This window comes from Pantoea sp. EEL5 (genome assembly GCF_049892805.1).
Classification (GTDB): domain Bacteria; phylum Pseudomonadota; class Gammaproteobacteria; order Enterobacterales; family Enterobacteriaceae; genus Pantoea; species Pantoea ananatis.
The window spans coordinates 510681-567225 of record NZ_JBNDNJ010000001.1 but is presented as its reverse complement, the minus strand read 5'-3'; the positions used below and the strand labels follow the sequence as shown (position 1 = coordinate 567225).

55 protein-coding genes (2 of these 55 only partly in view) are annotated in these 56545 nt (G+C 54.7%); 23 read left to right on the top strand and 32 right to left on the bottom strand.

Features of this window, described 5'->3' with window-relative positions:
* Nucleotides 1-280, bottom strand: the 5' portion of a protein-coding gene (locus ACPXSQ_RS02700) for a DNA translocase FtsK 4TM domain-containing protein (RefSeq protein ID WP_426142685.1). 3167 nt of this gene lie to the left of the window's left edge; only the first 280 of its 3447 coding nucleotides appear in the window; the start codon lies at nt 278-280; its stop codon lies beyond the left edge, outside the window.
* Between the two features lie 118 nt (nt 281-398).
* Nucleotides 399-893: a leucine-responsive transcriptional regulator Lrp gene (gene lrp, locus ACPXSQ_RS02695; protein WP_006118610.1), complete on the bottom strand. Its 495-nt coding sequence runs from the start codon at nt 891-893 to the stop codon at nt 399-401.
* Nucleotides 894-1418: 525 nt separating this feature from the next.
* On the opposite strand from lrp, the gene trxB reads away from it, so the two are divergent.
* The 5 genes from trxB to infA all read left to right on the top strand — a co-directional run bounded on the left by trxB (nt 1419) and on the right by infA (nt 7307).
* The gene (gene trxB / locus ACPXSQ_RS02690; protein ID WP_014606200.1) at nt 1419-2384 is read left to right on the top strand and encodes a thioredoxin-disulfide reductase; all 966 of its coding nucleotides are present in this window, start codon (nt 1419-1421) and stop codon (nt 2382-2384) included.
* A gap of 136 nt (nt 2385-2520) precedes the next feature.
* A complete protein-coding gene (gene cydD / locus ACPXSQ_RS02685) occupies nt 2521-4290 on the top strand; it encodes a heme ABC transporter permease/ATP-binding protein CydD (RefSeq protein ID WP_014606201.1) in 1770 nt (589 codons plus the stop codon).
* Nucleotides 4290-6020 (top strand): heme ABC transporter ATP-binding protein/permease CydC, encoded by a 1731-nt coding sequence (gene cydC / locus ACPXSQ_RS02680; RefSeq protein WP_426142680.1) that lies wholly within the window; start codon nt 4290-4292, stop codon nt 6018-6020. Before cydD ends, cydC begins: the two co-directional genes overlap by 1 nt.
* Nucleotides 6021-6051: 31 nt before the next feature.
* A complete protein-coding gene (gene aat / locus ACPXSQ_RS02675; protein ID WP_013025223.1) occupies nt 6052-6744 on the top strand; it encodes a leucyl/phenylalanyl-tRNA--protein transferase in 693 nt (230 codons plus the stop codon).
* A gap of 344 nt (nt 6745-7088) precedes the next feature.
* On the top strand, nt 7089-7307 hold the full coding sequence (gene infA, locus ACPXSQ_RS02670; RefSeq protein ID WP_002211347.1) for a translation initiation factor IF-1: 219 nt from the start codon (nt 7089-7091) through the stop codon (nt 7305-7307).
* Nucleotides 7308-7399: 92 nt separating this feature from the next.
* Here the strand turns inward: infA and clpA are convergent, their stop codons facing one another.
* Together clpA and clpS are read right to left on the bottom strand one after the other, a co-directional pair.
* Nucleotides 7400-9676: an ATP-dependent Clp protease ATP-binding subunit ClpA gene (gene clpA / locus ACPXSQ_RS02665; RefSeq protein WP_013025222.1), complete on the bottom strand. Its 2277-nt coding sequence runs from the start codon at nt 9674-9676 to the stop codon at nt 7400-7402.
* Between the two features lie 53 nt (nt 9677-9729).
* Nucleotides 9730-10050 (bottom strand): ATP-dependent Clp protease adapter ClpS, encoded by a 321-nt coding sequence (gene clpS / locus ACPXSQ_RS02660; protein WP_013025221.1) that lies wholly within the window; start codon nt 10048-10050, stop codon nt 9730-9732.
* A gap of 316 nt (nt 10051-10366) precedes the next feature.
* On the opposite strand from clpS, the gene cspD reads away from it, so the two are divergent.
* The gene (gene cspD, locus ACPXSQ_RS02655) at nt 10367-10591 is read left to right on the top strand and encodes a cold shock-like protein CspD (protein WP_006118603.1); all 225 of its coding nucleotides are present in this window, start codon (nt 10367-10369) and stop codon (nt 10589-10591) included.
* A 71-nt stretch (nt 10592-10662) separates the two neighbouring features.
* On the opposite strand, the gene ACPXSQ_RS02650 is transcribed toward cspD, so the two are convergent.
* Complete coding sequence (locus ACPXSQ_RS02650; protein ID WP_042676376.1) at nt 10663-12312, bottom strand: ATP-dependent nuclease; 1650 nt, start codon at nt 12310-12312, stop codon at nt 10663-10665.
* Nucleotides 12313-12448: 136 nt separating this feature from the next.
* Here ACPXSQ_RS02650 and ACPXSQ_RS02645 point away from each other — a divergent pair, with 136 nt between their 5' ends.
* The 3 genes from ACPXSQ_RS02645 (at nt 12449) to ltaE (ending at nt 16318) form a co-directional block, all read left to right on the top strand.
* Complete coding sequence (locus ACPXSQ_RS02645; RefSeq protein WP_024470921.1) at nt 12449-13348, top strand: lysine exporter LysO family protein; 900 nt, start codon at nt 12449-12451, stop codon at nt 13346-13348.
* A gap of 123 nt (nt 13349-13471) precedes the next feature.
* Entirely contained in the window at nt 13472-15193 is a 1722-nt protein-coding gene (poxB, locus tag ACPXSQ_RS02640; protein WP_014606205.1) for a ubiquinone-dependent pyruvate dehydrogenase, read from the top strand.
* 63 nt (nt 15194-15256) lie between these two features.
* Nucleotides 15257-16318: a low-specificity L-threonine aldolase gene (gene ltaE / locus ACPXSQ_RS02635; RefSeq protein WP_227022868.1), complete on the top strand. Its 1062-nt coding sequence runs from the start codon at nt 15257-15259 to the stop codon at nt 16316-16318.
* A 23-nt stretch (nt 16319-16341) separates the two neighbouring features.
* On the opposite strand, the gene ACPXSQ_RS02630 is transcribed toward ltaE, so the two are convergent.
* A complete protein-coding gene (locus ACPXSQ_RS02630) occupies nt 16342-17166 on the bottom strand; it encodes an N-acetylmuramoyl-L-alanine amidase (RefSeq protein WP_015700665.1) in 825 nt (274 codons plus the stop codon).
* Nucleotides 17163-17483: a heavy metal-binding domain-containing protein gene (locus ACPXSQ_RS02625; RefSeq protein ID WP_014606208.1), complete on the bottom strand. Its 321-nt coding sequence runs from the start codon at nt 17481-17483 to the stop codon at nt 17163-17165. The genes ACPXSQ_RS02630 and ACPXSQ_RS02625 overlap by 4 nt, the downstream gene beginning before the upstream one ends.
* Nucleotides 17484-17588: 105 nt before the next feature.
* Here ACPXSQ_RS02625 and ACPXSQ_RS02620 point away from each other — a divergent pair, with 105 nt between their 5' ends.
* The 6 genes from ACPXSQ_RS02620 to artJ (ACPXSQ_RS02595) all read left to right on the top strand — a co-directional run bounded on the left by ACPXSQ_RS02620 (nt 17589) and on the right by artJ (ACPXSQ_RS02595) (nt 22071).
* On the top strand, nt 17589-18128 hold the full coding sequence (locus tag ACPXSQ_RS02620) for a lipoprotein (protein ID WP_014593303.1): 540 nt from the start codon (nt 17589-17591) through the stop codon (nt 18126-18128).
* Nucleotides 18129-18350: 222 nt separating this feature from the next.
* On the top strand, nt 18351-19079 hold the full coding sequence (gene artP, locus ACPXSQ_RS02615; protein WP_014593302.1) for an arginine ABC transporter ATP-binding protein ArtP: 729 nt from the start codon (nt 18351-18353) through the stop codon (nt 19077-19079).
* Nucleotides 19080-19094: 15 nt separating this feature from the next.
* Nucleotides 19095-19826 carry an arginine ABC transporter substrate-binding protein gene (artJ, locus tag ACPXSQ_RS02610; protein ID WP_014606210.1) on the top strand — a complete coding sequence of 244 codons (732 nt, stop codon included), beginning with the start codon at nt 19095-19097 and terminating at the stop codon, nt 19824-19826.
* A 6-nt stretch (nt 19827-19832) separates the two neighbouring features.
* Nucleotides 19833-20549 (top strand): arginine ABC transporter permease ArtQ, encoded by a 717-nt coding sequence (gene artQ, locus ACPXSQ_RS02605; protein ID WP_426142669.1) that lies wholly within the window; start codon nt 19833-19835, stop codon nt 20547-20549.
* A complete protein-coding gene (artM, locus tag ACPXSQ_RS02600; RefSeq protein WP_013025209.1) occupies nt 20549-21217 on the top strand; it encodes an arginine ABC transporter permease ArtM in 669 nt (222 codons plus the stop codon). Before artQ ends, artM begins: the two co-directional genes overlap by 1 nt.
* Nucleotides 21218-21339: 122 nt before the next feature.
* Nucleotides 21340-22071 (top strand): arginine ABC transporter substrate-binding protein, encoded by a 732-nt coding sequence (gene artJ / locus ACPXSQ_RS02595; protein WP_015700668.1) that lies wholly within the window; start codon nt 21340-21342, stop codon nt 22069-22071.
* Between the two features lie 62 nt (nt 22072-22133).
* Here artJ (ACPXSQ_RS02595) and rlmC read toward each other — a convergent pair whose 3' ends face one another.
* The 10 genes from rlmC to ACPXSQ_RS02545 all read right to left on the bottom strand — a co-directional run bounded on the left by rlmC (nt 22134) and on the right by ACPXSQ_RS02545 (nt 31014).
* Nucleotides 22134-23276 carry a 23S rRNA (uracil(747)-C(5))-methyltransferase RlmC gene (gene rlmC, locus ACPXSQ_RS02590; protein WP_015700669.1) on the bottom strand — a complete coding sequence of 381 codons (1143 nt, stop codon included), beginning with the start codon at nt 23274-23276 and terminating at the stop codon, nt 22134-22136.
* 48 nt (nt 23277-23324) lie between these two features.
* A complete protein-coding gene (locus ACPXSQ_RS02585) occupies nt 23325-23792 on the bottom strand; it encodes a YbjO family protein (protein ID WP_105087681.1) in 468 nt (155 codons plus the stop codon).
* A 74-nt stretch (nt 23793-23866) separates the two neighbouring features.
* A complete protein-coding gene (gene potI / locus ACPXSQ_RS02580; RefSeq protein WP_013025205.1) occupies nt 23867-24712 on the bottom strand; it encodes a putrescine ABC transporter permease PotI in 846 nt (281 codons plus the stop codon).
* A complete protein-coding gene (gene potH / locus ACPXSQ_RS02575; RefSeq protein ID WP_013025204.1) occupies nt 24709-25671 on the bottom strand; it encodes a putrescine ABC transporter permease PotH in 963 nt (320 codons plus the stop codon). The genes potI and potH overlap by 4 nt, the downstream gene beginning before the upstream one ends.
* Before the next feature lie 9 nt (nt 25672-25680).
* Nucleotides 25681-26814, bottom strand: a complete 1134-nt coding sequence (gene potG / locus ACPXSQ_RS02570; protein WP_014606214.1) for a putrescine ABC transporter ATP-binding subunit PotG — start codon at nt 26812-26814, stop codon at nt 25681-25683.
* A 114-nt stretch (nt 26815-26928) separates the two neighbouring features.
* Nucleotides 26929-28038 carry a spermidine/putrescine ABC transporter substrate-binding protein PotF gene (gene potF, locus ACPXSQ_RS02565; RefSeq protein ID WP_014593294.1) on the bottom strand — a complete coding sequence of 370 codons (1110 nt, stop codon included), beginning with the start codon at nt 28036-28038 and terminating at the stop codon, nt 26929-26931.
* Nucleotides 28039-28531: 493 nt separating this feature from the next.
* A complete protein-coding gene (locus ACPXSQ_RS02560; RefSeq protein WP_014593293.1) occupies nt 28532-29011 on the bottom strand; it encodes a YbjN domain-containing protein in 480 nt (159 codons plus the stop codon).
* Between the two features lie 86 nt (nt 29012-29097).
* On the bottom strand, nt 29098-30000 hold the full coding sequence (gene rimK / locus ACPXSQ_RS02555; RefSeq protein WP_014593292.1) for a 30S ribosomal protein S6--L-glutamate ligase: 903 nt from the start codon (nt 29998-30000) through the stop codon (nt 29098-29100).
* 22 nt (nt 30001-30022) lie between these two features.
* Nucleotides 30023-30745 (bottom strand): oxygen-insensitive NADPH nitroreductase, encoded by a 723-nt coding sequence (gene nfsA, locus ACPXSQ_RS02550; RefSeq protein ID WP_014593291.1) that lies wholly within the window; start codon nt 30743-30745, stop codon nt 30023-30025.
* Nucleotides 30746-30756: 11 nt separating this feature from the next.
* The gene (locus tag ACPXSQ_RS02545) at nt 30757-31014 is read right to left on the bottom strand and encodes a DUF1418 family protein (RefSeq protein WP_014593290.1); all 258 of its coding nucleotides are present in this window, start codon (nt 31012-31014) and stop codon (nt 30757-30759) included.
* A 246-nt stretch (nt 31015-31260) separates the two neighbouring features.
* On the opposite strand from ACPXSQ_RS02545, the gene ACPXSQ_RS02540 reads away from it, so the two are divergent.
* Complete coding sequence (locus tag ACPXSQ_RS02540; RefSeq protein WP_013025197.1) at nt 31261-31524, top strand: GrxA family glutaredoxin; 264 nt, start codon at nt 31261-31263, stop codon at nt 31522-31524.
* A gap of 132 nt (nt 31525-31656) precedes the next feature.
* Here ACPXSQ_RS02540 and ybjM read toward each other — a convergent pair whose 3' ends face one another.
* Entirely contained in the window at nt 31657-32022 is a 366-nt protein-coding gene (gene ybjM / locus ACPXSQ_RS02535) for an inner membrane protein YbjM (protein ID WP_014606215.1), read from the bottom strand.
* Nucleotides 32023-32275: 253 nt separating this feature from the next.
* Between ybjM and ACPXSQ_RS02530 the strand changes: the two genes are divergently transcribed.
* Both ACPXSQ_RS02530 and ybjG read left to right on the top strand, forming a co-directional pair.
* Nucleotides 32276-33964: an aspartate:alanine antiporter gene (locus ACPXSQ_RS02530; protein WP_024470916.1), complete on the top strand. Its 1689-nt coding sequence runs from the start codon at nt 32276-32278 to the stop codon at nt 33962-33964.
* Nucleotides 33965-34333: 369 nt separating this feature from the next.
* The gene (gene ybjG, locus ACPXSQ_RS02525; RefSeq protein WP_013025194.1) at nt 34334-34939 is read left to right on the top strand and encodes an undecaprenyl-diphosphate phosphatase; all 606 of its coding nucleotides are present in this window, start codon (nt 34334-34336) and stop codon (nt 34937-34939) included.
* A 30-nt stretch (nt 34940-34969) separates the two neighbouring features.
* Here the strand turns inward: ybjG and ACPXSQ_RS02520 are convergent, their stop codons facing one another.
* Nucleotides 34970-36172 (bottom strand): serine hydrolase, encoded by a 1203-nt coding sequence (locus tag ACPXSQ_RS02520; protein WP_013025193.1) that lies wholly within the window; start codon nt 36170-36172, stop codon nt 34970-34972.
* A 272-nt stretch (nt 36173-36444) separates the two neighbouring features.
* On the opposite strand from ACPXSQ_RS02520, the gene ACPXSQ_RS02515 reads away from it, so the two are divergent.
* Complete coding sequence (locus tag ACPXSQ_RS02515) at nt 36445-37101, top strand: HAD family hydrolase (protein WP_014593287.1); 657 nt, start codon at nt 36445-36447, stop codon at nt 37099-37101.
* A gap of 1 nt (nt 37102) precedes the next feature.
* On the opposite strand, the gene ACPXSQ_RS02510 is transcribed toward ACPXSQ_RS02515, so the two are convergent.
* Both ACPXSQ_RS02510 and ACPXSQ_RS02505 read right to left on the bottom strand, forming a co-directional pair.
* Nucleotides 37103-38239 carry a PQQ-dependent sugar dehydrogenase gene (locus tag ACPXSQ_RS02510; protein ID WP_019106174.1) on the bottom strand — a complete coding sequence of 379 codons (1137 nt, stop codon included), beginning with the start codon at nt 38237-38239 and terminating at the stop codon, nt 37103-37105.
* 223 nt (nt 38240-38462) lie between these two features.
* Complete coding sequence (locus ACPXSQ_RS02505; RefSeq protein WP_013025190.1) at nt 38463-39098, bottom strand: carbonic anhydrase; 636 nt, start codon at nt 39096-39098, stop codon at nt 38463-38465.
* A gap of 376 nt (nt 39099-39474) precedes the next feature.
* Here ACPXSQ_RS02505 and rimO point away from each other — a divergent pair, with 376 nt between their 5' ends.
* Complete coding sequence (gene rimO / locus ACPXSQ_RS02500) at nt 39475-40803, top strand: 30S ribosomal protein S12 methylthiotransferase RimO (protein ID WP_013025189.1); 1329 nt, start codon at nt 39475-39477, stop codon at nt 40801-40803.
* On the opposite strand, the gene ACPXSQ_RS02495 is transcribed toward rimO, so the two are convergent.
* The 6 genes from ACPXSQ_RS02495 to ACPXSQ_RS02470 all read right to left on the bottom strand — a co-directional run bounded on the left by ACPXSQ_RS02495 (nt 40800) and on the right by ACPXSQ_RS02470 (nt 47640).
* Nucleotides 40800-41249, bottom strand: a complete 450-nt coding sequence (locus ACPXSQ_RS02495) for a DUF4385 domain-containing protein (RefSeq protein WP_014593286.1) — start codon at nt 41247-41249, stop codon at nt 40800-40802. The two genes, rimO and ACPXSQ_RS02495, sit on opposite strands and share 4 nt — an antisense overlap.
* Nucleotides 41246-42151: a glutathione ABC transporter permease GsiD gene (gene gsiD / locus ACPXSQ_RS02490; protein ID WP_013025187.1), complete on the bottom strand. Its 906-nt coding sequence runs from the start codon at nt 42149-42151 to the stop codon at nt 41246-41248. The genes ACPXSQ_RS02495 and gsiD overlap by 4 nt, the downstream gene beginning before the upstream one ends.
* Nucleotides 42151-43077, bottom strand: a complete 927-nt coding sequence (gene gsiC, locus ACPXSQ_RS02485) for a glutathione ABC transporter permease GsiC (protein WP_014606229.1) — start codon at nt 43075-43077, stop codon at nt 42151-42153. The genes gsiD and gsiC overlap by 1 nt, the downstream gene beginning before the upstream one ends.
* A gap of 143 nt (nt 43078-43220) precedes the next feature.
* Entirely contained in the window at nt 43221-44756 is a 1536-nt protein-coding gene (gene gsiB / locus ACPXSQ_RS02480) for a glutathione ABC transporter substrate-binding protein GsiB (protein ID WP_013025185.1), read from the bottom strand.
* A 51-nt stretch (nt 44757-44807) separates the two neighbouring features.
* Nucleotides 44808-46730, bottom strand: coding sequence for a dipeptide ABC transporter ATP-binding protein (locus ACPXSQ_RS02475; protein ID WP_237734470.1), 1923 nt, complete (start codon nt 46728-46730; stop codon nt 44808-44810).
* Complete coding sequence (locus ACPXSQ_RS02470; RefSeq protein WP_013025183.1) at nt 46681-47640, bottom strand: isoaspartyl peptidase/L-asparaginase family protein; 960 nt, start codon at nt 47638-47640, stop codon at nt 46681-46683. Before ACPXSQ_RS02470 ends, ACPXSQ_RS02475 begins: the two co-directional genes overlap by 50 nt.
* 218 nt (nt 47641-47858) lie before the next feature.
* Between ACPXSQ_RS02470 and moeA the strand changes: the two genes are divergently transcribed.
* Both moeA and moeB read left to right on the top strand, forming a co-directional pair.
* Nucleotides 47859-49094, top strand: a complete 1236-nt coding sequence (gene moeA / locus ACPXSQ_RS02465; protein ID WP_014606232.1) for a molybdopterin molybdotransferase MoeA — start codon at nt 47859-47861, stop codon at nt 49092-49094.
* Entirely contained in the window at nt 49095-49853 is a 759-nt protein-coding gene (moeB, locus tag ACPXSQ_RS02460; RefSeq protein ID WP_013025181.1) for a molybdopterin-synthase adenylyltransferase MoeB, read from the top strand.
* A 145-nt stretch (nt 49854-49998) separates the two neighbouring features.
* Here moeB and ACPXSQ_RS02455 read toward each other — a convergent pair whose 3' ends face one another.
* Nucleotides 49999-51591 (bottom strand): ABC-F family ATPase, encoded by a 1593-nt coding sequence (locus tag ACPXSQ_RS02455; protein WP_014606233.1) that lies wholly within the window; start codon nt 51589-51591, stop codon nt 49999-50001.
* A 95-nt stretch (nt 51592-51686) separates the two neighbouring features.
* Here ACPXSQ_RS02455 and ACPXSQ_RS02450 point away from each other — a divergent pair, with 95 nt between their 5' ends.
* Complete coding sequence (locus ACPXSQ_RS02450; protein WP_015700682.1) at nt 51687-51812, top strand: hypothetical protein; 126 nt, start codon at nt 51687-51689, stop codon at nt 51810-51812.
* A 102-nt stretch (nt 51813-51914) separates the two neighbouring features.
* Here ACPXSQ_RS02450 and ACPXSQ_RS02445 read toward each other — a convergent pair whose 3' ends face one another.
* The 4 genes from ACPXSQ_RS02445 to ACPXSQ_RS02430 form a co-directional block, all read right to left on the bottom strand.
* The gene (locus ACPXSQ_RS02445; RefSeq protein ID WP_014606234.1) at nt 51915-52316 is read right to left on the bottom strand and encodes an H-NS family nucleoid-associated regulatory protein; all 402 of its coding nucleotides are present in this window, start codon (nt 52314-52316) and stop codon (nt 51915-51917) included.
* 698 nt (nt 52317-53014) lie between these two features.
* On the bottom strand, nt 53015-54541 hold the full coding sequence (locus ACPXSQ_RS02440) for an efflux transporter outer membrane subunit (protein WP_015700684.1): 1527 nt from the start codon (nt 54539-54541) through the stop codon (nt 53015-53017).
* Between the two features lies 1 nt (nt 54542).
* The gene (locus ACPXSQ_RS02435; RefSeq protein WP_013025177.1) at nt 54543-56111 is read right to left on the bottom strand and encodes a DHA2 family efflux MFS transporter permease subunit; all 1569 of its coding nucleotides are present in this window, start codon (nt 56109-56111) and stop codon (nt 54543-54545) included.
* Nucleotides 56108-56545, bottom strand: the end of a protein-coding gene (locus ACPXSQ_RS02430; RefSeq protein WP_015700686.1) for an HlyD family secretion protein. The gene runs 708 nt beyond the window's last position; the window shows 438 of its 1146 coding nt (coding positions 709-1146); its start codon lies off the right edge, out of view; its stop codon occupies nt 56108-56110. The genes ACPXSQ_RS02435 and ACPXSQ_RS02430 overlap by 4 nt, the downstream gene beginning before the upstream one ends.

Below are 56545 nucleotides of genomic sequence, written 5' to 3'. Positions count from 1 at the left end.
ACAATCCAAGGATCACCGGTGGAATGGCGTAAGCCATCACGCCAAAGATGAACAACAGCGTGTCAGCCAGCCATGCCCCTACCGTACCGCCGATATTATGGATAGGCTCGTGCCAGGCCGTCTGCGACCAGCTCGGGTCGGAAGGATTAAAACTGACCAGGGAAACCATCAGGTAGACGGCAAACAACGCCACCAGAATGAGCAACGCTTCCAGCAGACGGCGTCCACTGCTCAGCGACTGTAACGAAACGTCTTTATCTTCTGTGTATTCCTGGCTCAAGAGAACTCTCCAGGTGCCTGTAAAGTAAGAAACAACAGCGTCGGGCTCACCCGACGCTGGTCCTGTATGTATTCACAGGAGTGTACCGAAATTTCACAGGCTTTGCACCTGCCACGCATCAGCGCGTTTTGATCACCAGACGGTTACTCTGTTTGACCTCTTCCATCACCACGTAAGTACGCGTGTCGTTTACACCCGGCAGGCGCAGCAGGGTTTCCCCCAGCAGCTTGCGGTAGGCGGACATATCGGGCACGCGTGTTTTCAGCAGGTAGTCGAAATCACCAGAAACCAGGTGACACTCTTGAGTTTCCTCAAGTTTTTGCACAGCGGCGTTAAATTGCTCAAACACATCTGGTGCGCCACGATTCAGAGTAATCTCAACGAATACCAGTAATGAGGCGTCCAGGTAGTGAGGGTTAAGTTGCGCAGTGTAACCAAGGATGAATCCCTGGCGTTCAAGACGACGTACACGCTCAAGACAAGGTGTAGGCGATAATCCTACACGTTTGGAAAGTTCCACGTTTGAGATACGACCGTCTTTCTGCAATTCATTCAGAATATTTCTGTCGATCCTGTCGAGGTCTTTACCGGGGCGTTTCTTATTATCTACCATTATTATTGTCTCTCTTAATTCCTTCCCTTTACCTGCCATCCCCTGAAAACGCTCATTGTTCGGGGCATTTTTTGAAGTGAAATAACGGCGTCTCAGTGCGGTCGCACCTATGTGTATGACGCATGTTGTCTGTCCACATCATGCGTCATGACTCATATCAGACGACAAAATTCGTTCGGCACATTGCCCAAAACCCGGCGGCAAAACCCGTTTTGTTCCGAAGATGTCATTCGCTTCTCACACTGTTTTCGCAAATGCGCAGGCGATTGTCAAAGTAAAATGTCTAAATTCAGGACAAGATGCCAGACACATCGCTGGGTCACTGTTTTTAAATGAGTATTTTCGGGCGATAAGGTGCAACAACGTGAATTTTTGCCCCCTTTTGGCGCAAACCGCAGGCAAAAAGTGCAATCATCGTCTACGCCGTTTGCAGTAATCGTTAACAAACGCGCGCAAGTGTTGTCAATGACACGGCTTATTCCCTACAATCGCAGGCTATGTCAGGCGAATGAAACTGAGGAACGCATGAGTACGGCTAAACACAGTAAGTTGCTCATTCTGGGCTCTGGTCCAGCAGGTTATACCGCAGCCGTTTATGCTGCACGCGCGAATCTGAATCCGGTGTTGATTACCGGTCTGGAAAAAGGCGGACAGCTGACGACCACGACGGAAGTGGAAAACTGGCCGGGCGACCCGCACGATCTGACAGGTCCATCGTTAATGGAACGCATGCATGAGCATGCCGAGAAATTTAACACTGAGATCATTTTTGACCACATCCATTCCGTGGATCTGCAGAATCGTCCGTTCCGTTTAACCGGTGACAGCGGCGAATACACCGCAGATGCCCTGATTATTGCCACAGGTGCATCGGCACGCTACCTCGGCCTGCCGTCAGAAGACGCGTTTAAAGGCAAAGGCGTTTCGGCCTGCGCTACCTGTGATGGTTTCTTTTACCGTAATCAGAAAGTCGCCGTGATCGGGGGCGGTAATACGGCGGTAGAAGAAGCACTTTATCTGGCCAATATCGCCGCTGAAGTGCATTTAATTCACCGTCGCGACAGCTTCCGCGCCGAGAAAATTTTGATCGATCGCCTGATGGAAAAAGTCAGCAACGGCAACATTGTGCTGCATACCCACCGTACGCTGGAAGAAGTGGTTGGCGATCAGATGGGCGTGACCGGACTGACGCTGCGTTCAACGCTGGACGATAAAACCGAGTCGCTGGAAGTCGCTGGCCTGTTTGTGGCGATTGGCCACAGCCCAAACACAGCGATTTTCGACGGCCAGTTAGCACTGGAAAATGGCTATATCAAGGTTCAGTCTGGCCTGCACGGCAATGCAACCCAGACCAGCATTCCGGGTGTGTTTGCTGCAGGTGATGTGATGGACCATATCTATCGCCAGGCCATTACCTCTGCGGGCACCGGCTGTATGGCTGCTCTGGATGCAGAACGTTATCTTGATGGTCTGGTTAAAAACGATAAGTAAGTTGTTAATAACCTGATCTTAATTGTTTGAGGCGACTGTTTTTCAGTCGCCTTTTTTATTATCACCATGCTAAATTCATGCGCCAGGCGGGAGGGGCTCGCCTCTTTTCCTTTGTCTTCGCCACTGTGGGTTTCGCATGAACAAATCGCGGCAGCAGCACCTTACCCGTTGGCTTCGTCAACAGCGGCATCATGCCGGTCCCTGGTTACGGCTCGCCTCACTGTCAGGCTCCGCCAGTGCGTTGCTGATTATCCTGCAGGCCTGGCTGCTGGCGTCGTTGCTTCAGGCATTGATTGTGACGCACCAATCGCCCCCGTCGCTTCTTTCACAGTTTATGTTACTGCTGCTGTGCTTCGTGCTGCGGGCGATGCTGAACTATGCGCGCGAGCAGGCAGGATTCCGTGCCGGTCAGGCTATTCGCCAGGCGCTGCGCAAACAGATTCTGGACCGTTTATCCGCACTGGGCCCCGCCTGGATTCAGGGCAAACCGGCTGGTAGTTGGGCAACCTTACTGCTGGAACAGACAGAAGATATGCAGGCGTACTATGCGCGCTACCTGCCGCAGATGACGCTGGCGGCCGTCATCCCCTGCGCCATTTTGATTGCGCTGTTTCCTTTAAACTGGGCCGCCGGATTGATTCTGCTGGCTACGGCACCGTTGATTCCGCTGTTTATGGCGCTGGTGGGCATGGGCGCGGCCGATGCCAATCGGCGCAATTTTCTGGCCCTGGCGCGCCTGAGTGGTGACTTTCTTGATCGCCTGCGCGGCCGGGAGACGCTGAGGCTGTTTCATCGGGCCGAAGCAGAAAAACAGGCCATTGCCGCCGCCACGACGGACTTTCGTCAACGCACCATGGACGTCTTACGGCTGGCTTTTCTCTCCTCCTCCGTTCTGGAGTTTTTTGCGTCATTAGCTATTGCTGTGGTCGCGGTTTATTTTGGTTTTTCCTACCTGGGTGAGTTGCACTTTGGCGATTATGGCAAGGGCGTTACGCTGTTTGCCGGTTTTCTGGTGTTGATTCTGGCCCCGGAATTCTTTCAGCCTTTGCGCGATCTCGGCACCTTCTACCATGCTAAAGCGCAGGCCATCGGCGGCGCCGATGCCATTGAGCGCTTTATGCAGGCGACGCCACAGTCAGAAGCGCGCAACGGCACTATCCCGTTTGCCGCCGCCGCACCACTGGAGCTGGTTGCTGACAACCTGGTGGTCTGCGCGCCCGGCGGTAAAATCCTGTGTGGTCCTTTACATTTCACTCTGCGCTCGGGCGGACGCATCGCGCTGGTCGGTAAAAGCGGCGCAGGCAAAACCGCGCTGTTGAATGCGCTGCTGGGATTTTTACCTTATCAGGGCTCGCTTAAAGCCAATGGGATTGAGTTACGCGATTTGGTTCAACGCGACTGGCATCGGCATCTTGCCTGGGTCGGACAAAATCCCCAGTTACCGGCAGAAACCTTACGTGAAAATATCCTGATGGGCGCGCCCCTCGACGCCGCACGTCTGGATGCCTTAATCGCGGCTTGTGGCATCCACGAGTTTCTCTCACGACTGCCTGAAGGGTTGAATACCGCACCGGGCGATGCCAGCAGCGCGCTGTCCGTTGGTCAGGCACAGCGCATTGCGGTTGCGCGGGCGCTGTACAAACCGGCTCAGCTATTGCTCCTTGATGAGCCTGCAGCCAGCCTGGATGCGCTGAGTGAACATCATGTCATGCAGGCACTTCATCAGGCCGCGCGACAGCAAACCACCCTGATGATTACGCATCAGATCGATTCGCTGCGCGACTGGGATGAAATCTGGCTCATGGAGGCGGGAAAACTGGTACAGCAAGGCAGTTGGCAGGCACTGACGGCCCAGCCCGGCCCTTTCCGTGCACTGCTGCAACATCGTCAACAGGAGTGCATCTGATGTCTGCTCTGCGTCCTTTTCTGCGGCTGTGGCTGCGTCATCCCTTTCGGCTGGTGCTGGGGATTATACTGGCGATAGTCACGTTGCTGGCCAGTATTGGCCTACTCACCCTGTCTGGCTGGTTTCTGGCGGCATCGTCCGTTGTTGGCGTCGCGGGCCTGTACAGTTTTAACTATATGCTCCCGGCCGCCGGCGTGCGTGGCGCGGCCATTATACGTACCGCGGCACGTTACTTCGAACGGCTGGTCACGCACGATGCCACGTTCCGGGTGCTGCAGCATTTGCGCGTTTTCACCTTCAGCCGATTGATTTCACTGGCACCGGGTCAGCTTGCGGCCTTTCGCCAGGCGGATCTGTTAAACCGTTTTGTTGGGGATGTGGATACGCTGGATCACCTCTACCTGCGGGTAATATCGCCGCTGCTGGGCGCATTTATCGTTATTGTGGTGGTGACAGCCGGTTTAAGCCTGATTGATCCGCAGCTGGCACTCCTGCTGGGCGGTACCCTGCTTGCCCTGCTCTGTCTTTTTCCTCCCCTGTTTTACCACCTGGGCGCCCCGGCGGGCGTGGCGATAACCCGGCAGCGTTCGCACTGGCGCGTGCAGTTAATGCAATGGCTGGCGGGCCAGGCTGAACTGACGTTGTACGGTAACGCCTCCGCCTGGCGCGCGCGGCTGGACAGCAGCGAACAACAGTGGCAGGACGCGCAGCGCCAGCAGGCACGTTTAGAGGCACTGGCGCAGAGTCTGTTGCTGATGTGCAGCGGTATCACGGTGACCGCCTTGCTCTGGCTCAGCGCCGACAGCATTGCGCAGCAGCATCTTCCCGGTCCCTTTATTGCGCTGGTGGTATTTTGTGCCCTGGCCGCTTTTGAAGCGCTGGCCCCGGTCGCGGGTGCCTTTCTGCCCCTGTCTCAGGTGATCACCGCCGCCCAGCGCGTCAATGAGATCATCGAGCAAACGCCGGCGATCGTTTTCCCCTCCGCAGCCGCTGTCCCGCCCGGCGCGCTCAGCATGAGCGTGCAGGCGCTTGAATTCAGCTATCCCGGTAGGCCGGAAAACGTGTTAAACCAGTTTTCCCTGCACATTAAGGCAGGTGAACATGTCGCGCTACTCGGGCCTACCGGCTGCGGAAAATCCACCCTACTTGGCCTCCTGACGCGCGCCTGGGATGTTGAGCATGGCGAGATAGCGCTGAACAACGTCCCGCTTGCCGAGTGGGATGAAGCGCAACTCCGTCAGCGCATCAGCGTTGTCACCCAGCGCGTTCATCTTTTCAGCCAGACCCTGCGTGATAATTTATTGCTGGCCTGCCCCGATGCCAGTGATGAAACCCTTACCGTGGCGTTAATGCAGACCGGCCTGCAGAGTCTGCTGGATAATGAAGAAGGATTAAATGCCTGGCTGGGCGAAGGCGGCCGGCCGCTGTCGGGTGGCGAACTGCGACGCCTGGCGATTGCCCGTGCGCTGCTGCACAACGGCGACCTGTGGTTGCTGGATGAGCCGACAGAAGGGCTGGATGCCGCGACCGAGCAGCATATTCTGTCCCTGTTGCAGCAGCTGACAGCGGGCAAGACCGTGATTATGGTTACCCATCGTCTGACCGGACTGGCGCAGATGGATAAAATTTGCGTTATGGACGGCGGGAAGATCATTGAGCAGGGAAATCATTCCGAATTAGTCGCAAAAGGTGGACGTTACTGGCGTTTCCAGCAACGCTTTGCGTTATAGTTTTGTAAAAGCTGATGGATAACTTAACGCGATGAGACTGGTTCAACTGTCACGGGAATCGTTGCTGTTTCCTCCTCCGGAAACGGCGCTGCGTGAGCCCAATGGCCTGCTGGCTATGGGCGGTGATCTCTCGCCTGCGCGCCTGCTCAACGCCTATCAGCAGGGGATTTTCCCCTGGTTTTCCCCTGGCGATCCGATTCTGTGGTGGTCACCCGACCCTCGCGCGGTGTTACTCCCAGACCGTTTTCACCTCAGCCGCAGTATGAAGCGCTTTCACCAGCAATCACCTTATCGGGTGACGATGAATGAAGCCTTTTCCGACGTGGTCGAAGGCTGTGCGGCCGGTCGGGAAGAAGGGACATGGATTACTTTTGAAGTCAAACGCGCGTGGCTGAAGCTTTATGAGCTTGGTCATGCCCATTCCATTGAAGTCTGGCGCGAGCAAGACCTGGTGGGCGGCATGTATGGCCTGGCGCTGGGCCAGATATTTTGTGGCGAATCCATGTTCAGCCTGCAGACCAACGCCTCGAAAACCGCACTTTGGGTTTTCTGTCAGCATTTTATTAAGCACAAAGGACGCCTGGTGGATTGCCAGATACTGAATCCCCATACGGCTTCACTCGGCGCGGTCGATATTCCCCGCGAAGCTTACCTGGATGCGGTAAAAAACCTGTCCTCGCAGCCCGTTGACAGCGGCTGCTGGCGGAATCAAACCCTTTTTTAATCCGCGCGCAGATGTTTTGCACACATAAACCCGGTTAAGTGATATAATAGCGGCGTTTGGTATGTCGTCCGCGCTTGATTTTCAAGCCGGAATTGCCAGGCTGGGAATCTCATCGCACTCTCGGAACTGTTTCAATCGTGCGCGTGTTACCGGTTGATTCAGATTCTTAGCCCGCTAATCCCCCGCAGACGTCACATAAACACCCGAATTTAACCGACATGCTCGCGTTATAACGCGAAGCACGGCGATGCGTTGGCTTTATTGCCGACGGTTCTTTACATAACTTGTTGAATTGGGCATTATCTTGCCGGTTCAACTGAAAGGTAGTACACCCAGAGGATTCGATGGCCAAAGAAGACAATATTGAAATGCAAGGTACCGTACTGGATACGTTACCTAACACCATGTTCCGCGTAGAACTTGAGAACGGACACGTGGTTACCGCTCATATCTCCGGTAAAATGCGTAAAAACTACATCCGCATCCTGACGGGCGACAAAGTGACTGTCGAGCTGACCCCGTACGACCTGAGCAAAGGCCGCATTGTCTTCCGTAGTCGCTGAGTTGCGTTGATGCCGTTGCCTGCGCCTCGTGTGCGGGCAAACAAAAAAAGGCCGGATATTATCCGGCCTTTTCTCTTTCTGTCATACCGCGCTTAGTGCACGGTGCCTTCCGTTTTACGTTTTTGCGCACTCAGGAAGTGATAGGTCAGTTGCCCCTTCTCTTTATCCAGCGCAACAGAGACCGATCCACCGTCAACCAGCGAACCAAACAGCAGTTCGTTCGCCAGCGGTTTCTTCAGGCTCTCCTGAACGGTACGCGCCATCGGACGAGCGCCCATCGCTTTGTCATAGCCCTTCTCTGCCAGCCAGTCACGCGCTTCGTCACTGACCTCCAGTGAAACACCTTTCGCATCCAGCTGTGCCTGCAGTTCAACAATAAACTTGTCGACGACCTGATGAATAACGTCCGTTGACAGGTGGCTGAACCAGATAATGTTGTCCAGGCGGTTACGGAATTCAGGAGTAAAGATTTTCTTAATCTCTTCCATGGCATCCGTACTGTTGTCCTGATGGATCAGGCCAATGGATTTACGCTCGGTTTCACGCACGCCGGCGTTGGTGGTCATCACCAGCACCACGTTACGGAAGTCGGCCTTGCGGCCGTTGTTATCGGTCAGCATACCGTTGTCCATCACCTGCAGCAGCAGGTTGAACACATCCGGGTGCGCTTTCTCAATCTCATCCAGCAGCACAACGGCGTGAGGATGCTTGATTACCGCATCGGTCAGCAGGCCGCCCTGATCGAAACCCACATAGCCCGGAGGCGCACCGATCAAACGACTGACGGTATGGCGCTCCATGTACTCAGACATGTCGAAGCGCAGCAGCTCAATTCCCAGCGCTTTCGCCAGCTGAACGGTAACTTCGGTTTTACCGACGCCCGTTGGGCCAGCAAACAGGAACGATCCCACCGGCTTGCGATCCTGCCCCAGCCCTGCACGGCTCATCTTGATGGCTTCGGTCAGCGCTTCAATGGCGTTATCCTGACCAAACACCAGCATTTTCAGACGGTCGCCCAGGTTCTTGAGCGTATCGCGATCGGTTGCTGAAACACTCTGCTCTGGAATACGGGCAATACGCGCCACCACGGTTTCGATATCAGCCACGTTAACGGTTTTCTTACGTTTGCTCGCGGGCATCAGACGCGCACGGGCACCGGCCTCATCGATCACGTCGATGGCTTTATCCGGCAGATGGCGATCGTTAATGTATTTCACCGCCAGCTCAACGGCCGCACGCACGGCTTTGGCCGTATAGCGAACGTCATGGTGCGCTTCGTATTTGGTTTTCAGGCCGTTAAGAATCTGCACCGTTTCTTCCACCGACGGCTCGGTGATATCGATTTTCTGGAAACGACGCGCCAGCGCACGATCTTTTTCAAAGATGTTGCTGAATTCCTGATAGGTGGTAGAGCCCATCACGCGGATCTTACCGCTGGAGAGCAGCGGTTTGATCAGGTTTGCCGCATCGACCTGCCCACCCGATGCCGCACCCGCACCGATAATGGTATGAATCTCGTCAATAAACAGGATGCTGCTGTTATCCTGCTCCAGCTGTTTTAACAGCGCTTTGAAACGTTTCTCAAAGTCACCCCGGTATTTGGTGCCCGCCAGCAACGAGCCGATATCGAGAGAGTAAATCGTGCAGTCTTTCATCACTTCAGGCACGTCACCCTGCACAATGCGCCAGGCTAAGCCTTCCGCAATGGCGGTTTTCCCGACGCCGGATTCACCCACCAGCAGGGGATTGTTTTTACGGCGACGACACAGGACCTGAATAGTTCGTTCCAGCTCTTTGTCGCGACCGATCAGCGGGTCAATTCCGCCGACGCGAGCAAGCTGATTGAGATTGGTGGTGAAGTTTTCCATACGTTCCTCCCCGCCTGCTTGCTCTTCGTTAACCGGATTTTCAGCACCAGGTGCCTGGCCGGGTTCGTCTTTACGCGTGCCATGAGAGATGAAATTCACCACATCAAGGCGGCTGACTTCGTGTTTGCGCAGCAGATAAGCCGCCTGCGACTCTTGCTCGCTAAAGATGGCAACCAGCACGTTAGCGCCGGTAACTTCACTGCGTCCGGATGACTGAACATGAAAAACCGCACGCTGCAATACACGCTGGAAACTGAGCGTAGGTTGTGTGTCACGCTCTTCTTCGCTGGCTGGCAGCACAGGCGTGGTCTGTTCAATGAAGGCTTCGAGTTCCTGCCTTAGAGCCACAATGTCCACCGTACAGGCTTCCAGTGCCTCTCTGGCCGACGGGTTACTGAGCAACGCCAGTAACAGATGCTCGACGGTCATAAACTCATGACGGTGCTCACGCGCTCTGGCGAAAGCCATGTTTAAACTGAGTTCCAGTTCTTGATTGAGCATTAGGCACCTCCTCCAGTTAATCGCTCTGACCTGCTTCCTGTATGGAGAGAGGCTCAGGCTTTTTCAAGCGTACACAGCAACGGATGATGATTGTCCCGCGCGTAATTATTCACCTGCGCCGCTTTGGTCTCAGCGACCTCTGCGGTAAATACACCACAGATTGCTTTACCGTGGTAGTGAACTTTCAGCATCAGTTGCGTTGCACGTTCAATATCATAAGAAAAGAACTTTTGCAGAACGTCAATAACAAATTCCATAGGTGTATAATCGTCATTATTCAGAATGACTTTATACATGGAAGGCGGCTTTAACCCTTCGCGTACTTTATCGTCAGCTAATTGTTCAAAATTTAGCCAGTCATTTGTGTTTGCCATAGTGTTCCGTTGTGATTCTGTACATCGTCATAAACCCGGTTCATCTGTAGAGTTTAACACGTGTGTCAAGTGCACAGTCGCTAATGAATCATTCCGCTAAAAATGCCACACGCGACCTGTATCACAAAATTTCAAATAGCGTTAACTACCTCAAATTTTGATGATTTTTTCCCCGCCTTGCCCGGTGGTTTGCTTGACGACCACGCCAGTTTCTCTACATTCTACCTTCACAAGCTGATTGAGTTTTAATCAAACCCGACTCACGGCTTCAGTGACCTCACCTACTTATAAAATGTCTTGCGAGGGAAGTAAAAGCATGGAGACAGGTACCGTTAAATGGTTCAATAACGCCAAAGGTTTCGGCTTTATCTGTCCAATCGGGGGCGGAGAAGATATCTTCGCACACTACTCAACGATACAGATGGATGGTTACAGAACGCTAAAGGCGGGCCAGCAGGTCCATTTTGACGTTCATCAGGGCCCTAAGGGCAACCATGCCAGTCTGATAGTACCCGTTGAAGCGCAACAGGCTGTCGCCTGAGATCACCCCAACGTTGGACCGCTCCGTTGAAAATGCCAGCCTGCCGTGCTGGCATTTTTACTTGCGAATCGCTAACCCGCTTTACCCTGCGCCAGTCTGATAACGCGTGCAAACATGTCCCGCAGGCGTTCCGGTATGGCCTCGGTGCCGCGTTCGGCTGCCGCCATCGCGACCATAATGGCCAGTTCAGGTTTAGATGCACGATGAATCGCTTTGGTAATAATACGCCTGGGTTTCATCGGCACGTTTAACGGCAGGTGCGCTGCTTGTTGATAAATATCGCTAAAGCCATGCTGATAAAGGAAGTGCTCTATATCCGCCGCCGGTAGCGCCGTTAAGTGATGCTTCTCAACGTCAGGCGGCAACAGCTGACTGCGCGCCGTGGCCGCATATTTTTTCCCTGCCATATCGCCGTCAGTCAGCACATGCCAGGCAATGCCCATACGCCGGGCAAATTTTAACAGCGGTTTTAATCCTGACTGGGCGAACTCAATCACCTTTATGCCTTCCGCGGCAAAGTGAAAGCCGCATTGTCGCGCCATCTCGTTAATGATCCAGACTTCGGTTTCGCCTTCAACCAGGAGCCAGCAGCGGGCAAACAGCGCCGAAGGCCGGTTAACTTTAATATGGAAGCCGATTCGCCGGCTCTCTTCAGCACTCAGCCCTTCGGGACCGACGCGCCATGCGGCCACGCGCGCGGGCTCGCGAACCAGCCGGCAAACATGCTCGATCGCGACCTGAGAAAGCAGCTCTCCGGAATTGGTTGTCGCGATCTTCTGTAGCGGCAGCAGCGTCAGCAGATTCCACGCCACGGACAGCATAATGGGATGCAGGCGGGTCTCCGGATCCTCAATCAGCAGCAGCGGCCGTGCGCCCGGCGCCAGAGGTTCGCTTCCCCGTGCCTGCACCAGCAGGGTAAACATGCGCAACAAAATAAGCTGACGGCTGCGAACGTCGGTGGCGGCAATCAGATGATTGAGCTGATCCAGCGAATGCCAGCCCCGGGCACCTTCACGGGACTGCGGCTCAACGCGGTGCGGCTCGCTGCCCCGCTCAGGATGCTGGATCAGGAAATAGTGTTCTACGAGCTGCTGCATCGTCTGCAATCCTTGCCGCAGCATGGCATTACTCATCTGCTGCGGGTGCTGCTCCAGATCTCGCGTGAGGGTATCCAGCTCTTTCGCCAGTTGGTTTAAGGTAGAGAGGCGGGCATCAATACCGCTCTCAACCGGTCGGATGCGGCGGCTGAAGCGGGCATCGCGCAGCCGTAATACCGGGTTCATGCGCAGCAGGTAATCTATCGCCGCCGCGCTTCCCGCTTCCGGTAATACCTGCCCATTCCCGTCGATAAAGCGGCGCGTCGAGGTAATCTGATCGTCACGCCGTCTGGCCTGCACGCTATAGCTCAGGCGGCGCTTTCCCTGCTCGCCGGGTTGCCAGAATGGCCGCAGCAGCTCGCTGGTGTCCGCTTCGTCATCCGCAAAGTGGAAAACAACCGACAACCGATGCACCCGATCCTTAACCTCACCCGGCGTAAAATGAAAATCATCAAGGGAGAACGCATAGTCGCGCGTGCGGGGAGAGAGCAGCAGGCTGAGCGCGTCGAGCAGGCTGGATTTCCCCCAGGCGTTTTCACCAATCAACAGGTTGATGCGCGTCAGCGGTAAAGAGAGTTGATTGATGCCGCGGAATCCCCGGATATCGATATGTTCCAGAATCATAGCGTTTTTATCCTCTTTGCTTTCCGAAGAATGGAGCGGCTTCATCAGGGGGTCAAGAGACTTTATGACAAAGGTTTACTCCCCTACGCTTTTTCGCTAGCGTGTCGTGACTTTCGACATGGACGAACCTTTCATTATGTATTCCGGACTCTTAATTATTCTTCTGCCTCTGCTGGCAGGCTGGCTGTTACCGCTTCGGCACGTTGCGTTCCTGAAGGCCGTAAACCGGCTGCTGGGTTGGATGGTCTACGTCATCCTGTTTTTTATGGGCATCAGCCTGGCCTTTCTCGATAATCTCAGCAGCAATCTGGTGACGGTGTTTTATACCGCCGCCGTGGCAACGGCTTGCATTCTACTGTGTAACCTGCTGGCGCTACGCTGGCTGGAACATCGCCTGCCCTGGCAGCACAGTCACAAACAACAAAAGCTGCCCTCACGTTTGCATATGGCGCTGGAATCGCTGACGTTATGCGGCGTGGTGATCGCCGGCTTTGTGCTGGGCCTGACCCAGTGGCCCTGGCTGCATCATGCGTCAGCCGCCAGTGAATATGCATTACTCTTTTTGCTTCTGCTGGTGGGGATTCAGCTGCGCGGCAGTGGGATGACGCTGCGGCAGATTGTGTTAAACCGCCGTGGCATGATGGTGGCGGGCGCGGTGCTGTTGAGCGCGCTGTTGGGCGGAATGATCGCGGCGCTGATACTGGGGCTGCCGCTGAAAACCGGTCTGGCCTTAGCCAGCGGCTTCGGCTGGTACTCGCTTTCGGGGATTCTGATGACGGAAGCCTTTGGCCCGGTGATCGGCAGCGCGGCATTCTTTAACGACCTGTTGCGAGAGCTTATCGCCATCATGCTGGTGCCCGCGCTGATTGCCCGCCACCGCAGCACAGCGCTGGGCTTATGCGGCGCCACCTCGATGGATTTTACCTTACCGGTATTGCAACGGGCGGGCGGTTCAGAAATCGTTCCGGCTGCGATTGTGCACGGTTTTGTCATGAGCCTGCTTGCGCCGGTCTTAATCGCGCTGTTCTCTGCCTGATGGCTGAATTCAACTTTTGATGCAATTTTTTACGGTTAAGTTGAATCAGCGTCGTCTACGCTTCTTGTGAGCTGTTTGATTCTGCTATCCGGTGGATGGCGACGGATGACCAAGGAGAAGAAGATGAAACAAACCGTAGCGGCGCTGGTGGCCAAAACGCTGGAAAACGCCGGTGTAAAACGTATTTGGGGCGTCACGGGTGACTCATTAAACGGCCTGAGCGACAGCCTGAACCGAATGGGCACCATTGAGTGGATGCCCACCCGCCATGAAGAAGTGGCCGCCTTTTCTGCTGGTGCAGAAGCGCATGTCAGTGGGGAACTGGCAGTATGTGCGGGTTCATGCGGACCCGGTAACCTGCACTTGATTAACGGCCTTTTTGACTGCCATCGCAACCGCGTGCCGGTCCTGGCGATTGCGGCCCATATTCCTTCCAGCGAAATCGGCAGTGGTTACTTTCAGGAAACCCATCCTCAGGAGCTGTTCCGCGAATGCAGCCACTACTGTGAGCTGGTATCGAACCCCGAGCAGTTGCCGCAGGTGCTGGGCATTGCGATGCGTAAAGCCATCCTGAATCGTGGCGTATCGGTGGTTGTCCTGCCGGGCGATGTCGCGCTGCAGGCCGCACCGGAATCCGCCCGCGCTGACTGGTATCCACCGCAGTTGCCGCTGGTGCTGCCGTCCGCCGATGAGCTGACCACCCTGGCGCAAACCCTGAACGACGCGAAAAATATTACGCTGATGTGCGGCAGCGGCTGCGCAGGCGCGCACCGGGAAGTCGTGGAGCTGGCGGCAACGCTGAAAGCGCCGGTGGTCCATGCCCTGCGCGGCAAAGAGCACATTGAATACGATAACCCGTACGATGTGGGCATGACCGGGCTGATCGGTTTTTCCTCGGGCTATCATGCCATGATGAATGCCGACACCCTGGTCCTGCTTGGCACCCAGTTCCCCTATCGCGCCTTCTACCCGGAAAAAGCGAAAATTATCCAACTCGACATTAATCCGGGCAGCCTGGGCTCGCACTGCCATGTAGATCAGGCTTATATCGGCGATGTCAAAACCACGCTGCGCGCGCTGCTGCCAAAGCTGCAGGTCAAAACCGAGCAGCGTCACCTGGACAGCGCACTGAAGCATTATGCCGAGGCGCGTAAAGATCTGGATTCGCTGGCAACCGCCAATGATAACCAGCCGATTCATCCGCAATATGTGGCCCAGCAAATCAGTCAACTTGCCGACGACGACGCGATCTTTACCTGCGACGTGGGCACGCCAACCGTCTGGGCGGCTCGCTACCTGAAAATGAACGGTAAACGCCGCCTGCTTGGCTCCTTTAACCACGGTTCAATGGCGAACGCGATGCCGCAGGCCATGGGCGCGCAATCACTCAACCGTGACCGTCAGGTCGTGGCGCTATGCGGTGACGGCGGATTCAGTATGCTGATGGGCGATTTCCTGACCGTCGCCCAGCTGAAGCTGCCGGTAAAACTGGTGATTTTCAACAACAGCTCGCTGGGCTTTGTTGCCATGGAGATGAAGGCCGGCGGTTATCTCACCGACGGCACCGATCTGCACAATCCTGATTTTGCCGCCATTGCTCAGGCCTGTGGTGTTAAAGGCATTCGCGTTGAGAAAGCCTCTGAACTGAATGGCGCGCTGGAACAGGCCTTTGCCCATGATGGCCCGGTCCTGGTCGATGTGATTACCGCAAAAGAAGAACTGGCGATGCCGCCGGAAATTAAGCTGGAACAGGCCAAAGGCTTTAGCCTCTATATGCTACGCGCCGTTATTAACGGCCGCGGTGATGAAGTGCTTGAACTGGCAAAAACCAACTGGCTGCGGTAAAACAGACGGATGTTACAGGCGGGTTCTCCGCCCGCCTGGCATTTTGCTGCCCAGGAGCACAATGTGATTGATCTACGCAGTGATACCGTGACCCGTCCCAGTGCCGCCATGTTAGAGGCGATGATGGCTGCTGAAACCGGGGATGATGTTTATCGGGACGATCCTACCGTTAACGCACTGGAAGCCGAAGCGGCGAGGCTGAGTGGTAAAGCCGCTGCGCTGTTTCTGCCCACTGGCACCCAGGCCAATCTGGTGGCGTTGCTGAGCCACTGTCAGCGTGGTGAAGAGTACATTGTGGGCCAGCAGGCGCATAACTATAAGTACGAAGCAGGCGGCGCGGCGGTACTGGGGAGCATCCAACCCCAGCCGATTCTGGCGGCGGCCGACGGCAGCCTGCCGCTGGATGTGGTGGCCGACTTCATCAAACCTGACGATATTCATTTCGCCCCGACCCGGCTCCTGAGCCTGGAGAATACCCATCATGGCAAAGTCCTGCCCGCGGGCTATCTGGAGCAGGCGTGGCATTTTACCCGCAAGCATAAGCTGGCGCTGCACATTGACGGCGCACGTATTTTTAATGCCGTCGTGGCGCAGCAAACCACGCTGGAAAACCTTGCCCGTTATTGCGATACCTTAACTATCTGCTTGTCAAAAGGACTGGGCGCGCCCGTGGGTTCACTGCTCTGCGGCGATACAGATTATATTGAACGCGCGCGTCGCTGGCGCAAGATGACTGGCGGCGGTATGCGTCAGGCGGGGGTGCTGGCAGCGGCGGGGCTGTATGCGTTGCAACACAACGTCGCACGGTTACAGACCGATCACGAGAATGCGGCCTGGCTAGGAGAGGCGCTGCAGAAGATCGGCATTGAGGTCACGGAGCAGCAGACGAATATGCTGTTCGTGCGCGTCCCGGCAGACCAGATTGACGCGCTGGGTCAGTGGATGAGATCCCATGATGTGCTGATGAGCGTGGGTCCCGTGACCCGAATCGTCACCCATCTGGATGCTGAGCGCCCGGCGCTGGAAAAGGTGCTGTCGCACTGGCGGGCGTTTTTGGCACAGCATCGTCCCGGAGCTCCCGTCACGCCGTCTTCCCTTGCCGCGTCACCTTACGCGAGTCGCTAGATGTTGAGCGCGGTAACCACCGGTTATTGCGCTTCCCCGTATTTTTCCAGCAGCGCCTCTGCAATCGCCAGGGTTTCAGCATCCGCTAAACCCTGATAATTCGCTGGACGGAAATGCATCTGAAACGCCGCAATCAAATTCCGTTGCTGGTTCGCGCTCATCCCTTCCGTGACCTCATAGCCGTAGCGCTGCAGGCGATCAAGCACTGTGGCAACCGGTACGGCGGCATCTCGATGCTGCCCGGCTAAGTAAAAAGCGACGCGCTGCGGATCGGGCCAGGCGCCAATGCCCTGCTCAGCCAGCTGCCGCCAAGGGAATCGCGGGCCAGGATCCTGTTTACGCTGAGGGGCGATATCGCTGTGGCCCACGATATTTTCCGGCGCGATACCATACCGGCGGGCGATATCCTTGATGAGCGCGCCGAGCACACGGATTTGTTCGGGAGGAAAAGGCTGCCATTCCAGGCCGGTCAGGGTACGGCGATAGCCGTTGTTCACCAGCTCAATGCCGACTGACGTATCGTTGATACGGGTTGCGCCGCGCCAGAAGCTCGGCCCGGCATGCCAGGCCAGATCCTGCTCCGGTACCAGTTGCCAGATAATGCCCTGCCCCTTGCGCTGCGGCGGCTGGCGAGGAATAAGATAATGGACGCTGACGTCACGATCGGTCAACGTAGCGAGGGAAGAGGAAAAGTCTTCTGCGGTATAGTGAATCACCACTACTTTTACGCGCGGTCGCGCGCCCTGAGCGGGATGACGCAGATCGACCCAATAGCCCGGTCGTGATTCTATGCCCGACTGGCAGCCCACCAGCACCCAGAGCGCCAACAGCAGCAGAATACGTTTCAACGAATCACAACCGCCGTGCCGGTCACGCTCACCATCAGCATGCTGCTGTCTTTACCCACGGTTTCGTAATCGATATCAATGCCGACGACCGCATTGGCACCCAGCACGCTGGCCTGCTCTTCCAGCTCTTTAAAGGCAATCTCGCGCGCTTTGCGCAGTTCCTTTTCATACGCGCCCGAGCGGCCACCGACAATATCGCGAATGCCGGCGAAAAAATCGCGGAAGATGTTGGCACCGAGAATGGCTTCCCCGGTGACCACGCCACAGTAATCCGTAATACTGTGTCCTTCCAGGGTTGGCGTCGTCGAAAATTTCATCGTTTTCTCCTGTTACGTAAACCGGCCAAAGGCTCTTTCACCTAAAAGCAGAACTATACTCTATGTTAAAAAGGCACCTTGCCAGAGAACAATAAGGAAATCGAGATGAGAAACAAAGGTTTTGCGCTTTTGCTCCCGGCCGCGCTTCTGCTGAGTGCCTGTACGACAGTAGAGCCGGTAATTAAGGATAACGGCCCACGACTCGCCCCTTGCGTTGAAGGCGGCCCCGACACCGTGGCACAAAAGTTCTACGATATGCGGATCGCACATCCCACCGCCGGTCTGCCTGACACCACCACGCTGGCAAACTATCGTCCTTACCTGAGCGAAGGCCTCTATCACGCCCTTCAGGAAGCAAGCCAAAGCCAGAACGCAACACAATGGCACAGCGGCGATCTGTTCTCCAGCCTGGCACAGGGGCCAACTCAGGCTGATGTTGCTGATGCGTCGACCATTCCAAACCGGGATGCCCGCAATATCCCGTTGCGGGTAAACATGAGCCGTGACGATAAGCAGTGGCAGGATGAAGTGTTGATGATCCATCAGGGCAGTTGCTGGGTGGTGGACGATGTCCGCTACGTCGCAGACGTGCCTCACCCGGCAGGCGGTTCTCTGAGCCAGATGCTTGAAAAGGCGAAAAAATAAATAACCTTTACCTCCACGTCTGAACGCGCGGGCTTAACCGCCGGACGCGTTCAGACGGCATTCAGCCTGCCTTTCCAGAAATGCCCGCCGTTCGCCTCACAACATCTTGTGCTAATCTTTTGGGTGTTTACCGCTTATTCGTAAATTTTAAGCCACCTTAATTGCATAACTATTTTGGTGACGTTAAAATCCGCAAAACTAATAGCTATTCAAAATTGGCGCATGAGTATTCAACTAAACGCGATTAACTGTTTCTACGGTGCTCATCAGGCGCTGTTTGACATTAACCTGGAATGTCCGCAAGGCGAAACCCTGGTGCTGCTTGGCCCAAGCGGTGCAGGGAAAAGCTCGCTGTTGCGTGTGCTGAATCTGCTTGAGCACCCGCGCTCTGGTCAGTTGCACATTGCAGGTCACGATTTCGACTTCAGCAAAACGCCTTCGGCGGCGGCAATACGCGAGCTGCGCCAAAACGTAGGCATGGTTTTTCAGCAGTACAATCTCTGGCCCCATCTGACGGTACTGCAAAACCTGATGGAAGCGCCCTGCCGTGTACTGGGCTTAAGCAAAGCCGATGCCCGGGCCCGAGCCGACAAGCTGCTCGATCGTCTGCGTCTCACCAGCTACAGCGACCGCTTTCCCCTGCACCTCTCTGGCGGACAGCAGCAACGTGTTGCGATTGCCCGCGCGCTGATGATGGAGCCGCAGATCCTGTTATTTGATGAACCGACCGCCGCGCTCGACCCCGAAATCACCGCACAGATTGTCAGTATCATTCGCGAACTGGCCCAGACCCAGATTACCCAGGTGATCGTGACCCATGAGGTGGAAGTGGCGCGTAAAACGGCCAGCCGTGTGGTGTACATGGAAAACGGTCATATTGTGGAACAGGGCGATGCCAGCCGCTTTACACAGCCGCAAACCGAGGCGTTTGCACATTATCTTTCGCACTAAGTCAGGATGCTAAAAATGAAAAAAGTCGTACTTGCTGCACTGCTTGCCGGATTAAGTCTGAGCGCTTCCGCTGCCGAAACCATTCGTATTGCTACTGAGGCTTCCTATCCTCCTTTTGAATTTGTTGATGCGAATAACAAAATTCAGGGCTTTGATGTCGATCTGGCTAATGCGCTGTGTAAAGAGATGGATGCGACCTGTACATTCACCAACCAGGCCTTTGACAGCCTGATCCCCAGCCTGAAATTCCGCCGCTTTGATGCGGTGATGGCAGGCATGGACATCACCCCTGAACGTGAAAAGCAGGTCCTGTTCAGCAAACCTTACTATGACAACTCGGCGATCTTCGTTGCGCAGAAGGGCAAAGTGGCGAGCGTTGAGGCGCTGAAAGGCAAGCGCGTCGGCGTGCAGAATGGCACCACGCATCAAAAATACCTGACGGACAAGCACGCGGATATTACCGTGGTGCCTTACGACAGCTACCAGAATGCGGTACTGGATCTGAAAAATGGCCGCATCGATGCCGTCTTTGGTGACAGCGCCGTGGTCAACGAGTGGCTGAAGCAGAACGCTAACCTGGCCCCGGTGGGTGAGAAAGTAACGGATAAAGCGTATTTCGGTACCGGTCTGGGCATTGCTGTGCGTCAGGGAAATACCGAGCTGCAAAGCAAATTCAACACGGCACTGGACAAAATCAAAGCCGATGGCACCTACAAAACCATCTACAGCAAATGGTTCCAGCAGTAATTTCTGATGAATGAAATAATCCCGCTTGCAAGCGCCGCCGGCATGACCGTCGGCCTTGCTGTTTGTGCCCTCATCGCTGGCCTGGTGCTGGCGATGATCTTTGCCGGCTGGGAGTCACTGCGACTGAAGCCGCTGGCGTGGATCGGAACCACGCTCGTCACGCTGATTCGCGGCCTGCCGGAAATCCTGGTCGTGCTGTTTATCTACTTCGGCGCATCACAGCTGCTGCTGACCTTATCCGACGGCTTTACGCTGAACTTCGACCTGTTTACGCTGCCGGTTCAGATGCACATTGAAAACTTTGACGTTAGCCCGTTCCTCTGTGGTGTTATTGCTCTGGCCATGCTTTATGCGGCCTATGCTTCTCAAACCCTGCGCGGCGCGCTTAAAGCCGTCCCGATTGGACAGTGGGAATCCGGCCAGGCGCTCGGCATGAAAAAGTCAGCGATTTTTTTTCGTCTGATTATGCCGCAAATGTGGCGCCATGCCTTGCCAGGCCTGGGAAACCAGTGGCTGGTTTTGCTAAAGGATACGGCGCTGGTGTCGCTGATTAGCGTTAACGATCTTATGTTGCAGACGAAAAGTATCGCGACCCGCACCCAGGAGCCTTTCACCTGGTTTTTAGTGGCGGCGGCCATTTATCTGGCGATCACGCTTTTCAGTCAGGCCGTACTGCGCCGAATTGAACTGCGCACCACGCGTTTTGAGCGGGGGAACAGCTGATGCTGAGCTATCTACCCGAACTGCTTAAAGGGCTTAACACCAGCCTGAGCCTGACCGCGGCCTCGCTCGTAACCGCGCTGCTGCTGTCGCTGCTCTTTACCATCGTACTGGCCTTGAAAACCCCGCTGTTTTCTCCGCTGGTAAAAGGCTTTATTACCCTGTTTACCGGCACGCCGCTGCTGGTGCAGATCTTCCTGATCTACTACGGGCCGGGCCAGTTTCCCAGCCTGCAAACGCTGCCCTGGTTATGGCATCTGTTATCACAGCCCTGGCTCTGCGCCATGCTGGCCCTGTCGCTTAACAGCGCGGCCTACACGACTCAGCTGTTCTACGGCGCCGTTCGTGCCATTCCCGCTGGTCAGTGGCAGTCCTGTGAAGCCCTGGGCATGACGCCCCGGCAAACCCTGCGTATTTTGCTGCCTTATGCGTTTAAGCGCGCCCTGTCTTCTTACTCCAACGAAGTGGTGCTGGTGTTTAAGGGCACATCCCTGGCGTTTACCATTACGCTGATGGAGGTCATGGGCCATGGTCAACTGCTGTATGGCCGGACCTATGACGTCACGGTCTACGCGGCTGCCGGGCTGATTTACCTTTGTGTCAACGGGCTGCTCACCATTATGATGCGCCTGATCGAGAAACGCGCCCTGGCGTTCGAACGGCGAAATTAACCCGCAGGCAGGGCAGCCTGCCTGATTAATTTTATAATCATATTTATTGCATAAAAATTCATTTACTGGCATCGTGTGGCGCATTCACTTGCTGTGTTATTGATGGCTAACGGGAGCCTGTAATGAAAAAATGGATGATTGCCGCTGCACTGGTAAGCCTGGCCGTAAGCGCTCAGGCTGCTGAGAAAATTCGCTTCGCGACCTCTGCCACCTACCCACCTTTCGAATCGCTGAACAGCGATAATCAGATTGTCGGTTTCGACATCGATCTGGCGAAAGCGCTGTGCGAACAGATGAAAGCGGAATGCTCGTTTACCAACACGGCCTTTGACAGCCTGATCCCCTCACTTAAGTTCCGCCGCTATGACGCCGTGATTGCCGGTATGGATATCACCGCTGAACGCAGTAAGCAGGTTGACTTCACTCAGCCCTATTACGCGAACTCCGCCATTGTGATTGCGCCTAAAGGGAAATTTACCGCTATTGATGCGCTGAAAGGCAAACGTATCGGCGTTGAGAACGGTACAACGCACCAGAAATATCTGCAGGACAAGCATCCGGAAATCAACGTCGTCGCGTATGACAGCTATCAGAATGCGATTCTGGACATGAAAAACGGACGTCTTGACGGCGTATTTGGCGACAGCGCAGTTGTCAATCAGTGGTTAAAAACCAACAACGATCTGGCCAGCGTCGGTGAACACGTTACGGACCCGGCGTACTTTGGTACCGGCCTGGGGATTGCGGTGCGCAAAGGTAACGCCCCACTGCGGGATAAATTTAATCAGGCGCTGGCGGCCCTGAAAGCCAACGGCAGCTGGCAGAAAATCAATCAGAAATGGTTCCCTGAATAACGCTCATGGGCCAGCGGCGTTTCTGCTGATCGGTTCTGCACTCTTCTCCGTTCAGCAGAGGATCAGGCTGGCCCGCCTGACCGTTGACGCGTCAGTAGCGTCAGCACTTCAAAATGCGCCGTGTGCGGAAACATATCGAACAGCTGTACCTGGGTAACCTCGTAATCCTTCAGCCGGGCAATATCCTGTGCCATGGTCTGCGGATTGCAGCTTGAATAGAGCACATAGTCAGGCGCCATGGCGCTCAGATAATCACACAGCGCTTCCCCAATCCCGCGACGCGGCGGATTCACCAGCACCAGCTGTGGCACCCTATCCCGCTCAGTGGCAAACGCGGTGGAATCCAGTGCGGCAAAACTGACGTTGTTCAGACCCAGCATCTGCGCAGAGCGCTGCGCGCACTGGATGGCTTCGGGACTGATCTCAATACCGGTAAGCGCTAACGTGGGTGAGGCACAATGCAGGCCAAATCCGCCCACGCCGCAAAACAGATCCCACATGCTGGTCACCGGCAGTTGACGTACCCAGTCGCGCGCCGTCGCGTACAGCGCACTGGCGACCTGAGGATTGGTCTGGAAAAAGCTTTGTGGTCGAATCCACAACGGCACGCCGTTAAACTCGTCCGCCAGCGCCTGAGTGGATGTCAATGCGACCTCCTCGTCCCCTTCCAGAATAGCCATATGCACCGGCTGTATGTTGGCTGAAATGACCTTTAGCTGTGGGAGTTGCTGCTGTAGCCACGGCAGGGCGTTACGCAGCTGTGTCAGTTTGGTGTGCGACCGCAGGACAAAACGCAGCATCATGCCGCCCTGGGTACTTTCGGTGAGCAGCAAATACTTCAGTTCACCGCGCTGACGTTCAATGTTATACGGCGTTAAACCGGCACGCGCGATAAAGGGTTTTAAGGTCGCCAGTACCGGGGAAAAGCTGTCAGGATAGAGCGGACATGCGCAAAGATCTGTCGCCTCGCCGTTGCGCTGCACCATGCCGAAAACCGGACGCTCAACGCTGCCGCTTACCACCATCTTTGCTTTATTGCGGAACCCTTGCTGCGCTGAGGTTACCGGCGGCAGCCACTGTTTAACCGGAAACGCGGCCAGCAGTTGGTTCAGCCGGGCCCCTTTATCATCAAGCTGCTGGGGATAGGGTTTTTCAAGCCACTGGCAAGAGCGGCAACGGTGAGCGTCATAGAGCGCGCAGTGCATGGTAAAGCCTGTATTAACTGTCGGGAAGGTTGGCGGAGCGCGATTGTATCACCGCTTGCGGAAAAATGCGCGGCTGCTGGCGGGCAGAAAAAGCAGTAATAACACCATCAGATCGGGCAGTTTTTGCAGCAGCGTGCGGTGAATAATCTGCAGATTATTTTCACCTGCAATACTGTAGATTTCCGGATAGATCCCGCCTGTGGAGGCCATCAACATATATAACAGCACCACAATTTGCGCCGCCACGAATCCACAGCGTCCCCGGTTGCTTCCGCGCATCAGCGTGAAGGCACAGCGCAATTCAAATAAGAAAATGACCTGGCTGGCGATGAAGATCAGCGTGGAATCCCATGACTGCGCACTGCGATGGACAAAGTTGGCCAGCTCGGTATAACCCAGTTCATTCGCCAGCATCAACACGCTCAGGCAGCGCGTTGCGATAATCGCCACGCCCGCCACCGTGACGGGGACCGGGGCAGCCGGTAAAACAGCGCCGTGTTTAAGCATTTCCGACATGTCTTTCACTCCACCATGACGATAAAAAGGCTGGATTAACCAGCCCTTCTATAGAATGGCAAAAGTCGGGGATTTCAGCCACGTTTCGCTTTCTGAATATCGCTTAAACGCTGTTTTTCTTCATGTGCCATGACGCGCCAGGCAATAAAGCCCACGATGCCCACAACGAACAGGATCAGGGAAGCCAGCGCGTTGATCTCCGGATTAACGCCACGTCGTACCGTGGCAAAAATCGCCATCGGTAAGGTGGTGGCACCCGGGCCGGTCACAAAGCTGGCAATCACCAGGTCATCCAGTGACAGGGTAAAGGCCAGCAGCCAGCCGGTCACGATGGCCGGCGCAATCATCGGCACCGTGATCACAAAGAAGACCTTCAACGGCGTCGCGCCAAGATCCATTGCGGCTTCCTCAATTGACCGGTCCAACTCGCGCAGGCGCGAATTGATCACCACCGCCACGTAGGCGGTACAGAAGGTCACGTGCGCCAGCCAGATGGTGAGCGTACCGCGTTCTGTCGGCCAGCCCAGCGCATTGCCGAGCCCGACAAACAGCAACAGCAGCGACAGGCCGGTAATCACATCGGGCATGACCAGCGGTGCAGTGAGCATAAAGGCAAAGCCGTTATGGCCACGAAAACGCCCAAACCGCACGATGATCACCGCCGCCATGGTACCCAGCACCACCGCCATGGTGGCGGAAAGCGCGGCAATGGTGAGGCTCAGCAGCACCGCATCGATCATGGCATCGTCCTGAAACAGCACCTGATACCAGTGAAATGAAAACCCTTCCCAGACCGTAACCAGTTGGGAACTGTTAAAGGAGTAAACCACCAGCAGCAGCATGGGCGCGTACAGAAACATAAAGCAGCAGGCCAAAATCGCCGTGCGCCAGGGAGAGCGGATCGTTGGCAGATTATTCATCCCTTCTCTCCCATTTCTCGGTTTTGATGTTTATGGAACCAGATAATCGGCAGAATCAAAATCAGCAAAATGATCACCGCCAGCGCGGAGGCCACCGGCCAGTCGCGGTTGTTAAAGAACTCCTGCCAGAGAATACGACCAATCATGATGCTGTCCGGTCCGCCCAGCAGTTCGGGAATCACGTACTCGCCGACCGCCGGGATAAACACCAGCATGGAACCGGCAATGATGCCGCCTTTGGTCAGAGGCACGATCACGCTGAAGAAGGTTTTCAGCGGGCGCGCGCCCAGGTCCAGCGAGGCTTCCACCAGCGAGTAATCGATACGCGTCAGCGCGGTATAGATGGGCAAGACCATAAACGGCAGATAGCAGTACACAATCCCGATATAGACCGCCGTATTGGTGTAGAGGATCACCAGTGGATGATCGATCACGCCTGTCCACATCAGAAAACGATTAAGAATACCGTTATTGTTCAGCAGCCCCATCCAGGCGTAAACCCGCACCAGGAACGACGTCCACGACGGCAATATGACCAGCAGCAGCAGGACAGACCGCATCGAGGGCTTACTGTGCGCGACGGCCCAGGCCAGCGGATAACCAATCAGCAGACAGATGACAGTGGAGATCGCGGCCACTTTTAACGACTGCAAATAGGCGTCGATATACAGCGGATCCTCACTGAGCGTGACATAGTTGCCCAGATTCAACACCAGACTCAGCTGATCGTCAGCCCAGGTGACCAACTCGGTGTAAGGCGGAATAGCACGGGCAATATCCGCAAAGCTGATTTTTAAAACAATCAGGAACGGCAACAGAAAAAACAGAATCAGCCACAGGTAAGGCAATGCAATGACGAGCTTGCGCCCGTGCTGCATTTTTATGCGCGTTGCCCAGCGCTGCAAGGGTGTACCGAGCAGCTTAGCCGGGGCTTTCGTGCGTTGAAAAATCTGGCTCATCGCGCCTCCTTAAACTGTCAAAACCACGCAGCTGTCACTGTCCCAGCACAGGCGCACCTGGTCGCCCCAGGTCGGCATACCTTTGCGGTAGCGATGTTCATTTTGCAGCTGGGCACTGAGCATCTGACCGCTGTGCAGGCGAACATGGTAAATGGAGAGATCGCCCAGATACGCGATGTGTACCACCTCACCGTCCGCGACGTTACAGCCATCGGCAGGGATCTCTTCACACAGCATCACCTTTTCCGGGCGCAGGGCAACGTGAACCGGCACGTTATCGACGACCGACACATCGGAATCCACTTTCAGAGGATGCTTGAGGCCCGGACTGTCAATCACCAGGCCGTCTTCCTGACGTTCACGCAGCAGACCGTCGAACACGTTAACTGAACCGATAAACTCGGCGCTGTAGCGGCTGGTAGGATGCTCGTAAATCTCTTCCGGCTCACCAATTTGCACGAATTTGCCCCGGTTCATGATGGCAATTCGCCCCGCCATCGTCATGGCCTCTTCCTGATCGTGCGTCACCATCACGCAGGTCGCCCCGACCCGCTCCAGAATATCGACCACTTCCAATTGCATACGGTCGCGTAGCTTTTTGTCCAGCGCCCCCATGGGTTCATCCAGTAGCAGCAGTTTAGGCCGCTTTGCCAGGCTGCGCGCCAGCGCCACGCGCTGCCGTTGACCCCCTGAAAGCTGGTGCGGCTTACGTTTGGCAAATTCCTGCATGTGCACCAATGACAGCATTTCTTCCACGCGGCTGGCGATTTCGCCCTTTGCCAGTTTGTCTTGCTTTAGGCCAAAGGCGATGTTCTGCTCCACCGTCATATGGGGGAACAGCGCATAGCTCTGAAACATCATATTGATCGGCCGTTGATAGGGCGCGACATGGGAGAGATCGTGCCCATCCAGCACAATCTGGCCGCTGGTGGGCTGTTCAAAACCCGCCAGCATGCGTAACAGGGTAGATTTGCCACAGCCGGACGCGCCGAGCAGAGCGAAAATCTCCCCTTTGTAAATGGTCAGGCTGACATCATCCACGGCATGCTGGCCGTCAAACGATTTGGTCAGGTTGCGAATTTCCAGCAGCGGCGTTAACGCTTTTGCGGTTTTATTTTGCGGGCGAGGGATGGCATCGTTCACGAATGTAGTTCTCCGGAGCCAGGCGGAACAACGCGGCAAACAGTGCCGCTAAAAATGGCACAACAGAGGCCTGCACTGCGCCTCTGTTGCTGTCACAAAACATATGCTGTCGAATTACTTACCGCTTTTAACCTTAGTCCATGCACGCGTACGCACACGATCCAGTTTTGGATCCTGAACCTTCAGCACAAACAGTTTGGCCATGGCATCCGGCGTCGGGTAAATACCCGGGTTATTACGGATATCGGCATTAATCAGCGGCAGTGACGCTTTATTGCCGTTGGCGTAATTCATTTTATTGGAGATGTCAGCAATCACTTTCGGATCCATGATGTAGTTCAGCCAGGTGTAAGCGGCATCCACATCTTTCGCGTCTTTTGGAATCGCCATCATATCGAAGAAGGCCAGTGCGCCCTCTTTCGGTACGCTGTAACCAATGTTGACGCCATTCTTTGCTTTCTCCGCACGGTTTTTCGCCTGAAGAATATCGCCTGACCAGCCAATAGCCACACAGATATTGCCGTTCGCCAGATCGTTAATATATTGCGAAGAGTGGAAGTAACGAATATTCGGACGCAGCTTAAGTAGCAGATCCGTCGCGGCGCCAGAATAATCTTTTGCATCGCTGCTGTTAGGATCTTTGCCCAAATAATTAAGTACGGTTGCGAAGATCTCTTCAGGCGCATCCAGGAAAGACACGCCACAGCTTTTCAGTTTTTCCAGGTTTTCCGGCTTCAAGACCAGATCCCAACTGTTTACCGGCGCATCCGCGCCCAGCGCAGCTTTCACTTTTTCGACGTTATAGCCAATGCCGGTGGTGCCCCACAAATAAGGAATCGCATATTTGTTACCCGGATCGTGTTGCGCCACTTTCGCCATTAACGCGGGATCCAGATTTTTATAATTTGGCAGTTTGCTTTTATCCAGCGGCTGAAACACGCCGGACTGAAGCTGACGCGCCAGGAAACTGGAAGAAGGCACCACGACATCGTAACCCGTACTGCCGGCCATCAGTTTGCCTTCCAGCACTTCATTGGAATCAAACACGTCGTAGACGACTTTAATGCCGGTCTGCTTTTCGAAATTAGGCACGGTATCTGGCGAAATATAATCCGACCAGTTATAAACGTGCAGCGTCTTATCTTCCGCCATGGTACTGGCTGAAGCAGCCATCAGCACCCCAGCAACCACACCTGACAACCATTTTTGACGTTGGTTGAACATGCTTTTAATCCTCCTGAGCGGGTTATAACAACGCTGCACATCAGTGATTCAGTTTTGCGTTTTATGATTAAAATTCAGTGACACAATGAATCATTATTCAGTGGACGTTTAATAGTAAAAACCTATACCTGCGCGGCAATCTAAGGCTTGTCGCCGCCCCGCAAGCATAGCCCCCCCGTTAAGGGTTCACCAGACCTCAGCGTAAAAAACGCCTGAACTCAATATTTTAGGCATGTTTAAGCTATGAGGTTCGGCTTTTATGGCATAAAGAACGTCATAAATCTGGCAATTAAGGGCTTAATGCAGAATAAAACATTACGGTTATAAATTAATCTATGTCGTTCACAATTGATAACATTAAGAATTACGCGTGCCGGAGACAGGGATCTTTGCGGCTGCATCGGCGGGGCGGGAAATAGCGCGGGTCAGCAAGTAGACATTCGCCGGGAATAAAAAAAGCCGTCACGGGTGACGGCTTAATCAGATCCTGTACTTAGTGCAGAACAGAATGGATGCTGCTGCTTGAGACGTGCTCTTCGTCTTCACCTATCATCAGCAGATTATTGGCAAAGGCTTCCATAATGACCATGGAAATTTCTTCTTCGCTCTGCTTCATAAAATGTGCAAACTGCCCGAAGGTTAACCCGGCAGTGGTCATCATTGACTGACAAACAATAAGCTTAGGCAGGTTGTCATCCTGTATATCGATGAACGCCTTCACCGTGAGCGAACTGGCGTTAATTTGCGATAAGTCACCCACCAGCGGAATAAGCGCAGTCGGTTTTACTTCGGCCAGTGCCGAAAACAGAATGACGTTATCGACCAGGTCGATTTTAGCGTCAAACACCCCGTCGAAGTTTTGCATGTGCGGCAAATGAAGTGCCTGACAAGCATCACATTCAAACCAAGTGATATTTTGCTGATCCAGCCAACGACGCAGCAGGTCGATATCCGGAACGACAAGAGAATCCATTGTAAAATCCCATGGGGTGATAAATAAGCGACCTAGCTTACGGAAAAACGTGGTGAGATTCCACGAAAACCACTGAAAAGCGCGGGTCAACCCGTGGTTTTAGGACGGAGCCCGGGGGTAGCATGCCGTTCAATGTGGTCAATCATCATGCCGGCGATGTCAAGACCGCTTGTGGTTTCAATCCCTTCCAGACCTGGTGAAGCATTCACCTCCATCACCAGCGGGCCGCGCGCCGAGCGCAGAATATCCACCCCCGCGACGTCCAGCCCCAGAACCGCGGCGGCTTTGACTGCCATCTCGCGCTCCTGCTCGCTAATGTCAACCGTGCAGGCTTTGCCGCCGCGATGTAAATTCGAGCGAAAATCGCCCTCTTTCGCCTGGCGCTCAATGGCCGCCACGACCCGATCGCCAATGACCAGACAGCGCACATCGCGTCCGCGCGCTTCCTGAATAAACTCCTGCACTAAAATGTGTGCATTCAGCCCACGAAAGGCATCGATAACGCTTTCTGCCGCCTGGCGCGTCTCTGCCAACACCACGCCGATCCCCTGCGTGCCTTCGACCAGTTTCACCACCAGCGGCGCGCCGCCTACCATGGCGATCAGATCCTGCGTGTCGTCAGGAGAAGAGGCAAATCCCGTTACCGGCATATCAATTCCGTCCCGCGCCAGCAGCTGCAGGGAACGCAATTTGTCACGCGCGCGGGTCACGGCGGCGGATTCATTTAAAGGATAACTGCCGCACATTTCGAACTGGCGTAGCACCGCCGTGCCGTAGAAGGTAATCCCGGTGCCAATGCGCGGAATAACGGCATCGAAGTGCCCCAGCGGCTCGCCACGGTAGTGAATACCGGGCGAGGCGGGGTTGATGTTCATGTAACACGAGAGCGGATCGATGATTTGAACAAAATGACCGCGCTGTTCGGCGACGTCACGTAAACGGCGACAGGAATAGAGCGTTCCATCGCGCGACAGAATGGCCATTTTCATCAATCAAAATCCTTGCGTTAAATTAGCGTGTTGCCCAGCCCTGCTGATGCAGGTAATCCAGCATAAACGGGCGCGTCTCTTTGATGATCAGGCGCTGAATCAACTGGCTCCAGGTTTCGCTACGCTGGTTGCTGTCGCGTTGTTCATAGTAGATCGCCGTGCGGCTATCGTAATCAGCCAGCACCGCAGGATCCACTGGTTGATAACGATTTTCGTGCACCAGCATCGACTGCGGGATGCGCGGTTTAACATCCGGTATGGATTCAGGATAGCCAAGACAGAAACCAAACAGCGGCAGCACAAATTTTGGCAGGCCCAGCAGTTCGGTAACCTGAGCGATATTATTACGAATGCCGCCAATAAAGACGCCGCCCAGCCCCAGGGATTCCGCTGCCACCATGGCATTTTGCGCCATCAGCGCCGTATCCACACAGCCCAGCAGCAGCTGTTCTGCCCGGCCTAACTGGGCATCAGGGCAGATTTGCAGGTGACGATTAAAGTCAGCGCAAAATACCCAAAACTCCGCCGCCTCGGCCACCCATGTCTGACCGCCCGTCAGGGTAACCAGTTGGTCACGTAACGCCGGATCGGTGATGCGTACAATAGATGAGCACTGCAAAAAGCTGGATGTGGACGCCGATTGGGCCGCAGCAATAATCGCCTCACGCTGTTCAGCACTCACCTTTTGATCCGTAAAAGAACGGATGGAACGGTGGCTGCATAATAAATCGATAGTCGGTGTCATAAAATCTCCAGCTAATTATCTTTTTTTTCAGAAAGGTTGAACAACTGCGGCGCAAGTGCTTTGGCACAGCGCCACATCAATAGCCAGGCGGCAGGTAACATCAGCAAAATGCCAATAATAAACAGTGCGGTCGCCAGACGCGTGCTCCCGGCACCGGCAGGCAGTGCGGGTAACCACTGGTTAACGACCAGCAGCGCGCTCGCGATAAGTACGCCGCCCAGCGCCTCCATTGCCAGTATGGTCTTGGGCAATTTTGCGACATTCCGCATGGTTTCCTCCTGCCTCAGGGCTGACTGAGTCTCAATTATGGATAACATCCTTAAAATTGCCCATCAGCGGTTTCGGAGAGTGCCATTGCAGAGCACCGGGCCCGGCTTTGCGACGTCATAGGATGCGGGCATCAGACTAACAGGTAAATCCTGCTTTCTTTAAGCACGACGAGCGGGCATCATTACCGGCTTTCCAGACTTTGTCGTGTGATCGTCATCACACACTGACCTCGCAAGGAGTTCTCAATGATTGCTGTTATTTTTGGTCGTCCCGGCTGCCCTTACTGTGTTCGGGCGAAAGAACTGGCGGATAAGCTGCAGGCCGGGCGTGACGATTTCAATTACCAGTATGTTGATATTCAGGCGGAAGGCATCACAAAAGCCGATCTGGAAGCCAGTGCAGGTAAACCTGTCAGCACCGTACCGCAGATTTTTCTGGATGAGCAGCATATTGGTGGCTACACCGAATTCGCCGCCTGGACAAAAGAGAATCTGGGATTTGTTGCCTGAGCAACGGATGTATCAGAACTGACGTCCTGAAAAGTGCGCGCTGGCGTGATGCCAGCCGCGCCTTGATGATCGGTTAAGCCAGCCCCGCGTGCGTTAACGCGACAACGGCAGAATGCAGCTCAACACAGTAGCCTAACGCTTTGACGCCGCGATCAGTCGCAGCAACCGCACCAGCAATGCCCCGCATCCCGCCCAGAACATACCGCTCATGCTCCAGACAGCAATATAATTCCAGCTGGCACTCCCGGCAAACACGCTATGTAGCAGCAGCGCAGCCAGCACCGTTCCAGTAAACGCCATCACCAGCGTGCTTTTTAGCGGCGCCTCCCGCTGCATGAGCGCCATGACGGCACCCGGCAGTAAAAAAAGCAGCAATTCAGGCTGGCTGTGTAGCGTCTGCGTGCCTGACAGCCGGAAATCCTGGGTAAACATAAACACGACACAATAAAACACGCCACCTGATACGCAGGTTGCCCAGAAATAATAACGCTGCGGCATAACTCCCCACTCATTAAAAACATGCCAAAACTTCGCCTTTGACCTTGCCGAGCCTGGTGGAAATAAAAAGAAACAGTCGTTTTGAGAACGAATGAAAGTCGCCAATGGCTGAGAATGATTTTTCTGATTAGAATATTGGCCGCGTTACCTTTTCAGACATCAGTGATAGCTGGAGGTAATCTTACGGCCTGCTCAAGATAGCGAAAAACAGGCCTCTCTTCAATAGGTTACAAGTAAACAAGAAGTTAAAATGTTGAATGTTAACATCGCAGAATTGTTAAGAGGTAATGACATTCTGTTATTATTTTTCGTACTGGCACTGGGACTTTGCCTGGGAAAATTACGTTTTGGCTCGATACAACTCGGAAATTCCATTGGCGTATTAGTGGTTTCATTATTATTAGGTCAGCAACACTTCTCGATGAATACGGATGCCCTGAGCCTGGGTTTCATGTTGTTTATTTTCTGCGTCGGCATTGAAGCAGGCCCCAACTTTTTTTCCATTTTCTTTCGGGATGGCAAAAATTATTTCATGCTCGCCATTGTGATGGTGGTCAGCGCCCTGCTGCTGGCCCTGGGATTCGGCAAGCTTTTTGGCTGGGACATCGGCCTGACCGCAGGCGTACTGGCCGGCTCCATGACGTCCACGCCGGTCCTGGTTGGCGCGGGTGATACGCTGCGCCAGAGCATCAGCGATCCCAGACAGCTGAGCATCATGCAGGATCAACTCAGCCTGGGTTATGCCGTAACCTATCTTGTCGGGTTAGTCAGCCTGATTTTCGGCGCACGCTATCTGCCCCGTTTACAACATCAGGACTTACCCACCTGCGCCCAGCAGATTGCGCGCGAACGCGGTCTTGACGCTGACAGCCAGCGCAAAGTGTTTCTGCCGGTGATTCGCGCTTACCGCGTCGGCCCGGAACTGGTGGCGTGGAGCGGCGGCAAAAACTTGCGTGAGCTCGGTATATACCGGCAGACCGGCTGCTATATCGAACGAATTCGCCGCAATGGCATCCTTGCCAGCCCGGATGGTGATGCGGTGCTGCAACTGGGGGATGATATTTCCCTGGTGGGCTATCCGGATGCCCACGCGCGCCTGGATGCCAGCTTTCGTAACGGCAAAGAAGTTTTTGACCGCGATCTGCTGGATATGCGGATTGTGACGGAAGAGATCGTGGTGAAAAACCACAATGCCGTCAACAAACGGCTAAGCAAACTCAACCTTACCGATCACGGCTGCTTTCTCAACCGCGTGATTCGCAGCCAGATCGAGATGCCTATTGATGACAACATCATGCTGAACAAAGGTGATGTGTTGCAGGTCAGCGGCGAAGCACGACGGGTGAAGAGCGTAGCGGATCGCATCGGCTTTGTGGCGATTCACAGTCAGATGACCGACCTGCTGGCATTCTGTGCTTTTTTTATCATCGGTCTGATGGTCGGGTTAATTACGTTCCAGTTCAGCAACTTTAGCTTTGGCATCGGTAACGCCGCAGGGTTGTTGTTTGCCGGCATTATGCTGGGCTTCCTGCGCGCTAACCATCCTACCTTTGGCTATATTCCGCAGGGTGCGCTGACGATGGTGAAAGAGTTCGGGCTGATGGTATTCATGGCGGGCGTCGGGCTGAGCGCCGGCAGCGGTATCGACCACGGTATATCGGGTAACGGCGCGCTGATGCTCTTGTGCGGCCTGCTGGTCAGCCTGTTACCGGTGGTGATTTGCTACCTGTTTGGCGCCTATGTTCTGCGCATGAACCGCGCGCTGCTGTTTGGCGCCATTATGGGTGCACGCACCTGCGCGCCAGCCATGGAGATAATCAGCGACACGGCTCGCAGTAACATCCCGGCACTCGGCTACGCCGGGACCTATGCTATCGCGAACGTTTTGCTGACGCTGGCGGGAACATTAATCGTTATTATCTGGCCGTTATTGCCCTTATAAAATTTTTTTACTGACGTCCAGAACTTTTTTTCCCGACCACAGTCTGAATAAGTGCCACTGCTTTTCTTTGAAATCCCCAAATTGTGGAGCCCGCTGGTCTTTTTCCCAGCGGGTTTTTTTATGCCTTTCTCCTGCCCGCCCTGCCTGGACACTAAAACATCATTAAACTTAAACCGTTTTGCAACCTTAACGCAGATTAAGAACCTTGTGATGGACTCTCCGACCGTCTGCACGCAGGATAGGCAGCTTATTTTGTTAGCAGTATGTGCTAGCAGATGCGACAGACTCAATCCGGTTTCGCTCGTTGGCTTAAGCCCTTTTTCCCGGATTGAGAGAATCTGAACATCAGTAAGAGGAACCGATCCCGTAATGGAAGAATTGAACCGCACCCTGTTTATGGCAATTAACGCAACACCGGATTCGCCTCACTGGTTATTGCAGCTTGCCATCTTCATCGCCAGAGACTTAATCGCCATCGTTCCGCTGCTGATTGTGGCACTGTGGCTGTGGGGACCGCGCGATCGGGTTGCCTCACAACGTGTGCTGGTATTAAAAACCGGCATTGCGCTGCTGTACGCGCTCGCCATCTCCTGGTGCGTTGGGCAGCTGTTACCGCATCCGCGCCCTTTCGCGATCAATTTTGGTCATCAGTTTCTTGCGCACGCGGCCGATGACTCCTATCCCAGCGATCACGGCACCACGATTTTCACCTTTGCGCTGGCTTTCCTGTTCTGGCATCGGCTCTGGTCGGGCATCATTCTGATGGTGGTCGCCACCGCAATCGCCTGGTCCCGTGTTTACCTTGGGGTTCACTGGCCAATGGATATGCTGGGCGGTTTTCTGGTGGGAATGCTGGGTTGCCTGGCGTCACACCTTGCCTGGCAACTGTATGGCGAACGCCTGCTCAATATCATCAACCCGCTCTATCGGGCGCTGTTCGCTTTACCGATTCGTAAAGGCTGGACACAAGGTTAAAAAAAAGGGACGCCACGGCGTCCCCTGTTTTTAGCTGAACCACTTCCCGAACCAGCCATTAAATTTCATCATGACGAAATCAATGATGCGGCTGAAGAAGCCGCCTTCCGGCACATCCTGCAGCACCACCAGCGGACGTTGTTCGATCGTTTTACCGTCCAGCTGAAAATCAATGGTGCCCACGACCTGATTTTTCTTCAACGGCGCCTCAAGCTGCGGCGATGTCAGGCTGTAGCTGGCTTTGAGGTTTTTCATCTGCCCTTTAGGAATGGTCAGTGCCGCGTCTTTTTCCACGCCCAGGTTGACCTGATTGTGTTCGCCAAACCAGACGCGCTGCTGGGCAAAAGGCGCACCCGCTTTAATTGGGGTCACGGTTTCAAAGAAGCGGAAGCCCCACGTCAGTAATTTTTCACTTTCCCGGAAGCGAATGGCATCGCTGGCGGTGCCCAGCACAACCGAGATCAGTCGCATATCGCCTTCGGTGGCTGAAGCGACCAGATTATTTCCCGCGCCAGAAGTGTGGCCGGTTTTAATCCCATCCACCTTCAGATTGCTGCTCCAGAGCAGACGGTTGCGGTTCATCTGACGAATATTGTTAAAGGTAAACTCTTTTTCCTTGTTCAGGGCGTACTCTTCCGGCACATCCCGAATCAGCGCCTGCCCAATCAGCGCCATGTCCCGCGCGGTGCTGTACTGTCCGTCGGCATCCAGACCATGCACCGTCATAAAGTGGGTGTTTTTCAGGCCAAGCGCTTTCACATAGTTATTCATCAGACCGATAAAGGAATCCTGACTGCCGGCAACATAGTCTGCCAGCGCGATGCAGGCATCGTTCCCGGACTGGATCACAATCCCTTTGTTCAGCTCATGCACCGGGATACGATCGCCGGGCTTCAGAAACATCAGAGAAGAGCCCCGCAGTTTAGGATTGCCGGTAGCCCAGGCATCCTGCCCCACTGTTACCATGTCGTCAGGTTTAATTTTGCCGGATTTGATTGCTTGGCCAACCACATAGCTGGTCATCATTTTTGTCAGGCTGGCGGGATCGAGTCGCTGATCGGCATTGGATTCGGTCAACACTTTGCCGCTGGCGTAGTCAATTAAAATCCAGGCTTTGGCGTCAATTTGAGGGGCGGCCGGTGCCTGTTCCGCGAAAACAGCCATTGGCGCAACGAGTAGCAAAGAGGTTGCAGCAATACGCCGCAGGTGAGATGAAAAGCAAGTATTTGTCATGGGCTTGGCCGGATTGTCCTTAGTAAAACGAGAGTCAAAGGCTTAACACCTTCTGTGAGAACGCTACCCGCTGGCGTCAATGAAAAAAACCGCTTAATCGTAAAGTTTTATAGATTTTAGTAGATTAACCCTGGCAAGCGTGCCGCGCGCGTGCCATTTTCCCGCACGAATGTCGCACATAAAAATGCGCTAAATTCTGATTTTTTAATCAGAAAGTTAAGGCCGTCACAAAACTGGGTTACCCTGACTTTATTCAATTGAGGAGAACCCCTATGGATCTAGCCCTGTTTGATCTGGACGAAACGCTGATTAGTGAGGACAGTACCGGCCTGTGGCTACGCTGGCTGGTCTCACAAGGCTTTGCCTCTAGTGACCTGATTGATGAAGAACAGGAATTAATGCGTCAATATTATGCCGGGACGCTGTCGATTGATGAGTACATGCATAAAACCCTTTCCCCGCTGACCGGCATGGCGACGATGACGGTGGAAGGATGGGTTCGACGCTTTATCCACCGTGATATCATGCCGCGCGTTTACCCGGAAGCCCGGGCGCGACTTGACTGGCATCAGGCGCGCGGTGACAGAATTATCGTGATCTCCGCCAGCGGCGAACATCTGGTGAATCCTATCGCCAGCCAGCTCGGTGCCTGCGGGGCCCTGGCCATTGGTGTCGAAGTGGTGGACGAACGTTACAGCGGCAACACCTATGGCACCCTGACGTTTCAGCATGGCAAAGTGAAGCGGGTAGAAGAATGGAAAGCCGCGCGCCCTGCCGAAACCTATGCGCACACCTGGGCTTACAGTGATTCCATGAACGACCTGCCCATGCTGGCGCAGGCCGACTATGCACACGTAATTAATCCGGCGGAACCGCTGTTACAGGAAGCCGAAAAGCGCGGCTGGCAGGTCTGCCACTGGGCTCGCTGAGTTAACCGCGGGACGCGCTGGCGTCCTGCGTCAACCCAACCCTGAGCAATTTACCGTTAGCCTCATCCGTCAGTAAATAGAGATAGCCATCGGGCCCCTGACGGACATCGCGGATGCGCTCATTGCGCCCGTCCAGCAACCGTTGTTCTTCGACGACCTTCTCGCCGTTGATATGCAACCGAATCAGGTTCTTCTCTTTCAGCGCGCCAATAAACAGCGAATTTTTCCACTGTGGAAAACGTGCGCTGTTATAAAACGCCATACCGCTGATCGCTGGCGAGACTTTCCAGTAAAACGCCGGCTGTTCCGTGCCTGCCACATGCGTGCCTTTGGATTCCGGCACCTTACTGCCGTTGTAATCAATGCCGTAGGTTGCCAGCGGCCAGCCATAATTTTTGCCCTTCTGAATAATATTTACCTCATCGCCACCGCGGGGACCATGCTCACTTTCCCACATCACCTGAGTCCAGGGATTCAGTGCCAGCCCCTGAGGATTGCGTAAACCATAGGCCCAGATTTCGGGGCGCGCGCCGGGTTTATTGACGAAGGGATTATCGTTTGGCACGCTGCCGTCCGCGTTCAAACGCAGCAGCTTGCCCTGAAGTTTATCGAGGTCCTGTGCGGCACTGCTGACAAAGTTGTCGCCAAAGGCAATCCATAAAAAGCCCTGACGATCGAAGGCCAGCCGGGTGCCGATATTATTGCCACTTGAGAGGCGCGGCGTTTGCTGAATCACCTCATGAAAATCGGTTAACTGGCGGTTATCAGGGCTGAGTTTACCGTAGCCCACTACGGCGCCCGCCTTGACGTTGCTGTCCGCTTCGGTATAGCTGAGCCAGACGCGGCGGCTCTGGGCAAAATCGGGGGCCAGCACCACGTCCAGCAGTCCGCTCTGACGCTGCGCCCAGACCTTTGGCACGCCCTGAATCGGTTCGGACAAGCCGCTGTCAGGTCGCCAGCTGCGCAGTTGGCCGGATCGTTCAGTAATCAGCAACGTCTGATTATCGGGCAAAAACGCCACAGACCAGGGGTGATCCAGCTTATCCTGAAGCACCTCAACCTTAAGGTCACTCGCCCACAGCGGGCTGGAAAAGAGTAATGCGCCACTCAATAACAACGGGGTCGGAATACGAACCATAGTCTTCTCCTGACAGCGTGCAGTGCTGTTAAGCGTAGTCAGACCGTCTGGAATGCAGTAAAGGATTTACAAAAGATTAAACAAGGCGTTGGCAGCAGGATGGGCAATGGCATGCGCTGGGAAAACCGACCGAAAAGGGATCGTGAAGAGAAAAGAAGAGACCGCCCGAAAAGTGATCGTGAAGAGAAGAGACCGCCCGCAGTAAGATAGCGGGCGGAAGCGGTTATTCGAAACAGGTATCGGGATTTTCCGCCAGTGAGATAAACTCTTTACCGCCTGGCGTCAGCGCCAGAATCGTACCGCTCTCAATATCGTACACCCAGCCGTGCAGGCGCAGCTTGCCCTGACGTAACCCGACCGAAACTGACGGGTGGGTTTTCATGTTGTTCAGCTGGGCAATCACGTTTTCCTGCACCATTTCGTTGAGCTTCTTCTCAGGCGAATCGTATTCACGCTGCTCAACCACCGCTTTTGCCGCATCGGCATAACGCAGCCAGTGCTCGACGGCTGGCATAGAATCCATACAGGCACAGGAGGCGATAGCGTTCATCGCGCCACAGTTTGAGTGACCACAGATAATGATGTCAGAAACCCCCAGCGCCATTACGGCATACTCAATTGTCGCTGACACGCCGCCCGGTTCCGGACCAAAAGAGGGCACAATGTTGCCCGCATTACGGATGACGAACAGCTGTCCGGGTTCCTGCTGAGTAACGAGTTCCGGCACCAGACGGCTGTCTGAGCAAGAGATAAACAGCGCTTTTGGATTCTGATTAGATGCCAGACTTTTAAAAAGCGCCTTTCTTTCGGGAAAGACTGTCTGCTGAAAACTCAGAAACCCGTTGATGATCTCTTTCATTATTTTGCTCTCACATTGTCCACGTCATGATCTGAAGAAACGACGCCTTCAGTACTGGTTAAGCGATTCATTATTAATGAAAACAAGCAAATATCAACTTAGAATGTGACCAAAATCGCTGTCGTAAAGTTAAAGATGTTTAATATTTATCCACCTGATTATTCGGTGTTTATTAGAAATTCTTTTACACAACGGTGAGTTACTGACTTTCGGTTGCCCTCGTGTTCTGCCGTCCGACCCCGGGCGATGGGTGCAGACCTTTACGGGTTTTTGCGTTACTTTACGCTTAACTAATCCCTTACAGATAACGCTACAATTTTCATCACAACACAGGTAAAATCGCGCGCCATTGCTGTGCTGAACCGGAAACCACCTTATGTCCACTACCAATACACTGCCGCCGCGCGTCGGATTTGTCTCGCTCGGCTGTCCAAAAAACCTTGTCGACTCAGAGCGCATCCTGACGGAACTGCGCACCGAGGGTTATGAGGTGGTACCACGCTATGACGATGCTGAAATCGTTATTGTTAACACCTGCGGATTTATCGACAGCGCCGTCCAGGAATCTCTGGAAGCGATCGGTGAAGCCCTGAACGAAAACGGTAAGGTCATCGTGACCGGCTGTCTGGGCGCCAAAGTCGATCAAATTCGTGAGGTGCATCCGAAGGTGCTGGAGATTACAGGTCCACACAGCTATGAACAGGTGCTGTCGCATGTGCATCGCTACGTGCCTAAGCCGCAGCACAACCCGTTCCTGAGCCTGGTGCCGGAACAGGGCGTGAAGCTGACGCCGCGCCATTACGCCTACCTGAAGATTTCTGAAGGCTGTAACCATCGCTGCACCTTCTGCATTATTCCTTCGATGCGTGGCGATCTCGACAGCCGTGCCATTGGTGAAGTACTGGATGAAGCGAAACGTCTGGTTGAAGCCGGTGTGAAAGAGTTGCTGGTGATTTCACAGGATACCTCGGCCTACGGCGTGGACGTGAAGCACCGGACGGGCTTCTGGAACGGTGCGCCGGTAAAAACCAGCATGGTCAGCCTGTGTGAGCAGTTAGCCAAACTCGGCGTCTGGGTCCGCCTGCATTACGTCTATCCGTATCCCCACGTTGATGACGTTATTCCGCTGATGGCTGAAGGCAAAATTCTGCCGTATCTCGATATTCCGTTACAGCATGCCAGCCCACGCATTCTTAAACTGATGAAACGTCCTGGCGCAGTAGAACGGACGCTGGAGCGCATTAAGCGCTGGCGTGAAATCTGCCCTGAGTTAACCCTGCGCTCAACCTTTATCGTTGGCTTCCCCGGTGAAACCGAAGAAGACTTCCAGATGCTGCTGGACTTCATTAAAGAAGCCCGTCTGGATCGCGTAGGCTGTTTCCAGTACAGCCCGGTCGAAGGCGCAACGGCGAACCAGTTGCCCGATCCGGTTGATGAAGCTGTTAAGCAAGAGCGTTACGACCGCTTTATGCAGTTGCAGCAGCAGATCTCTGCTGAACGCCTGCAGGAAAAAGTGGGACGCGAGATTATGGTCATCATTGATGAGGTCGATGAAGAAGGTGCGATTGGTCGTAGCATGGCTGATGCGCCAGAAATCGACGGCGCCGTTTACCTGAACGGCGAGAGCAACGTTAAGCCGGGTGATGTCCTGCGCGTGAAGGTGGAACACGCAGACGAATACGATTTGTGGGCCAGCCGCGCTTAACCGTACTTCTGCTGGTGCGCTTTTTTGCGCGCCAGGTAGTCATCATCAGCACGTAGCTTGTCCCAGTATGCTTTGAAAATGGCCGCCGCAGCGGCCTTTTCTTCGTCCCTGCCCCAGGGCAATTCCTTCCCCTGGGCATCGTATTTCCGTCCGCCCTTGTGGTTGCTGTAGCGACGCGCGCGGGTATAACCCATCTGGATAAATTTGCGTGCCATGTCCATGCCGACAAAATCATCCTGCTGGCGATAGGCTTCGAACAGCGCCATGATTTCTTCTGCCGAAGCTTTGGCAACCTCAACGGTACGAAAACGCCAGTGCGGTAAGATCTCGCCCTTATAAGGCTGGACCATGAGCACGCCCTGCTCTCCGCGCCCCACCTGATAACGCTCAGGCTGCTTGCGAAAATCGATGGTGCTGAAGTCCTGGTCATAATCAAAAGGTTTCATGTCTTAAGTTTAGGATCAAGTGCGTCACGTAGCCCGTCGCCAAGTAAATTAAAGGCTAAAACCGTAAAAAAAATGGCCAGCGCCGGAAAAATCGCCACATGCGGCGCAATGACCATATCGGCCCGCGCTTCGTTGAGCATGGCACCCCACTCCGGCGTGGGCGGTTGCGCGCCCAGTCCCAAAAATGACAGGCTTGCCGCCGTGATAATCGAGGTACCGATGCGCATAGTGAAGTACACCACAATGGACGATACCGTCCCTGGCAACAGGTGGCGCAGGATAATCGTCCAGTCGGATGCCCCGATGCTGCGTGCAGACTCGATATAGGTTTGATGTTTCAGCACCAGCGTATTGCCGCGCACCAGACGGGCAAACGCTGGAATACTGAAGATCGCCACGGCGATAATCACGTTGCTGATACCGGTGCCCATAATGGCCACCACGGCAATGGCGAGCAGAATACCGGGAAAGGCAAACAGTACGTCACAAACGCGCATGGTTATCCTGTCCCACCAGCCTTCGTAGTAGCCCGCCAGCAGGCCCGCCAGGGTGCCGATAAACGCGCCTATTGCCACGGAGACAAAACCGGCAATCAGCGAAATTCGGGTGCCCACGAGTACGCGGCTGAAAATATCGCGGCCCAGTGAGTCCACGCCAAACCAGTGCATCAGGGAAGGCCCGTCATTCAGGCGGTCATAGTCAAAATAATTTTCAGCGTCGAACGGCGCAATGGCCGGTGCCGTGAATGCCAACACAATCAGCACCAGCACGAAGAGACCGGCCAGCAACGCCACGGGCTGATGGCGAAAGCGCCGCCAGAACTCGCGCCACGGTGTTCTCACCCGGTTGCCGTTTAACAGCGGCATACTTTTTAATGCCGCTTCCCGTCGCCAGTTTTTCATCAGGTGTCCTTAAAGCGAATCGCCGGGTTAATGACGGCATACAACATATCGACAAACAGGTTAATCAGGATAAACTCCAGCGAAAACAGCAGCACCTCCGCCTGAATGACCGGATAGTCACGCATCTGCACTGAATCCACCAGCAGACGCCCCAACCCCGGCCAGTTGAACACCACCTCCACCACAATCGACCCGCCCAGCAGGAAACCAAACTGCAGGCCCATCATGGTCACTACCGGGATCATGGCATTCCGTAATCCGTGTTTAATCACCACGCCGGATTCACGCACCCCTTTCGCGCGCGCGGTGCGCATGTAATCTTCCTGCATCACCTCAACAAAAGAGGCCCGGGTAAAACGCGCCATGACGGCGGCGACGGCCGCCCCCAGGGTAACGGAAGGCAAAATGTAGTGCTGCCAGCTATCGGCTCCCACCGTGGGAAGCCAGCCCAGCTGGACAGAAAACACCTGCATCAGCAGCATGCCAAGGGCAAACGCCGGAAAGGAAATGCCCGAAACCGCCAGCGTCATGCCCAGGCGGTCCGGCCAGCGATTACGCCACACCGCAGAAACAATGCCAATCGCCATTCCCAGGATCACCGCCCATACCATACTAACTAAGGTCAGCCATAAGGTTGGCATAAAGCGGGTGGCGATTTCCTGTGAAACCGGCCGCCTCGACACCAGCGACTGGCCAAAATCCCCCTGTAGGGCATTGACGACAAAGTGCCAGAACTGCAGTGGCAGCGGTTGATCCAGCCCCAACTCCTGGCGTACCAGCGCGACGACGGAGGCATCGGCTTCCTGGCCGGCAATCAGGCGTGCGGGATCCCCTGGCAGTAAGTGCACAAACATAAACACCAGCACCGCCACGATAAACAGCGTGGGAATCAGGCCCAGCAGTCGTTTCAGAAAATAGTTAAACATGTCAGATCCTACACAGCCGCTAGCCGTCGCGGCTGGCCTGCCCGCCCGCTTCAGCACACACGGCAAAAGCGGGCATTACACGGCCCGCTCAGGTTTGGCTGTGGGCCGTGCCCCCTCGCGTCAACCTGAACGGGTCCGCCGGGTTACTTCAGCTCGGCATCGTCAAAACTAAATGAGGTATCCGGCATCATATAAAAGCCACTCAGGTTTTTGCTGTGGGCTGAAACCAACTGCTCCACCACCAGTGGAATCCAGGGATGATCGTTCCAGATCGTATCCTGCGCATCTTTGTAGAGTTCGGCTTTTTGCTTGCTGTCGGTGGTTTTCAACGCATCGGCCAGATCCTTATCGACTTTCGGATTGCTGTAGAAGGCAGTATTAAAGATCGCTGGCGGCCAGGCGGTGGTGGCAAACAGCGGCGTTAATGCCCAGTCAGCTTCCCCGGTGGAGGCAGACCAGCCGGTATAAAACATGCGTACGCCGCTCTCTTTCTGACCTTTGCCTTCCACTTCCGCCGCGCGCTGTCCCGCATCCATGGCGGTAACCTTCACCTTAACGCCCACCTGTGCCAGCTGCTGCTGCACAAACTGCAGAACTTTCTGTGCCGTACTGTGGTTGTGAGAGGACCAGAGCGTGGTTTCAAACCCGTTCGGATAGCCGGCTTCTTTCAGCAACGCTTTTGCTTTGGCAGGATCATAGGGAATGGGCGGATAGGTTTGAGCGTACTCAATCGATGGCGGCACAATACCCGTAGCCGGTGTGGCATAACCGGCAAACGCGACTTTGACCAGGGCCTGACGATTAATCGCGTATTCCAGCGCCTCACGCACCTTGGGATTATCGAAAGGCTTTTGTGTCACGTTCAGGCTGATATAGCGCTGCATGATCGAGGGCGAGACCACCACGTCAAGCTTGCTGTTTTTCTCCAGCAGTTTGGCCTGCTCGTAGGGCACCGGGAATGCAAAGTTCGCCTCGCCCGTTTGCAGCATGGCCGCACGGGTGTTGTTATCCACCACCGGACGCCACGTGATACTGTCGAGTTTTGGATAGCCCTTCTTCCAGTAGCCATCCCATTTTTTTACCTTAACAAAGTCGGTCTGGTTCCAGGTGACGAATTCAAACGGCCCGGTTCCCACCGGATGGAACCCAATCTCCTTACCATATTTTTTCAACGCAGCGGGCGAGATCATCGCGGCGGCCGGGTGCGCCAGAATATTGATAAAGGCCGAGAAAGGCTGTTTGAGCGTGATTTTTACCGTCACAGGATCGACGGCTTCCGTGCTGGCGATATATTTGAACAGGTTATAGCGTTTCAGATGATTATCGGGATTACTGGCACGGTCGAGGTTGGCCTTCACCGCCTCGGCATTAAAGTCGGTGCCATCCTGAAACTTCACGCCGGAGTGCAGTTTAATCGTATAGGTCAGACCATCCTCGCTCACCTGGTAGCTGTCCGCCAGAACGTTGATGCGCTTCATGTCTTTATCAAAGCCGAACAGCCCCTGATAGAACGACTTTGCGACCGCCTGCGACAGCGTATCGTTAGCGTCGTAGGGATCGAGGGTGGTGAAATTAGAGGCCACGGCAATGACCGCATCCTGTGCGGCCCAGGCGGGTAACGCCATTGCACTGCTGAGTACGCCCGCTGCCAGTAAGCCTTTTCGCATCGTTATCTGCATTGTCTTCTCCTTGTTATCCCTGTCTGATTTGTCGCCGTAGCGACGGCTTAGTTATTCAGGTCGCGCGCTGGCGTGACGTGCCACGAAATGGCCGGGCGCGACTTCCATCAGCGAAACCGTTTCGGGTTCGTCGCCCAATGAACGAATTGGGCTGGGGATCTCATCGACCAATAAACTGCGCTCGCGCTGCCGCTGCGACGGATCGGCAATCGGCACGGCGGCCATAAGCTTTTTGGTGTAAGGATGCTGCGGGCGTTCAAACACCGCCTGACGCGGCCCCATCTCGACGATTTGTCCAAGATACATCACCGCAACACGATGGCTGATGCGCTCAACGACCGCCATGTCATGGGAAATAAACAAAAATGCGATGCCAAACTCGCGCTGTAAATCCAGCATCAGGTTAATAATCTGTGCCTGAATAGACACATCCAGCGCCGAAACCGACTCATCGGCAATCACCACTTTCGGGTTCAGCGCCAGCGCCCGCGCAATGCAAATACGCTGCCGCTGGCCGCCGGAGAACTCATGGGGATAGCGCCTTGCATGCTCCGGCAATAACCCGACCTTTTCCAGCAACCACGCGACGCGCTGCTCTGCTTCATGGCGCGGCATCACCTTGTGGACCAGCAGTGGCTCCATAACAGAGAAGCCGACGGTCAGGCGAGGGTCCAGCGACGCATAGGGATCCTGAAAAATAAACTGAATATCGCGCCGCAGATGGGCCAGAGCAGGACCGGAGAGATCGTTTATGCGCTGACCGTTAAAGGTGATACTGCCGCCCTGGCTGGCAACCAGCTTTAGCAGGGAGCGTCCGGTGGTGGATTTTCCGCATCCGGACTCCCCTACCAGCGCCAGCGTTTCACCTGCGTAGAGATCAAAACTGACATTCTCGACCGCGTGTACCCGACTTTTCACCCGGTTAAATAACCCTGAGCGGATATCAAACCGCGTGACCAGATTGCGTACCTGTAAAATCGGTGGCCGATCGTGGCGTACGGTATTCTGTGGTACTGCCGGTTCGTCATCGCTGCCAATCAGCGGGAACCTGGCGGGCAGCGGCTGGCCCCGCATGGCACCCAGCGCCGGTACGGCGGCCAGTAGGGCGCGCGTGTAAGCCTGGCAGGGCGCACTGAACAGCTGAGCCGTTTCGGCATTTTCCACCACTTCGCCACGGTACATCACCTGTACCCGGTCAGCCATTTCAGCCACTACGCCCATATCGTGAGTGATAAAAATCACCCCCATCCGCATCTCTTTTTGCAGTTCGCGAATCAGTTGCAGAATCTGCGCCTGAATCGTCACGTCAAGCGCGGTGGTGGGTTCATCTGCAATCAGCAGCGCAGGTTGACATGACAGCGCCATGGCAATCATTACGCGCTGACGCATGCCGCCCGAGAGCTGGTGGGGAAAGCGGCGCAGAATCTTTTGCGCATCGGGAATACGTACCCTGTCGAGCATGCGACGCGCTTCTGCCAGCGCCCCGGCGTGGGATTGGCCCTGATGAAGACGAATGGATTCGGCAATCTGCTCACCAACAGAGAACACCGGATTAAGCGACGTCATGGGTTCCTGGAAGATCATCGCCATATCGGCACCGCGCACCTGCCGCATCTGACCGCGCGGCATGCGCATCAGATCCCGTACCTCGCCGTTACGACCGCGCAACAGGATCTCGCCGCTGACGTCTCCGCCGGCCTGCTCAATCAGGCGCATCAACGCCAGCGAGGTCACTGACTTGCCCGAACCAGATTCGCCCACCAGGGCCAGGGTTTTACCCCGGTAGACGTCAAGGGAAAGATGGCGTACAGCCTGGGTGACTACGCCATCGTTTTCAAAACGCACGTTAAGATCGCGTACGGCCAGCACCTGCTCGTCGGTCAATACTGTTGTGCCAGACAGGCTGTTGTGGAGGGCCTCACGATTAGCTTTCACGGTAAATTGCCACCTCTGCGGCCTCATCTGTGCGGGCATAAGCCCGGTACATGCCTTCGCTGTTGAAAGGCAGCGCGACGTTGCCCTCACGATCAACTGCAATCAGCCCGCCGCTGCCGCCTAACTCCAGCACGCTGTCGTGAATAACATTCACGCTGGCCTGTTGTAACGTGCGTCCACCGTAGCGCATCTGCGCCGCCACATCGTAAGCGGCCAGCGTGCGGATAAACACTTCTCCGGTGCCGGTACAGGACACCGCAACGCTGTCGTTGCTGGCATAGCAACCCGCACCGGGTAAGGGCGAGTCGCCAATGCGGCCAACCTGTTTATTGGTCATCCCGCCGGTAGAGGTGGCGGCGGCGAGATTGCCGTCGTTGTCCAGCGCAACCGCGCCCACCGTGCCGAACTTACGGTCCGGATCAAGGGGATCGCCGCCCTGGGCCGCACCATCATGGTCCAACAGCGCGGTATCGCTGCCGAGCGCGCGCTGCAGTTGCTCCCAACGTTCAGGCGTAGAAAAGAAATCAGGTTCAACCTGCTCAAGGCCTTGTGCCCGGGCAAACGCTTCAGCGCCCTCGCCCGCCAACAACACGTGCGGGCTGTTTTCCAACAGCGCGCGGGCCGCCAGCACCGGATTGCGTATACGCGATACGCCCGCCACTGCGCCGGCCTGTAACGTCCGGCCATCCATGATGCAGGCATCCAGTTCATGGGTGCCCTGCCGCGTAAACACCGCGCCTTTACCTGCATTGAATAACGGGCACTCCTCAAGCCTGCGCACCGCCTCAGTCACCGTATCCAGCGCAGAAGCCCCCTGAGCCAGCATGCTCTGCCCGTGCGTCACAATGTCGTAAAGCGCCTGTCGGTATGCCTGCTCTTTTTCTGCGCTCATGGCGGCACGGGTAATTGCCCCCGCACCGCCATGAATGGCGATCGCTGCTTTAGCCATACTGCGTTACCCTGTGGTTGCATCAGAAGGAAAAACACTGATTTTGAATGGTTTTAACTCGGTTTGGACCATTTTTGAATATAGAAAGCCCGCTATAGGTTGTAAAGCGGAAACTGACAATGCGCTAATAACCTTTCGTTGTGCCTTATGCCGATGTGACTCTGAAGGGAAAAGTCACCATAATAGACAGCCCTTGCAACAGACAAGCTGAGAATAGAATGGAAAGCTTTACTGCCGGACTGATTTCCCTTGAGGACGCGCAACAAAAGATGCTGGCGTCGCTAACGCCCATCACAGACTCGCTTGAGCTGAGCCTGCCAGACGCGGCCGGGCGCATTACTGCCTGCGCGGTCACGTCACCGATCGATGTTCCCCCTTTCAACAACTCGGCGATGGATGGTTACGCCGTCAGGCTGGCTGATATTGAGAGTAACCAGCCTCTACCGGTTGCAGGTAAAGCCTTTGCCGGGGCCCCGTTTAGCGGTGAATGGCCCGCGGGTAGCGTGATCAGAATAATGACGGGTGCCCCTGTACCTGCCGGTTGTGACGCGGTCGTTATGCAGGAGGAAACCCGTCTGCAGGATGAGAAGGTGATTATCACCGCCCCGGTCAACGCCGGACAAAATATCCGGCTGACGGGTGACGATATTCGGGCTGGCCATCAGGTGCTGGCGGCGGGCGTGCGTCTGGGTGCTGCCGAACTGCCCTTACTGGCCTCGCTGGGGATCGCGACCGTGCGGGTGCTGCGTAAACTGCGCGTCGCGATTTTTTCCACCGGCGACGAACTTCAGCCTGTGGGCCAGCCGTTAGCGGCGGGGCAAATCTATGACACCAACCGTTTTGCGATTTCGCTGATGCTGCACAAGCTGGGATGCGAGGTTATCGATCTGGGCATTATCAAAGACGATCCTGCTGCACTGCGTGCGGCCTTTACCGAAGCCGATCGCCAGGCTGATGTAGTCATCAGTACCGGCGGCGTTTCGGTGGGCGAAGCCGATTTCACCAAAACGATGCTGGAAGAACTCGGCGTGATTCGCTTCTGGAAGCTGGCGATGAAACCCGGTAAACCTTTTGCTTTTGGTCGTCTGGCGAACAGCTGGTTCTGCGGCTTACCCGGAAATCCGGTTTCTGCCGTAGTGACCTTCTATCAACTGGTGCAGCCGCTGCTGTCCACCCTGACGGGACAAACGGCTGCCGCGCTGCCGCCCCGCCAGCGCGTACGCACGGCAACCGCGTTGAAAAAATCGCCTGGCCGGCTGGATTTCCAGCGTGGCGTTCTGCGGCAAAACAGCCAGGGTGAACCAGAGGTTGTCAGCACCGGCGCGCAGGGCTCCCATGTCTACAGCTCTTTTTCTCAGGCCAACTGCTTTATTGTGCTGGAACGCGATCGCGGCCCTGTTGAAGCAGGTGAATGGGTGGATGTCGAACCCTTTAATACGCTGCTGGAGGGGTAAATGCTGCCCGAACTGAGCCACGAAGAGATGCTGCGCTACAACCGACAGATTGTATTGCGTGGTTTTGACTTTGACGGTCAGGAACGATTAAAAGCCAGTCATGTGCTGATTGTCGGGCTGGGCGGTTTAGGCTGTGCGGCCTCGCCCTATCTGGCAGCAGCGGGCGTGGGCAATCTTACGCTAGTGGACTTTGATACGGTCTCACTTTCTAATCTGCAGCGACAGATTTTGCATTACGATGCCGATATTGGCCGCGCCAAGGTGGAATCCGCCCGGGAAACGCTGGCCGCCATTAATCCTCACTGCCAGTTACAGGCTGTGCAGGGTCAACTGGACGATGAGGCGCTCAACGCCCTGATTGCCCGGCAGCAGGTGGTGGTGGACTGCACGGACAATGTGGCGGTGCGCGAGCAAATTAACCGGTTATGCTACCAGTTGAAAGTGCCGCTGGTCTCAGGCGCGGCGATTCGTATGGAAGGCCAGCTCAGCGTATTTGACTGGCAACCCGATACGCCCTGTTATCGCTGCATCAGCCGGCTGTTTGGCGCCCAGGTTCTGAGCTGTGTGGAGGCCGGCGTAATGGCGCCGCTGGTGGGCGTGGTGGGTGCGATGCAGGCGATGGAAACCCTGAAGCTGCTGACGCACTTCGGCTCACCTGCGCGCTCACGTTTGCTGATGTACGATGCGCTGAGCGCGGAGTTTCGTACCCTGAAGGTCGCGCAGGATCCCCATTGTGAAGTCTGCGGACATCATGACTGAGCCGTTAATTGATAGGGTTCATGCGTAAAGCGGAGGGGGCTACAGGTCAGGTAAAGAAAGGACTTTAAGCCGGATCGCCGCAGGCAATCCACCCTGACGCACGGACCCAAACGATAACGGGGTAGCCATCGCTACCCCGTTATCGTTAGACGATGCCCTGGCTACGCAGGTAATCTTCATAATTACCGGTAAAGTCCACAATGCGATCGGCTTTGATTTCCATCACTCGCGTCGCCAGTGAACTGACGAACTCACGGTCATGAGATACAAAAATCAGCGTACCTTCATACATTTCCAGCGCCATGTTTAATGACTCAATGGATTCCATATCAAGGTGGTTTGTCGGCTCATCCATAATCAGGATGTTGGGCTTTTCCATCATCAGCTTGCCAAACAGCATCCGACCTTTTTCCCCACCGGACAGCACCTTAGCCGGTTTTTTAATATCGTCCTGTGAAAACAGGAGGCGGCCAAGAATCCCACGCACGGCCTGTTCATCATCGCCCTGCTGTTTCCACTGGCTCATCCAGTCAAATACCGTCAGGTCGTTAGCAAAATCGTCTGCATGATCCTGGGCATAATAACCAATCTTCGCGTTTTCAGACCATTTAACGCTGCCGCTTTCCGGCGTCAGTTCACCGACCAGCGTTTTTAACAGTGTGGATTTACCAATACCGTTAGCGCCGAGGATCGCCAGCTTTTCGCCCACTTCCAGCAACAGATTTAAATTTTTAAACAGCGGACCGTTATCAAACCCTTTCGTCAACGCTTCGACTTCCAGCGCATTACGGAACAGTTTCTTATCCTGTTCGAATCGAATATACGGGTTCTGACGACTGGAGGCTTTTACCTCTTCCAGCTTTATTTTGTCCATCTGTTTCGCACGCGATGTCGCCTGACGTGATTTAGAGGCATTAGCACTAAAACGGCTGACAAAGGATTGCAGATCGGCAATTTGTGCTTTTTTCTTGGCGTTATCCGATAACAGTCGCTCACGCGCCTGGGTGGCAGCGGTCATATATTCATCATAATTACCAGAATAAACACGCAGTTCGCCGTAGTCCAAATCAGCCATGTGGGTACAGACCATATTGAGGAAGTGACGGTCGTGCGAAATGATAATCATGGTGCTGTCGCGTTCGTTGAGGACCTGCTCCAGCCAGCGAATAGTATCGATATCCAGGTTGTTAGTCGGTTCGTCCAGCAGCAAAATATCCGGGTTGGAAAACAATGCCTGAGCCAGGAGAACACGTAATTTAAAACCCGGGGCAATTTCGCTCATTGGGCCATAATGCTGCTCTACCGGAATACCGACGCCCAGTAATAATTCACCGGCGCGCGGTTCAGCGCTGTAGCCATCCATTTCACCATACAGCACTTCAAGGTCGGCGACTTTGTAGCCTTCCTCTTCTGTCATTTCAGGTAAGGAATAAATACGGTCACGTTCCTGCTTCACTTCCCATAATTCATGGTGCCCCATGATGACCGTATCTAACACGCTATATTCTTCGAAGGCGAACTGATCCTGACGTAATTTACCAATACGTTCATTAGGATCGTAAGAGACATTGCCGCCTGATGGCACCAAATCGCCACCCAAAATCTTCATGAAGGTGGATTTTCCGCTGCCGTTCGCACCGATTAAACCGTAACGATTACCGCCGCCAAATTTTACGGAGATATTTTCGAACAGTGGCTTGCTGCCAAACTGCATGGTGATATTGCTGCTAACTAACACGGCGTTGACCTTAGTGAAGAGAGTGGATGGAAAAACGGCGGCTATTATGCCAGATGTGACGTAGCGCACGCCAGTCTCCGGCAAGGATTGCCTGAGTGTCCCTTGAAAACGCGCAACTTTTAATTATCGTCCTGCACGGTTTCCTGCAGCTGGCGCGCAGGTCGCATCGGGTTGCCACGCATGCCACAGACGTTGCCGTCACGCACGACGAGATTAATTAACGTGTGGAGATCGTAAACAGGGAAACGGCACGCAGGGTTTTTTAAATAAAAAAAGCCGGGAACATAAATGCACCCGGCTACCGCTTACAAGGATTGTGTCGATTAATCGATCAGGAAACTGTCCAGGCTTTTACCTTCATCCAGCGCTTTTTTAATAGCTGCTGGGGTGCGGCCCTGGCCGGTCCATGATTTTTTCTCGCCGTTTTCATCGGTGTAAGAATATTTAGCCGGACGCGGCGCACGCTTAGTGCGTTTTTTACCCTGCTCCAGGGCACCTAATAATTCATTAGGATCGATGCCGTCAGCCAGCAACATTTCGCGATATTTAGATAACTTCTCTTCTTTTTCACGATTCTGCTGCTCTTCAGCGTGAGCTTCTTCACGGCGTTCAGTCACAACGACGGTCAATTTCTCAAGAATCTCTTCCAGATCGCTCAGTGGCAGTTCACGAGCCTGGGCACGTAATGTGCGAATGTTGTTTAGAACTTTAAATGCGTCACTCATCACAATATCCTTGATTAAGGGGGTTTAATTAAACTGTAGCGACAAGACTACCTAATTCAAATAAAAAAATAAATTAATTTATTACTACAGATAATTCCGAGTGTTTTTTTAAATGGCCGTGAAGTATTCAGAATCCTTATGTGGAGAGATTATTAACCACGAATTAACACTAAACGCCTGCTATCCTTGCACAATGTAAACGATTTCATTGATTACGCACGCTGCATGAATCCACCCCAAAACTTTATAACGCTCCGGTCGATTATTTTATCGTCTTTAAAGAATTTGCATTAAATTCCCTGCCTTCCCGTCTGTTTTTCTCACCACGGCCGCTCTGCCGCTCACAAAATTAACCTGCATATAACGGCAAAGTTATCCGGTTACCCGGGACAATATCGGGATGCTTTTTTATCATTCCGGCGTTTGTATCGCGCGTTCCTGCGTTTCTCTGACGTAAAAAAATACGCGCGCGTTTACAGACCCGGTGAGTGCTACTTCGGCGAGGACGTGATTCCTTCTCTTAACGTCGGGCGTAAAAGATAAATAGCGGAGCGTCGTTGGGCGGCGAGTTCGACAGAGTAACATGAGGCGTTTGATGATTTTTATTTGACGATAAAACGCATAAATAATAAATCATGGGTATCAGTAGAGCGGATTGTCAGGCCGCGCCCTTTTAACAGGGGGCACGGCCTGAACGCTTAGTTCACCGGCGTGGCGGGACCAAATACATCGTACTGCGGCAACTGCACGTTCTGGTAGGTCTCCCAGCCGCCCCCTAAGGCTTTATACAGGGCGACGAGATCCAGCCCGCTTTGCATGCGCGCCTGGGTCGCCTGTTCCTGCGCCTGCGCCAGCTGGCGCTGTGCATCCAGCACCTCGAGGAAAGTGGATAATCCCTGACGATAACTGTCACTGGCCAGATCGAAGGTACGCTGCAGCGCGCCAGTCGTTTCATCCAGTGCCGTTACCCGTTGCTGATCGGCACGGTAACTGACCAGGGCATTTTCCACATCCTGCAGGGCAGTCAGCACCGTCTGACGGTAGTTCAGTGCCGCGCTGGCCTGTTGCGCCCGCGCCAGCCTGACGCTGGAAACCAGCCTTCCTCCCTGGAAGATGGGAATAGATAACGACGGTCCCACGCTGTAGAAATGACTGCTCCAGTTATCAAGATAGCTGACGTCAGTGTTACGCACGCCCAACTGACCGGTCAGCGACAGGCTGGGGAATAGCTGCGCAACAGACACGCCAATCTCGGCGGTCTGTGCATGCAGTGTGGCTTCTGCCTGACGAATATCCGGACGACGTCGCGCCAGTGTGGAAGGAATGCCCACAGAAACAAACGCAGGCAGTGCAGGCAGCGCTTTCGGCTCGCTTAACTCGGCATCCAGCGCGCCCGGCGTTTTGCCCAACAGCACGGCCAGCCCGTTCATCGCCTGGCGCGTTTGTGCCTGATACTGCGGCAACTGCGCCTGCAGACTGCTTAACTGCGCGCGGGCATTTTCGACATTCGTGACTGGCGCTAAGCCGTTGCGCTGTTGGCTTTCCGTCAGTTGCCAGGTCTGATCCGCCACCGCAATCTGTTGTTGTAACGTTTTTACCGTTGCCTGCGCGCCACGCAGCTGTAACCACGCGCGCACCACTTCGGCCTCAAGCGACACCAGCGCGTCGTTGCGCTGCTCAATCGCCGCCTGCTGTTGGGCATTCGCTGACTCGATCTGGCGGCGCACCTTGCCCCACAGATCCAGTTCCCAACTGGCATCGAAACTGCCCTGATACAGCGTGACGGGCTGTGTCAGGCCGTTCAGCTGGCTGGCGACATTACTGTCGAGCTGGTCGGCACCGTTGGCTTTCAGTAGCCCTTCCAGGCCAAGCTGCTGACGGGTAACTTTGGCTGAACCGTTAAGGCTGGGAAACAACCCGCCCTGCGCCTGTGATAACTGCTCGCGCGCCCCGGCAATGCGCAATACAGCCTGTTGTAATGAGAGGTTACCTTCGATGGCGCGCGCAATCAGGCTATCGAGCTGAGGATCCCCGAAATTGCGCCACCAGCGCGAATCCACCGCTGACGTTTGCGGCCTTGAGGTTTCCTGTGAATCCAGCGCGTGATAGCTGCCCGGGAGCTGGGGCTTTGGCGCCTGGTAGTCCGGGCCAACGCTGCAGCCCGTCAGGGCGAACAACAGCATCAGGTTGAGTGGATTCAGGCGATGCGTAGTCATAACTTTCATGTCAGTGTGCTCCTGCACTGCCTTCGCTCTTGACAGGCGACAGCAGCCAACAAAATGGAATCAAAATCAGGGCAACGATACTCAAGCCTGAAAAGACGTCGATATAAGCCAGAATGCGGGACTGGACAATCATCTCTTTGTAGAGCTGACCCGTTGCCAACGTAACGGGATCGCCCACCGCAGAAGTGAAGTCGCGAATCGCCTGTGCCCAGTGCTGAACGGTGATGTTGAACTGTTCGTTCAGCGGCGTCATGTTGTGCACCATATGGGCCGAACGCGCCTGCTCCCGTTCAGTAATCGCCGCGGTGGACAACGAGATACCAATCGAACCCGCTACGTTACGGAACATGGTGAACAGGGCTGAGGCGTCCGCATTCAGGCGCTGGGGAATCGTAATAAAGGCAATGGTAGTCAGCGGCACGAACAGGAAGCCCAGGCCAATTGACTGCGCACTGCGCATCATGACCAGCGTCGTGAAATCGACATCAGGCGTTAAGGACGCCGAATAGAAGAAGGCCAGCGCCAGGCAGCTAAAACCAAAGGCAATAATGTAGCGGGTCTGCACCACCGGCATCAGTTTCAAGACCAGCGGGATGGTCAAGACGATCAACACCGCGCCGGGAGACAGCACCAGTCCCGACCAGGTCGCCGTGTAACCGAGATCCTGCTGCGCCAGCTGGGGCAGAACCACCGAGCTGCCGTAAAGTATCATCGCCATGCCGGCCATTAATAAACCGGCGACCCAGAAATTGCGATCTTTCATGACCAGAATGTCAACGACCGGTTTACGGGCATACATCAGCCAGTAAATGGCCCCCACGATCCCGACCAGCGCCAGCACGGCAAACAGGACGATAAAATGCGAGGCGAACCAGTCTTCATCCTCGCCACGATCCAGCATGACCTGCAAACATCCCAGGCCGAGCGTAATCAGGCTGATGCCGATATAGTCGATCTTGAGTTTGCCCTTGGCCCATTTACGCTCCCACGGCGGATCTTCCAGCAAGGGTAAAATGGCCATGATGGTCAGCACGCCGACCGGGATATTAATAAAGAATACCCAGCGCCAGCTGTAATTATCGGTGATCCAGCCACCCAGCGTCGGGCCAATAACCGGCGCAACGATAATCGCGATGGAAGAAAGGCCAAACGCTTTGCCCCGATCTTCGGGTTTGAAGTAGTCGAGCAGCACCGACTGTTGTACCGGCTGCAGCCCGCCGCCAAAAAAGCCCTGCAGGACGCGAAACAGAATAATTTGCCAGAGTTCCGTGGCAATACCGCACAGGAAGGAGCAGATGGTAAACATCACAATGCAGATTAAAAAAAACTGTTTGCGGCCAAACAGACGGCTGAAAAAGGCAGAGATGGGCAGCACGATACCGTTCGCTACCAGATACGACGTCAATACCCAGGTTGATTCATCGTAACTGGAAGAGAGTGAACCCGCGATGTGCGGCAGGGCCACGTTAACGATGGTGGTATCCAGGATTTCCATAAATACCGCCAGCGTGACCGTAATGGCCACTAGCCAGGGGTTACTGGCGGGTTTCCAGCTCTGCGATTCGCTCATTCCACGGTTACCTTCGGTTCAACCGATAATCCCAGTGGCAGCGGTCGGTTTGGATCCAGCCCTTTATCAATCACGATTTTCACCGGAACACGCTGGACAATTTTCACGTAGTTACCCGTGGCATTCTCAGACGGGAAGGTGGAGAAACGCGATCCTGTGCCCATCTGAATACTGTCGACATGCCCTTCCAGCTTCATGTCTGGCCAGGCGTCTACGCTGATTGCCACTTTGTCGCCGGGATTCATTCGCTCAAGCTGAGACTCTTTAAAGTTTGCGGTGATCCAGATGTCCGGAGAAACCAGCGAGAACAGAGCACTTCCCGCCTGGACCAGCGTGCCCATCTGGACATTGCGCTTCGTGACAAAGCCATCGTAAGGCGCACGAACCTGAGTGTAAGAGAGGTTTAGCTCAGCCACGTTGAGCTGCGCTTTAGC

What these genes read in the sequence shown, in the direction of transcription:
- lrp (WP_006118610.1), bottom strand. Translation starts at nt 893, where the DNA reads ATGGTAGATAATAAGAAACGCCCCGGTAAAGACCTCGACAGGATCGAC.
- trxB (WP_014606200.1), top strand. Translation starts at nt 1,419, where the DNA reads ATGAGTACGGCTAAACACAGTAAGTTGCTCATTCTGGGCTCTGGTCCA.
- cydD (WP_014606201.1), top strand. Translation starts at nt 2,521, where the DNA reads ATGAACAAATCGCGGCAGCAGCACCTTACCCGTTGGCTTCGTCAACAG.
- cydC (WP_426142680.1), top strand. Translation starts at nt 4,290, where the DNA reads ATGTCTGCTCTGCGTCCTTTTCTGCGGCTGTGGCTGCGTCATCCCTTT.
- aat (WP_013025223.1), top strand. Translation starts at nt 6,052, where the DNA reads ATGAGACTGGTTCAACTGTCACGGGAATCGTTGCTGTTTCCTCCTCCG.
- infA (WP_002211347.1), top strand. Translation starts at nt 7,089, where the DNA reads ATGGCCAAAGAAGACAATATTGAAATGCAAGGTACCGTACTGGATACG.
- clpA (WP_013025222.1), bottom strand. Translation starts at nt 9,676, where the DNA reads ATGCTCAATCAAGAACTGGAACTCAGTTTAAACATGGCTTTCGCCAGA.
- clpS (WP_013025221.1), bottom strand. Translation starts at nt 10,050, where the DNA reads ATGGCAAACACAAATGACTGGCTAAATTTTGAACAATTAGCTGACGAT.
- cspD (WP_006118603.1), top strand. Translation starts at nt 10,367, where the DNA reads ATGGAGACAGGTACCGTTAAATGGTTCAATAACGCCAAAGGTTTCGGC.
- ACPXSQ_RS02650 (WP_042676376.1), bottom strand. Translation starts at nt 12,312, where the DNA reads ATGATTCTGGAACATATCGATATCCGGGGATTCCGCGGCATCAATCAA.
- ACPXSQ_RS02645 (WP_024470921.1), top strand. Translation starts at nt 12,449, where the DNA reads ATGTATTCCGGACTCTTAATTATTCTTCTGCCTCTGCTGGCAGGCTGG.
- poxB (WP_014606205.1), top strand. Translation starts at nt 13,472, where the DNA reads ATGAAACAAACCGTAGCGGCGCTGGTGGCCAAAACGCTGGAAAACGCC.
- ACPXSQ_RS02625 (WP_014606208.1), bottom strand. Translation starts at nt 17,483, where the DNA reads ATGAAATTTTCGACGACGCCAACCCTGGAAGGACACAGTATTACGGAT.
- ACPXSQ_RS02620 (WP_014593303.1), top strand. Translation starts at nt 17,589, where the DNA reads ATGAGAAACAAAGGTTTTGCGCTTTTGCTCCCGGCCGCGCTTCTGCTG.
- artP (WP_014593302.1), top strand. Translation starts at nt 18,351, where the DNA reads ATGAGTATTCAACTAAACGCGATTAACTGTTTCTACGGTGCTCATCAG.
- artJ (WP_014606210.1), top strand. Translation starts at nt 19,095, where the DNA reads ATGAAAAAAGTCGTACTTGCTGCACTGCTTGCCGGATTAAGTCTGAGC.
- artQ (WP_426142669.1), top strand. Translation starts at nt 19,833, where the DNA reads ATGAATGAAATAATCCCGCTTGCAAGCGCCGCCGGCATGACCGTCGGC.
- artM (WP_013025209.1), top strand. Translation starts at nt 20,549, where the DNA reads ATGCTGAGCTATCTACCCGAACTGCTTAAAGGGCTTAACACCAGCCTG.
- artJ (WP_015700668.1), top strand. Translation starts at nt 21,340, where the DNA reads ATGAAAAAATGGATGATTGCCGCTGCACTGGTAAGCCTGGCCGTAAGC.
- rlmC (WP_015700669.1), bottom strand. Translation starts at nt 23,276, where the DNA reads ATGCACTGCGCGCTCTATGACGCTCACCGTTGCCGCTCTTGCCAGTGG.
- ACPXSQ_RS02585 (WP_105087681.1), bottom strand. Translation starts at nt 23,792, where the DNA reads ATGTCGGAAATGCTTAAACACGGCGCTGTTTTACCGGCTGCCCCGGTC.
- potI (WP_013025205.1), bottom strand. Translation starts at nt 24,712, where the DNA reads ATGAATAATCTGCCAACGATCCGCTCTCCCTGGCGCACGGCGATTTTG.
- potH (WP_013025204.1), bottom strand. Translation starts at nt 25,671, where the DNA reads ATGAGCCAGATTTTTCAACGCACGAAAGCCCCGGCTAAGCTGCTCGGT.
- potF (WP_014593294.1), bottom strand. Translation starts at nt 28,038, where the DNA reads ATGTTCAACCAACGTCAAAAATGGTTGTCAGGTGTGGTTGCTGGGGTG.
- ACPXSQ_RS02560 (WP_014593293.1), bottom strand. Translation starts at nt 29,011, where the DNA reads ATGGATTCTCTTGTCGTTCCGGATATCGACCTGCTGCGTCGTTGGCTG.
- rimK (WP_014593292.1), bottom strand. Translation starts at nt 30,000, where the DNA reads ATGAAAATGGCCATTCTGTCGCGCGATGGAACGCTCTATTCCTGTCGC.
- nfsA (WP_014593291.1), bottom strand. Translation starts at nt 30,745, where the DNA reads ATGACACCGACTATCGATTTATTATGCAGCCACCGTTCCATCCGTTCT.
- ACPXSQ_RS02545 (WP_014593290.1), bottom strand. Translation starts at nt 31,014, where the DNA reads ATGCGGAATGTCGCAAAATTGCCCAAGACCATACTGGCAATGGAGGCG.
- ACPXSQ_RS02540 (WP_013025197.1), top strand. Translation starts at nt 31,261, where the DNA reads ATGATTGCTGTTATTTTTGGTCGTCCCGGCTGCCCTTACTGTGTTCGG.
- ybjM (WP_014606215.1), bottom strand. Translation starts at nt 32,022, where the DNA reads ATGCCGCAGCGTTATTATTTCTGGGCAACCTGCGTATCAGGTGGCGTG.
- ybjG (WP_013025194.1), top strand. Translation starts at nt 34,334, where the DNA reads ATGGAAGAATTGAACCGCACCCTGTTTATGGCAATTAACGCAACACCG.
- ACPXSQ_RS02520 (WP_013025193.1), bottom strand. Translation starts at nt 36,172, where the DNA reads ATGACAAATACTTGCTTTTCATCTCACCTGCGGCGTATTGCTGCAACC.
- ACPXSQ_RS02515 (WP_014593287.1), top strand. Translation starts at nt 36,445, where the DNA reads ATGGATCTAGCCCTGTTTGATCTGGACGAAACGCTGATTAGTGAGGAC.
- ACPXSQ_RS02510 (WP_019106174.1), bottom strand. Translation starts at nt 38,239, where the DNA reads ATGGTTCGTATTCCGACCCCGTTGTTATTGAGTGGCGCATTACTCTTT.
- ACPXSQ_RS02505 (WP_013025190.1), bottom strand. Translation starts at nt 39,098, where the DNA reads ATGAAAGAGATCATCAACGGGTTTCTGAGTTTTCAGCAGACAGTCTTT.
- rimO (WP_013025189.1), top strand. Translation starts at nt 39,475, where the DNA reads ATGTCCACTACCAATACACTGCCGCCGCGCGTCGGATTTGTCTCGCTC.
- ACPXSQ_RS02495 (WP_014593286.1), bottom strand. Translation starts at nt 41,249, where the DNA reads ATGAAACCTTTTGATTATGACCAGGACTTCAGCACCATCGATTTTCGC.
- gsiD (WP_013025187.1), bottom strand. Translation starts at nt 42,151, where the DNA reads ATGAAAAACTGGCGACGGGAAGCGGCATTAAAAAGTATGCCGCTGTTA.
- gsiC (WP_014606229.1), bottom strand. Translation starts at nt 43,077, where the DNA reads ATGTTTAACTATTTTCTGAAACGACTGCTGGGCCTGATTCCCACGCTG.
- gsiB (WP_013025185.1), bottom strand. Translation starts at nt 44,756, where the DNA reads ATGCAGATAACGATGCGAAAAGGCTTACTGGCAGCGGGCGTACTCAGC.
- ACPXSQ_RS02475 (WP_237734470.1), bottom strand. Translation starts at nt 46,730, where the DNA reads ATGCCCGCACAGATGAGGCCGCAGAGGTGGCAATTTACCGTGAAAGCT.
- ACPXSQ_RS02470 (WP_013025183.1), bottom strand. Translation starts at nt 47,640, where the DNA reads ATGGCTAAAGCAGCGATCGCCATTCATGGCGGTGCGGGGGCAATTACC.
- moeA (WP_014606232.1), top strand. Translation starts at nt 47,859, where the DNA reads ATGGAAAGCTTTACTGCCGGACTGATTTCCCTTGAGGACGCGCAACAA.
- moeB (WP_013025181.1), top strand. Translation starts at nt 49,095, where the DNA reads ATGCTGCCCGAACTGAGCCACGAAGAGATGCTGCGCTACAACCGACAG.
- ACPXSQ_RS02445 (WP_014606234.1), bottom strand. Translation starts at nt 52,316, where the DNA reads ATGAGTGACGCATTTAAAGTTCTAAACAACATTCGCACATTACGTGCC.
- ACPXSQ_RS02440 (WP_015700684.1), bottom strand. Translation starts at nt 54,541, where the DNA reads ATGAAAGTTATGACTACGCATCGCCTGAATCCACTCAACCTGATGCTG.
- ACPXSQ_RS02435 (WP_013025177.1), bottom strand. Translation starts at nt 56,111, where the DNA reads ATGAGCGAATCGCAGAGCTGGAAACCCGCCAGTAACCCCTGGCTAGTG.